This is a genomic window from Acinetobacter sp. GG2 (genome assembly GCF_000292385.1).
Taxonomy (GTDB): domain Bacteria; phylum Pseudomonadota; class Gammaproteobacteria; order Pseudomonadales; family Moraxellaceae; genus Acinetobacter; species Acinetobacter seifertii.
Map to the genome: position 1 here is coordinate 1 of NZ_ALOW01000031.1, position 57,671 is coordinate 57,671.

Consider the following 57,671-nt stretch of genomic DNA (forward strand, 5'->3'; position numbering starts at 1 on the left):
TATTTAAAGCCATTTTTGAAACTAAAAATAATTATTCAAATGCTTACCAAGTCGCCATTAAATATAGAACATGGCTGACCAATGAAATCTATAGCCATCTCAGAGTACTTAATAGGGAAGCCTCATTTCATGATGCCAAATTATTTTTACATATAATTGAAGGAACCATTATTCAAAGGCTCAGTCATACTGATGTAGATGAAAGAGACAAGCAATTCGAATATTTTATAGCAATACTTTCGTAGAAATATTTAAAAAATAAAAGCCCATAATAGGGCTTTTATTTATTAGGATGGGTTAAAACTTAAGTTTTTTAAGACCACGGCTCACGCCATTTTCTAAAGCAGCTTTAATAATCGGGCCAATAAAAGGAACGCGACCTTTAAAGCTGATGGTGTAATTCAAACGAGTTCGGTTATTTCCCAAGTCAGTAAATTGCATCACACCGCGATGCGCCTTAATTGGACTAATGCCGCTTGTGATCGCGTACTCGATCAGTTCATTTTCTTTGTAAACTAAATTTGTTTCAACAAATGAAGGTGTAAACGGAATAGACATCTTGCGGGCAGAGCCAACACCGTTACGTGCATCCTTGCCATTACTAATGCGAGTGACTTTAGCAGGGGCAAAAAGTTTGCTTAGGTTTTCGTGTTCACTCAAGACTGCAAAGACTTTGTCTATAGGTGCATCAAATTCTTGTATGATGTTGATTTTTTGAGTTTTTAACATCTTGTTCCCTCTAAAGTAAAATTGACATGAGTAATTGTCAGAATTTGGATATTAGCACGCTTTTCATTAGGGGGGAATTCTAGTTCGTCAGACTGATTTCACCTTTATATTGCACCTTTTAGTGGCCTAATGAAGCCTTAATTTATTTGCATTTGCGCAATATGCCTTACGTGAAAAATAACAATCGTTGCAAACGGTAAAGAAAGCCTCCTCATAATCAAATGACATGAAAGGAAATAGAGGAATAACAATATGCGTGCTCTTACTTACCACGGTGCCGAAGACGTTCGAGTTGAAACGGTTGCAGACCCTATTATTCAAGAACCAGATGACATTATTTTACGTGTAACCGCCACAGCGATATGTGGCTCTGACTTGCATTTATATCGAGGCAAAATCCCAAAGACCGAACATGGTGATATTTTTGGGCATGAGTTTATGGGCGTGGTTGAAGAAGTCGGCCCAGCCGTTACCCATGTGAAAAAAGGCGACCGGGTAATCGTCCCTTTTGTGATTGCCTGTGGTGAATGTTTCTTTTGCCAACTTGACCTGACCGCTGCCTGTGAAACCACCAATACAGGTCGTGGTGCAATTATCAATAAAAAGCAAATTCCACCTGGTGCAGCTTTATTTGGCTATAGCCACTTATATGGCGGTGTACCGGGTGGCCAAGCAGAATATGTTCGTGTGCCAAAAGCCAACAAGGGGCCTTTTAAAGTGCCCGGCTCATTGTCTGATGAAAAAGTACTTTTCTTGACCGATATTTTACCTACCGCTTGGCAGGCAGTGACCAATGCCCAAGTGAAACGTGGCTCAACCGTTGCAATTTATGGTGCAGGGCCAGTCGGACTATTAAGTGCCGCTTGTGCCAAGATGCTTGGCGCTGAAAAGATATTTATGGTCGATCACAATGAATATCGATTGACCTATGCGGCGGCAACCTACGGTGCCATTCCAGTTAATTTTGATGAAGTCGATGCGGCCGAATTTATTATTCAAAATACCGACAATTATCGTGGCGTCGATGCGGTGATTGATGCCATTGGTTTCGAGGCAAAAGGCAGTGTCATTGAAACAGTGCTCACCAATTTAAAGCTTGAAGGTTCAAGTGGCGCAGCGCTTCGTCAATGTATAGCTGCGGTTCGTCGTGGTGGTGTGGTGAGTGTACCGGGTGTATATGCAGGCCCAATTCATGGCTTTTTATTTGGCGATGCTTTTGATAAAGGACTGACTTTTAAAATGGGCCAAACCCATGTGCATCAATATTTACCGCTTTTACTAGAATTTATTGAGCGTGGTGACTTGTCACCTGAAACGATTATTACCCACCGAATGAAATTAGAAGATGCCGCAGAGGGTTATCGCATTTTTAATGAAAGAGAACAGGAATGCCGTAAGGTGATTCTACTTCCTTAATACGCTCTCTTATAATTCATTCTTAAGCCTCTTCGTGAAAGGGGCTTTTTTATTTTGAAATGCACAATTTTAAGTGCAGGTTTTTACGTTCCATTCTAAAGCGCACTCAAATTGCCCAAGTTTAGTATTACTTTTAACCAAAACCGTAATACTAAGCTGGCATGTCCTTTGCATAGTCATAAACAATCAAAAGTGATCTAGGGTTCCGATACTTTACGTATGACTGGACCGAGAGTTCACGGTTCCTAGCGAACTACACGGAGGGATAAAAGCCCGGGAGGAAGTCTAAAACTATCCGACAGGAGTAGCTATGAACACTGCAAGTTATCATAAAAATCAGGCGATTTGGACCGAACTTTTACCCGGAGGACATCACTGGTCGGGGCGTATTCAAAAAGGAACTATTCTTAGATTTACATCGCTTGGCGCTCAGGCAAATGTTTCTTTGTTTTGTGTAAATGCTGCCGATGTGCTTGAACGTTTTAATATGCCCGACAGTTTAAAAGGGCAACACACCGCCTATTTAAAAGCTTCCAATGTGCTCTATTCAGACCTAGGCCGTGTCATGGCTTCCATTGTTCATGATGATCATGGTTGGAATGATGCACTTTGTGGCCCAAGCCGACCTGAACAAATTGAAAAACAATTTGGCAATCGCACATTTCAAGATGCCCGAAATGATATGTACCAAAACGGCTTAGACAGTTTACTCATTGAAATGTGTAAATACGGACTTGCCGGCCAAGACCTGAGTGCCACAGTTAATCTATTTTCTAAAGTTGTACCAGATGAAAACGGTGCTTTGTCTTATGTCAGTTCTGATAACACCGATCAAAGCATTGAGCTGCGTTTTGAAATGGACTGTTTAATATTTTTATCTGCTGCACCGCATGGTTTAGACACCAGCCCAAGCTATCAACCTGCCGATATTCAACTTAGTTTATTTAAAGCCAATTCTCTAACAGACAGCGATATTTGTCGTGATGCGTGTTCGCAAAATCAGCGTGCGTTTCAAAACACAGCCCGCTACTACGCGCTTAGCAATATTTAAATCAGGAGAAGCATCATGACAGTTTTACAATCATTTGAAAAAGCAGTTTTAAATGAAGTTTGTCCTGCTGGCGAAGCGTGGATGTGCGAGGTTAAAAAGGGCCAATATTTTCGTATTATTGACCTTGAGGGAAACCAAGCGGTCGATACTTTGTTTATGAGTGCCGAAAATCCGACTGAGCGTTATAGCGCAATGGATACTCTGGCCATCAACCAACAAATCTATTTAGAAAAGGGCACCAAGCTCTATAGTAACTTTGGCCGCCCAATTGCGGTTATTCATGATGATAACTGCGGTCGCCATGACACCATTGGCGGTGCCTGTTCATGTGAAAGTAATACGGTTCGCTATGCACATGAAACGTACCCAATGCATAGTTGCCGTAACAACTTTATGTATGCCTTGGCAAAACACCCGATTGCAAAAAAGCATGGCTTAAATGTCCGCCATATCGGCCCAAATATTAACTTCTTTATGAATGTGCCTGTTACGCCAGACGGTCAGCTTAAATTTGATGATGGAATTTCAGGCCCGGGAAAATATGTAGAAGTTCGGGCGGAAATGGATTTGATTGTTTTAATTTCAAATTGTCCGCAGCTCAATAACCCATGTAATGCCTATAACCCAACCAAAATTCAACTGGTTGTCCGTGAAGCGGAAGGGGGGTAAGCATGTTTAAAAAAGTTCTGATTGCTAACCGCGGTGCAATTGCCTGTCGCGTAATTCGCACTCTTAAAAAACTCGGGATCGCTTCGGTGGCTGTTTACTCGGAAGCTGACCGTGATTCGTTACATGTGACTTTGGCCGATGAAGCTTTCTTGATTGGTCCCGCACCTGCCCATCAAAGTTATTTAAATATTGAAAAAATCCTTGAGGTAGCGAAACAATCTGGTGCAGAAGCCATTCACCCCGGGTATGGTTTTTTGTCTGAAAATGCCGAGTTTTGTGATTTGTGCGAAAGCCAAGGTATCGCTTTTATTGGGCCAACTTCAAGCCAAATGCTCGATTTTGGTTTAAAACATACCGCGCGTGAGCTGGCTATTAAAAGCAATGTGCCTTTACTTCCGGGTAGCTCATTACTGGCTAATGAGGCCGAGGCCTTGTTTGAGGCAGCCCGTATTGGTTATCCAGTCATGCTAAAAAGTACCGCGGGCGGTGGTGGTATTGGTATGCGTCTGGTCTGGAACGAAACCGAGTTAAAAGATGCCTATCAAACCGTGTCTTATTTAGCTCAGGTCAATTTTAAAGATGCGGGTTTGTATTTAGAGAAATTTGTACAACACGCGCGCCACATCGAAGTACAAATTTTTGGTGATGGGCAAGGCCAAGTTTTAGCGTTGGGTGAGCGTGATTGTTCGGTGCAACGCCGTAATCAGAAGGTCATTGAAGAAACACCCGCACCACATTTAAATGAACAGCAACGCGACTATCTTCAAAAAGTTGCGATTCAACTCATGCAGTCGGTGAACTATCGCTCGGCGGGCACAGTTGAGTTTGTTATGGACACCGAAACCCAAGAGTTTTATTTCTTAGAGGTGAACACCCGTTTGCAAGTCGAGCACGGCGTGACCGAACAGGTCTTTGGTGTTGATCTAGTCGAGTGGATGGTTACTTTAGCAAGTGGTGAGTGGTCAGCACCGACTGAAAAGTTAGAGCCAACAGGACATTCCATTCAGGTACGTCTTTATGCCGAAGACCCAATTAAACAGTTCCAGCCGAGTGCAGGCCTACTCACACATGTTAAATTTGACCCGCAAGCACGAGTCGAAACATGGGTAGAAACAGGTTCAACGGTGTCGTGTTTTTATGACCCAATGATTGCCAAAATCATTGTGACTGCTGCAACACGGGACCAAGCCATACAGGCAATGGGTACTAGTCTTGCCAACACGCAAGTCGCTGGTATCGAAACTAATCTGGAATATTTACAAAATATTATTGCTTGTGACGTGTTTGCGCTTGGCACTCAAACCACTCGATTTTTAAATATCTTTGAATGGAAAACCCAAAAAATTGAGGTGTTGCAGGCTGGCATTCAAACTGCCATTCAAGATGTAACAGGTCGATTAGGTTATTGGGATGTAGGGGTGCCGCCATCTGGTGCTATCGATCCACTCAGTTTAACGGTGGCAAACCAGCTTTTAGCCAATGAGCCAAATACCGCAGGGCTTGAATGTACCTTGCAAGGGCCAACTTTAAAGTTTCACTGCGATAGCCAAATTGTGATTACGGGCGGTGAGATGCTTTCAAAACTTGATGGTGAACTTGTGCCGATGTGGCAAACCATTAATGTAAAAAAAGGCCAAGTTTTAAAATGCGGACTTATCCGTTCAGGTTGCCGTAGCTATATTGGCGTGAAAGGTGGTTTCGATGTTCCTGACTATTTAGGGTCACAGGCAACTTTCACATTAGGGCAGTTTGGGGGGCATGCAGGCCGTAATTTATTAATTGGTGATATGCTGCCGATTACTGAATATTCCGCTCAATCGACCACAGCTTTAGCTCAAGCACAAATTCCAAGCTTTACCCAAAACTGGGAAATTGCAGTCATGTATGGGCCACATGGCGCGCCAGATTTTTTCACCAAACAAGATATTGATACGTTCTTTGCCAATGAGTTTGAAATTCACTATAACTCAAGCCGCACAGGCATTCGCTTAATTGGACCAAAACCTGAGTGGGCGCGTGAAGATGGCGGTGAGGCAGGCTTACATCCTTCCAATATTCACGATAACGCTTATGCCATTGGCGCAATTGATTTTACGGGCGATATGCCAATTATTTTGGGGCCAGATGGTCCGAGCTTAGGCGGCTTTGTTTGCCCTGCGGTAGTCATTCATTCCGAGCTTTGGAAAATTGGGCAGCTAAAAGCGGGCGATAAGGTCAAATTTGTACCTGTGAGTTATGCGCAAGCAAAAACACTCGATCAAAAATATTATCAAAGCTTAACTGCGACCGATACAACTCAGATCGATTTTAACCCAGCCATTCAAGCAGAACCCGACACTTTAAAAGATGCCGTTTTAGCTACTTTAGACGGTAAAGCTGACTTACCAAGCGTGAGCTATCGACCAGCAGGAAATAGCTATTTGTTGGTGGAATATGGTGAGTTAGTACTCGACCTAAATTTACGCTTCCGTATTCATGCACTCATGCAATGGGTCAAAGATCAAAACATTCAGGGCATTATCGACCTAACACCGGGCATCCGTTCACTACAAATTCATTTTGATTCAATCCAGCTCGATCAACTTGAGCTTTTACAGAAACTTCAGCAAGCAGAAGCCGAATTACCTGACATTCAAAATATGCAGGTGCCTTCACGGACTGTCTATTTGCCTCTGGCTTGGGAAGATTCACAAACTCAACTTGCCACCGAACGCTATACACAAATTGTTCGTCCAGATGCGCCGTGGTGCCCAGATAACGTCGAGTTTATTCGCCGTATTAATGGCTTAGCTTCTAAGCAAGCAGTTAAAGATGTGGTCTATAGTGCAAACTATTTGGTGATGGGTTTAGGCGATGTGTATTTAGGGGCACCTGTGGCGACACCGCTCGATCCACGCCAACGTTTAGTCACCACAAAATATAACCCTGCGCGAACTTGGACACCTGAAAATGCGGTCGGCATTGGCGGTGCTTATATGTGTGTATACGGCATGGAAGGGCCGGGTGGTTACCAGTTTGTTGGTCGTACCACTCAAATGTGGAGTCGTTACCGTAAAAATGCCGACTTCGAAGAAGGTAAACCGTGGTTATTACGCTTTTTTGACCAAGTGAAGTTTTATGAAGTGTCTGAGGCTGAACTTCTGCAAATGCGTGAAGACTTTAAAGCGGGCCGCCTACAACTTCGTATTGAAGATGGTGTGCTCAATTTAAAAGAATACAACGAGTTTTTAAAAACGCATCAAGACAGCATTCAAGCCTTTAAAGACATGCAACAAGCTAACTTTGAGGCTGAACGTCGCCGTTGGCATGAAGCGGGCTTGCAAGAATATATCTCTGAAAGCTTAGATGCTGTAGAGGAAGGTGAAACCGTGGTGATCCCTGAAGGAGGCTGTGCAGTCGAATCACACATGCCGGGTTCAATCTGGAAAATCGAATGTGCATCGGGAGATATTGTTGAAGAAGGTGCAACCCTTGCAGTGATTGAGGCAATGAAAATTGAAATTCCAATTATTGCACCCGAACGCATGAAAGTTGAAACCATTACTATTGAAAAAGGTCAAACTGTAAAAACGGGACAAGTGCTATTTACCTTGGCACCAGTTGCTTAAACCAAAAGAGAGCATCAATACCGATGCTCTCTTTTTTATTATGCTTCGGTCAAATGCTTTAATACTTTATGACCATGCTCAACCGCTTTTAACTTAATTTCAGACTCTGAATGACCTGATAACGGAGAAACTTCGTAAAGCAAGAATGTGCTACTTAACTGCATTTGCGTATATTGAATTGAATATTGAACCGCTTTTAAAAAGCTATCGATTAAGTTTTCTCGTTCGTTCACCATGTCAGCTTCATTTTGCCCGACTGTCATACTAATAATAACTTTTTTATCTTTTAATTTGTCGCCCTGAGAGCCATAAGCAAACTGATAAGTAAAAACTTCATCAAACCATAACTTTAAAATTGCTGGCATATTAAACCAGAACATTGGATATTGCAGAATGATGGTGTCGTGGCGTAACAACGCTTCTTGTTCAGCACTCACGTCAATTTTATAGTCCGGATAAAGCTGAAAAATATCTCGTACTTCAAGGTCCGGATAGGTTTTTATAAGTTCATTCACTATCGTTTTATTTGCAATTGATTGAGCGTAGTAGGGATGGGCCAAAATAAGTAAAGCCATAATAATGCCTTGTAGCTATAAAAATCATAGTCACTATAATTTTTATAGTATGAGTGTACAATAACTATCAAAGTTGATAGGTGGCGTTAAAAATGGCAAATACTGAAAATAAATGTGAAATCACCATGAATGGAAAAACTTATCCATGTCATATCAGTATGGCTATGGATTTGGTGGGTGGAAAATGGAAAGGCGTTATTTTGTATTATCTAAAAGATGGACCAAAACGCTTTAATGAAATCAATCAATTAATGCCCACCATCACAGAAATGACCTTAAGCCTTCAACTTAAACAATTAGAGCAAAGTGGCTTAATATCTCGAACCGTTTATGGTGAAAAAGCACCGATTAAAGTGGTCTATGAAATGACCGAATTAGGCCAGTCTTTTAAGCCTGTATTAGAGTCTTTATCGCTATGGGCGCATACGATGATTAATCAGTCATAAGATTAAAAACATTAAATTATTGAATAGATTAGACTATTTTAGTGATATTTAATATTATTCTTCATGAATAAAAAAAGGAAATTATTATGAAGAGAATATTATTACTATCACTTATTTTTTTTCATTTACTTACTCCGGCTTACGCTCAAGAAGTAAAATATAAAAATATTGTAGTTAATTTAAAAGATCACTGGGATATTAGCAAAGGTCAAAATGGAGAACTTGTTGCAATAAAACAGGAGAGTAAACAGGCAATTATAATTTCAATATATTATCCCAAAGGTATAGAAGAAGGTATGCAATATCTGGTTGCTTCTTTACAAGTTCCGAAACAAGGACTAGTAAAAATGAAAGGGGTAAGATTGGTTAATGAGGATATTAATATTCCATTGAGTAGTGGTATGAATTATCAAGCTAATGTATTTACAACTAACTTTGATCAACGTTTTCTTATTAGTGCTTCATCAGGTACTAATGCTGGAGTTATCTTAGTGACATATGAAGGCGAAGGTAATGATACAAATAAAGCGATTAATGATTTTAAAATTTTAATAAATAATATAAAAATAGAGGCTCCTAAAGATGGATTCCTTTTTAATCAGAATGATTTATTGAAACATAACTAAGGATTAAAAGAGATAGCCCCATCCCTGTGCATGGGGCTTTTTTTTGCCCAGAAATCATTCATAAATACCCGTAAAGCCCAGCAAAACGACGCTTAAAAACTGGCACATTTTCTGCATCTCTTATCAGTAATACAAAAACTGAATTTGGTAATACCAAGCTAGAGGTGCGATATGAACGATGTAAAACCTGTGGTTCAACCAAAGCCAACTTTAAAAGCCTTTTTAGTCGAATTGCTTAGCGTACGTGCAGGTGTATATATCAAGCAAAACAATCAGCCGCCTAAAACAAAAGGATAAGACTGTGGCAAAACAAAAGTTGGCTCGAATCAGTATTACCGTACCTGAAACGACACTTAACGCACTCGATCAAAAAATTGTCGAGCAGAACTATGAAAGTCGCTCGCAAGCCATTGTCGACATGATTAATAAACACCTAATTGCAGAGCAGGCGCAGGCTAATGAAGTCATGGTGGGCACCTTGACGCTACTTTATGACGCGAGCCAAATGACCCTGCGCAATCAATTGGTCGATTTACAGCAACAGTTTTTAGCGCAGGTGATTAGTTCACTTCATATTCAGCTCGACCAACAAAAGATATTGCAAGTCATGTTAATGCAGGGTGCGAGTTCTGAACTCAGACAAATTAGCCAGCAATTTATTGTGCTGAAAGGGGTGATTAAAGGGCATTTAGAACTGATGGATGCCGTCATGCCGCCTATACAGCAAAATGACTAAATGAGGAGTAGCGTGTTGAAAAATTTATGGACCATTCAAGACTGGAAAACAGCATATCAAAATGGGCAAATCCATCTTAAGGATCTGATTGGCTATGTGGCAGAAATTAAAAATGATGACCATGCATGGATTGAAATTGCATCGAACGAGCAGATTCAATCGCAAATTGATGTTTTAAAAAACCAGAATATTGCTGACTTACCTCTATACGGAGTGCCATTTGCAGTTAAAGACAACATTGATGTCGCTGGCTTTCACACTACTGCTGCCTGTAAAGAGGTTCAATATTTAGCGACACAAGACGCTACCGTAGTTGCCAAGCTGAAAAAAGCAGGGGCGATTGTGGTTGGTAAAACTAACCTTGATCAGTTTGCAACTGGACTGGTTGGCGTTCGCTCGCCCTATGGCGCAGTAAAAAATAGCTTTAACCCTGAATATATTAGTGGTGGTTCAAGTTCTGGTTCTTCGGTGGTGGTTGCCAATGGCATTGTGCCTTTTAGTTTGGGAACTGATACGGCGGGGTCAGGGCGTGTACCTGCGGGCCATAACAATATTGTGGGCCTAAAACCAACAAAGGGCTGGTTTTCTACCACAGGTTTAATTCCTGCATGTCGGACTATTGATGTCATTTCTATTTTTGCGCTGCATATTGATGATGCGTGGACAGTTGCCAATTTAATGCAGGGCTACGATGAAACAGATGAATATTCACGAGCACATCCAGCCAATGTACCGACTCAATTTTCTAAACGGAAAATTGCTATTCCAGCTCAGCTTGAGTTTTATGGTGATCTTGAATCTGAAAAAGCTTTTTTAGTTGCAATTGAGCGTGTAAAAAAACTGGGTTATGAAGTTGAGAGTATTGATTTTAGCGCTTTTAATGAGCTTGCTGCCGCACTGTATAACGATGCTTGGGTGGCAGAAAGAACAGTCGCCGTTGAACGCATGACAACACGTGAAAAGGCTCATCCAGTGATTGCTCAAATTATTGCGCAGGCAGATAAATTCAAGGCAACAGATGCACTTCAAGCTGAATATAACCGCGCCGTTCTGGCTCGAAAAATTAATTTGGGATTACAACCTTTTGATGCCTTGATGGTTCCGACAGCGCCAACCATTTATACCATTGCCGAGGTTGAAGCCGATCCATTGACTAAAAATGCGCACATGGGAGCCTATACCAACTTTGTCAATTTTGCCGATCTTTCGGCTTTGGCTTTACCTAATGTACTCCGTGAGGATGGCTTACCAAGTGGGGTAACCTTTATTGCACCTGCGTGGCACGATCAGGCACTCGCTAATTTTGCACAGCTTTGGCAAGCTGAAACATCGCTGAATTTGGCTAAATCAACTCAACATTATCAAAAAAGTATAAACATCCACTCCAATCATTCCGTGCAGCTTGCGGTGGTGGGAGCACACTTAACAGGCATGCTACTTAATTTTCAGCTGACTAGTCGCAATGCCACTTTGCTTAATAAAACTCAGACTGCAGAAACTTATAAACTCTTTGCCTTAAAAAATACCACGCCACCAAAGCCGGGGCTGCAATGCGACGCGAAAGGTATTTCAATTGAAGTTGAAGTGTGGGATGTTCCATTAGCAAATTTTGGAGCCATTGTGGCTGAAGTACCCGCACCACTTGGCATTGGGAACCTGAAACTAAAAGATGGAACATGGGTCAAAGGCTTTATTTGTGAAGCGTATGCCATTCAAGATGCAACTGATATTAGCCATTTTGGAGGCTGGCGAGCCTATATACAGTCACTCAATCAAACCGCTCAAAGTGTTGTTAGTAAAAATGTTGGGGAAGTTTCTATATGATTAAAAAAGCGTTGTTATCTGTATCTATTTTATCGGCAGTTGTATTGGGTGGGTGTGACAATACGGCTAAAGTGCCCGAGGCTAAACAAGACGCTCAGGCAGCCGCAAATACAAAACCAATTACCATCGGATATAGTGATTGGCCGGGCTGGGTGGCTTGGCAAGTGGCTATTGAAAAAGGCTGGTTAAAAGAAGCAGGGCTAAATGTAGAGTTTAAATGGTTTGATTATTCGGCTTCGCTTTCGGCCTTTTCGGCAAATCAGCTCGATGCTGTGTTGGTCACCAATGGCGATAACTTGGTAACCGCTTCGGGTGGCACGCAAGGCATGATGATCATGGTAACAGATTATTCTGCGGGTAATGATGTCATTATTGCAAAAGAGGGCATTAATACCATTCAAGACCTAAAAGGAAAATCAATCGGTGTCGAAAAAGGCTTGGTTGATCATCTTTTACTAGCAACGGCTTTAACTGACCATAACATTAAAGCGAATGAGGTGAAGCTGGTAAATTCAGCGACAAACCAATTACCTCAAGTATTTAATAGCCCAGATATTTCTGCAATCGCTGTTTGGCAACCCGTTGCAGGTCAGGCATTAAAAGCAGTGGCAGGCTCTAAAATTATTTATACCTCTAAAGACAAGCCGGGTTTAATTTATGACACCTTGACTGTCAACATGAGCCATTTAACTGCTCATCAAGAAGAATGGAAAAAAATCATTCAAGTGTGGGATAAAACAGTTAAATATATTAATAACCCTGCAACCCATGCCGATGCAGTTAAAATCATGGCAAACCGTTCAGGCGTCGACCCAAAACAATATGAGTTGATGGTTAGCGGTACGCATTTATTAGATATCAATGCCAATAAAAAAGTATTTACTAAATCTCAAGGTTTTGACTCAATTTATGGTTCGACCTATCACGTCAATAAATTTAACGTCGAAAATGGGATTTATAAAACCGAACAAAATGTAGATGGGCTGATTTATCCAACACTCATAGAACAGCTCAAATAAGCCAAATAAGTAAAAAGCCCAAGTTGAACTTGGGCTTTTTTTAATTCCTGATTTATTTTTCTGTACTGACCTGAGTCATACGTGGAATTTTTGGTAAGTCTTGTAAAGCTGGGTCAAGCTCGTCTTCTTCAGCGTGTACCAGATAATCTACCCGTGAACGGAGTTGTTTAAACTGAGGTGTGCTCATTAAGTCGAGTGAGCGTGGACGCGGCAAATTAACTTCAATTATTTCTTTAATTTCACCTGGGTTGGCTTTGAGTGCCACAATTCGGTCTGCCAGTAAAATGGCTTCATCCATGTCATGGGTCACAAAAATAATGGTGATATCAATGTTTTGCCATAAATCCATCAAGTGCTTTTGCATTTTTTGACGGGTGTGTGGGTCGAGTGCACCAAAAGGTTCGTCCATGAGTAAAATTTTTGGTTGATTAACTAAAGCTCTAGCAATCGCAACGCGCTGTTTCATGCCGCCAGAAAGTTGGTGTGGATACTGATTTTCATATTTTTCCAAACCAATAATATTAATCCATTCACGTGCTTGCGCCTCTGCTGTCATTTGACTAGCACCACGCATTTGCGGACCAAACATCACGTTTTCTTTTACAGTTTTCCACGGAAAAAGGGTATAGCCCTGAAACACCATGCCGCGTTCAGGACATGGGCCTGTAATGCATTCGCCGTCTACTAAAACTTCTCCGCTATGGTATGGGTCTAAACCTGCAATAACACGGCTTAATGTCGATTTGCCGCAGCCAGAAGGGCCAATCACACAAATAAATTCTCTTTTATGAATTTTTAAATCGAGCTTATTTAAAACAGTGCGTTCGCTTTGACCATGCTTAAAGACTTGGCTCAGTTGTTTGGCTTCTAAAATCACAGGACGTTCATAAATTTTTTGAAAGTATTCATGCGCGTTAAATGTTGAATCGTTCATTATTTTGCTCCTACTTTCCAAGTGAACATCCGCTCACCTAACTTCATTAATAGCCAGTCACAGACCAGACCAATCACCCCAATAATCAAAATAGCTGCATAGACATTGTCAAAGTTTTGATAGCGTGCCTGTTGGGTAATAAACCATGTAATACCCGAGGTCGTACCAATCAACTCTGAAACAATTAAGTAGGTCCAAGCCCAGCCCAATAGAACACGTAAGTCACGGTAAATATCAGGTAAGGCCGCAGGAATCACTACATGAAATAAACTTTTGAGCTTATTGGTGCCAAGCGTATAACCAGCTTCAATTAAGCTTCGATCAACCATTCGGGTGGTATTGGCAATAATGAGAATTTGCTGAAATAGTGTACCAATCACAATAATGGCAATTTTAGGTGCGTCATTAATCCCTAAAATTGCTACTGCAAGTGCACCAAAGGCGGGAGCGGGTAAGTAACGGAAAAACTCGACAAACGGTTCTGTTAACAGGGATATACGCTTAGAAAAACCACACAAAATACCCAGTGGAATCCCAATCAGGGAAGAGATAAAAAAGGCTGAAAAAACCAGTTTGATACTGTGCCATAAACTTTGGTGAAACCACGGTGAATCAGGTTGTTCTGGTGGTGTGGTAAAGGCGGTGACCAAAGCCTTAGCGACTTCATGGGGAGCTGGTAAATAAATCGGATTGACCAAAATACCTTGTGGTGGTGCAGAATTTCGATTGACTGCATTTTGTGCTTCGAAATAGAACACATTTTTATCAACGCGACTTCCTACTTGTAAGTAAGAAACACTGCCTGAACTTGTGATTTGTACTTGAGGATGCCAAACAAAAGGTAAGTAACTGATTGCGCACCAAAGACATATTGGAATAACGAAAGAACAAATACTGAGAATCAGCTTGTTCTTTCGCGTAAATTCCTTTGCAACATAACCCATATCGAGAGCTCCCCATTTTGATCAGTATTACGATTTTCATAAAACGTAATATTATTAAGCAAAATAGGTGCCATCTTTATGGTGCTCTAGATGAGTTAAGAAGATGAGGGAATTAAAGTTTCATGCAAATAAACCCAATAACACTTTTCGCCTTCTACTTTAATGCAGGCTGTAGAGGTACGTACTGTCTCGGTTGCATCAGTTTGTTGATGTTCCTGATATTGCACCCAACAATAATTTTCAAATTCGTATAAAGCTGTACTCTTAATAATGTCGATTTTTAAAGAGGGTTTGTTTCCAATATTTTGACTAAATAAGCTTTTAACTTCTGCTAAACCAATACTCTGGCCTTGAACCGTAACCATCTTAAAATTTTGATCAAAGCTATCTAAAAGCGGGTTCAGATTTTGCTCTGTATTATTTCCTGTAAATACATTTTCTATTAAAACATGTAGGTCAATGACACTTTGAATGGCTTGATCCATTTGTTTAGACATGGGTTTTCTCCTTTAAAATGGGAATGAGTGAAAGTAAGCAGAGCAAAGCTGCAATTAAAAAAGTATGTTGATAGCGCAGTAGATCGCTTGAGCCAGACATCAAGTTATATATCGAAATGAGAACGACAGTACCGACACTAAATGAAACCTGTCGATTAATATTCCAGAGCACACTTCCTTGTAATAAATCTTGGCCTGAAAAATCAATTAATGAGCTAATTTGGGCAATATTGGCACTTAGACCGCCGCCCATACCCATCAATAAATAAGCAATTACTAAAAAGCTCAAAGGGCTAGTGTTTGAAATACAAAACAAAAGAAATATGCCAAAGCTATGTAGGGTTATTCCAATAATAAGAAGATACTTTTTTCCTAACCGTTGATAGAGCAGACCGCCACTAATCATGGCTACGAGTGCCCCAGTTGCATAGAGCAACATGAATAAACCAGTTTGTTTTGCATTAAAGCCAAAGTTAAGCTGTAAATTAAAAATATTGAGTAAATTAACGCCTGTAAAAATACCCGGAACGGCGTAATAGACAATAAATGCATTACGTAAATTTTTATTTTTTAATAACTGAAGATTCAGAACAGGATGGGAAATTCTTTTCACATGTCGAATATAAAAAATAAGCATTCCGACCGAAATTAGAAAACTCGTTAGAGCGAATGAGGCGTTATGGTAATCACTATAGAATGAAAAGGAGAGTAATAAAGATAATAGGCTTATATTAAAAATAACCAAGCCTTTTATGTCTGGTTTTTCACTCGATACATTCTCTGTTTTTTTAATCCATAACCATGCCAGAGCCGCTGCCAGTAAAGAAAAAGGAAGGTTAGATAAGAATACCCATCGCCAATTTAATGAATCAATAATCACGCCGCCAATCGCAGGTGAAAAAGCTGGCGCAATCAGTGCAATTGCCATAATCATGGTAGAAATGCGTTGGCGTTCTTGGTTCGGGAAGAATGCGTATACGAGAGCTTGCCCGACTGGAATTAGTAAACCTCCTGCTACACCTTGAATAAATCGCCAAAAAATTAAACTATAAATCGATTCGCTAAAGCCAATAATGCAGATGCTTATCGAGAATAACAACATTGAATAACATAGTAACTTTTGGTTCCCCAGTTTGGTGGCTAACCATAAACTCATGGGCATAATTAAAATGAGCCCGAGAATATACGCATTTGTTACCCAAGCGACCATGGATTGGCTAACTGAAAATGATGATGCAATATTAGGCAATGCAATTGCAGACATAAAAATGTTGATGCAATCAATAAAGAACCCAAGTAAAAACACTGTCGCTATTTTATATCGATAAGACATACCTACCTCCGTGCAGGCAGGGTAAGATCCAGCTCTTTTATTGTCGATGCAAGCGAAGTAAAATTATTGTTTGATAATTTTAAACAATTGGCTTAATTGTGCAAAAAAACCTCAAGCAAATTACCAGTTTTTTACAGGTCGTTGATTCCGGCTCTTTTACCAAGGCGGCTGAAATTTTAGGCTTAAGCCGATCAATGGTGAGTATTGATATAAAACAATTAGAAAAGCAGCTCAATACAAGCCTATTAATTCGCAACACCCGTAATATTGCATTAACTGAAATTGGCCAGCATTTTTATGAGGATTTTAAACAAATCCAACTTCAGATTGATGAAGCATTTGAAAGAAGCCAACACTTGGGTACAAGCATTACAGGCACTTTACGGTTTTCGTCTACTAATGAATTTGGCCAACGTTTCATTTTGCCTTTACTGCCTGAGTTTTGTCGGCTTTACCCACATTTACGTTTACAGTATTCGTTTAATTCATCGCTTGATGATTTAGTGACTGAAAAATTAGATCTGGTTATTCGGCTAGGAAATTTAAAAAATTCATCTCTAAAAACTCGAAAAATCGGAGAATATCCAATTTATCTTGTGGCTACTCCGCAGTTTATACAAAACCATCCTGTAGAAAATATATCCGATTTGGCAGATGTCCCTTGGATTGGACACACCTTATTAAATTGGCAAGATTCACAATATATTTTGCAAAACAGTTTAGGGGAGCAATATGCATTACCTTTTATTCGAAGTCAGTATGAATCAAATTCGGTAACAGCTATTCATCAAATGGCTCTTTCATCTTTAGGTGTGGCAATTTGTCCTGCATGGTTAGTTGATGAAGATATTCAAAACAATCGCCTAATGCAGTTATTTCCAGATTTTTCGTTGCCGTTACAAAATATTCAATTACTTTATCCTCACGCCTCTAGCTTGCCTGCCAAAACACGTGCCTTAATAGACTTTTTGGTGGCTCATCTTTCGTTTAAGTAAACTAAAATATGTAAGTTGCAGAAGATAAGTTATTTTAAATAAATAGACAATTCTGTCTTTTTTTTATAAAATGTTTTCCATCGAAATGAAGCAATACTTAAAAGCTATTTTTTGTACCACTACGATGAGCTTGTACAGACGTGGTATCCAAGAAGTTATGCGGCATTCGACTAAAAAGATGCTTTAAATAAAGCAATGCAACGCTGACTTAATAATCAGTAAAAGAGTCTGAACGAAATGAAGGTTGAATAGACTTAAAAGTGTGAGAAGCATTCAAGAGTTTATTTTGAAAATTTTAACATATATTAATGTTTATTTATGAATAAATCTGATAGCCCGACTATCTTTAAGTTTCAGTATCATTTACCAAGTATATTTTGACGAAAAATGAGTTGATTGGTATTAAAGGTTCCAGAATAAAATAATTTTTTATAAATATAAATTAACTTTATAAATTAAAAATTTAGGCTATATAAAGTACAAAAATTTATCTTTAGTTAGAATAAATTTTTCTATCTCAATTTCGATATCAATAATAAAAAATGCATCAGAAAATTCTTTTGTGTGATAATGGGTTATGTCGATTATGAGTTTATTTTAAAATAAATTAGACAGATTAGTCTTGACAAATTTTGTACCTTTATGTATTGAGTGGTTTTTTATGAATAGAGCTGATTTGTTACTAGCCAAACAGAATTAACTTTAATGTCATTTATGATTAAATATTCTTAAGAAAATGTTTCATATGCAATAAGAAATTAATAATTAAATAAATTTTAAACAATTTTATTTTTTTATAAAAATGATAAATATCAATTCTTTATTTTTATTTACAAAAATAAACAATATTATTTTTTTGTTAGAATAACTTTATTAAGCTATATTTTATAAGCATCTTAACTATTTACTTTTAGTTTAAGTTGATATGTTTTTTATATAAAATTTGTTTGTTTATATGATAAACTGCGTCTAAATTTTTTGAATAGAAGGTTTTTTTGAAATATTTTTTAATGTTTTAAAGATATTAAATTTTCAATAAAACCTTGAATAAATAAGAAAACAGAGGAATGAAAGTTGTGTTGAAACGAAGTATTTTGATACTTTTTTTGACTGGAAACATTATCGGTCTATCATATGCTCAAGCAGCAGAACAAGAGCCTGTAAAACTTAAAAGAAGTTGTATTAAGAAGAATCCATTAGTAGAAGGTCAAAATGATCCTGAGCTATTGAATATTTTTAAACAAGTTTGTGATAGTGATAATACAACTCAAAAAAATGATTTATTAGCTAAAGCTGCTATGCGGTTTTATCAGACTAATCAACCAGTTAAAGCATTGAATTTAGCAAGTCAATTGCAAAGTCAAAATATACGCGGTTCATTAATAACAGATGTCTTGTTTTTGTCTGGTGTAAGTATTGCAAACACTTCTTTGCAACAAATGCGTAGTCAGGAAATGCGTTATTTAACAAATGACGTGACATATCCTCCAGCAAAGCAATTAATTGAAAATATTCATACGGCAATGCCAACACCTGATCCGTCAAGTTTTAAAGCTAGCTCAGAAGGTAGCTCGGCTGATAATGAAAAAAGAAGTTATAGAAAACAAAAAGTAGTACGTAATCGAGTTTCTACTTCTAGAGCGACAACTAAACATACAGTAACGCCAGTAAAAACATCTACTGTAAAACCAAAAACCGCACCTGTTGCAAGTGTTACTAAATCAAAAAGTTCACCTTTTGACCCTTTAACTAAATAATCTGGGATAGAACCTTATGGCTAAAAGAGAAAGCGTACAAAAGAAGCTTCAACGAATTCGACCTCCACGTGTTCAACTTACTTATGATGTTGAAATCGGTGATGCGAGAGAAGCGAAAGAACTCCCGTTTGTTGTAGGTGTGATGGGTGATTTTTCTGCGGCATCTGAGCTTGAACGTACAAAGTTAAAAGATAAAAAATTTATTAATGTAGATTTAGACAATATTGATGAAGTAATGGAGTCGTTGTCTCCAAGAGCTGCTTTTCAGGTAGATAATACGCTAACTGAAGAGGGTGGGCGAATGGCCGTTGATTTAACATTTAAGTCAATAGAAGATTTTCGTCCAGAAAACGTTGTTCAACAAGTTGATCCATTAAAGAAACTCGTTGAAGCGCGTGAACGTTTAACTGATTTAAGAAACAAAATTTCTAACAGTGAACGTTTAGAAGATTTGCTTGATGAAGTTCTTAAAAATACTGATCAAATTCGTAAATTAAGTGCGGAGGCTGATCATGAATAATACTCAATCAGCAGCAATGCCACTTGTTGAAAATGAAGAAGTTAATCTTTTAGATTCGATTGTTGAGCAAAGTCGTATTGCACGAAATGACGAAGAGCATACGCGTGCTAAAAGTTTAATTGGTGAACTTGCTAAAGAAGTAATGGCTGGAACCATTACTGTTTCTGAAAATATGACTTTATCAATTGATAAGCGTATTGCAGAAATTGATGCACTGATTTCAAGTCAGTTAAGTCAGATTATGCACAATGAACAATTTCAAAAAATTGAGTCAACGTGGCGTGGTCTTTATTACTTTTGCCAAGAAACTCCTTCAAATCCGCTCATTAAAATTCGTATGTTAAATACGACAAAGAAAGAGTTGGTAAAAGATTTTCAGGGTGCTACAGACTTTGATCAAAGTACTTTATTTAAGAAAATTTATGAAGAAGAGTACGGCTCTTTTGGTGGCGCACCATATTCAGCATTAATTGGTGATTTTGAGTTTGACCGCACACCATCTGATATGTATTTGCTTGAACAAATTTCTCATGTTGCAGCAGCAGCACATGCGCCATTTATTTCAGCTGCTAGCCCAAGTATTTTAGGCCTAGAGTCATTTACAGATATTGATCGTCCTAGAGATGTTTCAAAAATCTTTGAAACGGCTGAATATGTTCAATGGCGTTCATTCCGTGACAGTGAAGATTCACGTTATGTTGCATTGACGTTGCCGCATGTTTTAGGTCGTCTCCCATATCATCCAAAAGAAGGTACTGCGACAGAAGGCTTTAATTTTATTGAGGATGTTTCTGGTGAAAACCACAATGAATATTTGTGGATGAATGCAGCTTATGCTTTTGGTACTCGTTTAACAAATGCATTTGATATGCATGGTTGGTGTGCTGCTATTCGTGGTGTTGAGGGTGGTGGTTTGGTTGAAGGTTTACCAGTCCATACATTTAAAACACAAGATGGTGAAGTCGTATTTAAATGTCCAACTGAAATTGCAATCACAGATCGCCGTGAGAAAGAGCTAAGCGATCTAGGCTTTATTCCGTTAGTACATTGTAAAAATACAGATTACGCAGCTTTCTTTGGTGCGCAATCAACTCAAAAACCTAAAAAATATGACAATGATACTGCCAATGCAAACTCGGCTTTATCAAGTCAAATTCAGTACATCATGGCTGTTTCACGTATTGCACATTACTTAAAAGCAATGATGCGAGATAAAGTGGGTAGTTTTGCTTCTGCTGGTAATGTAGAAGCATTTTTAAACGAGTGGTTGTCACAGTATGTATTACTTGATGACGGTGCTTCTCAAGAAGCAAAAGCTCAATACCCATTACGTGAAGCGTCTGTAAAAGTTGTAGAAGATCCTGCTCAACCAGGTCACTACAAATCTGTGGTTTTCTTGCGACCACATTTCCAGCTGGATGAGTTGTCGGTTTCTTTACGACTTGTCACTGAGTTACCTCAGTCCTCAAATTAATCAAGGTCAGCTAAAGAATAACTTTAAATTAAAAATAGGAAAGTTCTAAATGAAAGATATATACGTTGAGTTTCGCGGTAAATACAAAGTTGATGGAGAATCTCGTGATTCTGAGCACAAAGGTTGGTTAGAAGTTAACTCTTGGTCTCATAACATTCGTCAACCTAAATCTGCTACTTCAAGTAGCGTAGGTGGCCATACTGCTGAACGTGTTGAACATTCTGACATGGTTTTCGTGAAAGACTTAGATGCTACTAGCCCGAAATTATGGGAAGCATGTTCAGCTGGTTATACATTTGATGAAGTACAAATCGACTTTTATCGTGCAAATGGCGATAAACGTATCAAGTACTTACAAATCAAATTGAAGCACGTTCTAGTTTCTAGCGTGACTCCAACTGTTAACGAAGAAGGCGTTCCTACAGAAGCATTTGGCTTGAAATATGCTGCTGTTGAGTGGACTTATAACCAACAAGATATTAACGGTACTGCTAAAGGTGCTGTTACTAAGAAATGGTCACTTTCTAATAATACAGCTTCTTACGCAGCTTAATTATTTAAGTGAATATTTGGTGGAGGCTGACATAAAGTTAGCCTCTGCTGTCTCTAAATATGCTTTGTTGTGAACTCGAATGAACTTAGATCGGCTTTATCCATACGGATTTCGTTCAACTTTATTTGATCGCTTAATTCCAGAAAGTGAAGATTATGCAAAAGGTCTTTCTATTCAGCAATTAAGAGAATCAGTCGCAAAGGATTTAGAAGACTTGCTCAATAGTCGGGTAGCGAAGTTAGATCATGTAGTTGATGACTATCCACTTGTAAAGAAATCGATACTTCAGTTTGGGATTATTGATTTTGTAGGGCTCTCTACAGCCAACCCTCTAGACCGAGATAAAATTTGCCAATCCATTGAGCAATCAATAGCAGCTCATGAACCTCGGTTAAGACAAATACGGGTAGAGATGTTGTTAGATGGACATAATATGGGCGCATTATGTTTAAGTATTCAGGCTTATCTAAATATTCACCCTCTATATGAACCTGTTGTATTTGATGCATTGTTAAAACCAACAACGCAGCAGTATGTAATTTCAGCGAGAACTTAAGCGTAGTGGGTGTGTTGTGATAGAAGAGCTTTTACCGTTTTATGAAAAACAATTACAAGAATTTGGTCAGCAATCTCGAGAATTTGCCCAAAAATATCCAAAAATTGCTCAGCGCTTATCTTTAAATCAAGAGCAAATTGATGACCCGCATATTGAACGTCTGATTCAGGCTTTTTCGCTGATTGCCGCTCGAATCGATAAAAAACTTACAGACAGTTATGATGTTTTTACTCGTTCTTTATTTGAGGTGATGTTTCCTCAATACTTGCGTCATTTTCCTGCTTGTTCAGTTGTTAGCTTTGAAGATATTAATAAAATTAAACAGCTTACAGAACCTCATCTTGTACCTGATCATACGGTTTTAAAATCTCGTAGTTTCAAAGGGGTACAGTGTGAGTTTAATACAACTCAAGATGTTAAATTACTACCTATTCATTTAAGTGGTTTAGATTTTAAAACTACACCTAGTGCACATATGCACTTAAACCAAAATGCGACGTTGAGTCTTAAATTTGAAATTTTTAATAGTGCTCATGCATGCTTAATTCATGAGAAGCTTCCTATTTATTTAGATGCTATCTCTAATTTTCCTTTACAAGTACTTGATAGTATTTTCAAAAAAGGGACCAGTTTTGCGGTTAAACATGGTCAAACGATTGTAGAGTTGGGTAAGAATCCATTCGAGTTAATAGGTTTTTCTGAACAAGAAAGTTTATTACCCCTCGATCAACATACGCATCATGCTTATCGTTTGTTGATGGAATATTTTTGTTTCCCAGAAAAGTTTAGCTATCTTAAACTCGATTTAGATTTTTTAAAGATTGTACCTCAGCAAGTATCTGAATTTGAGCTTCTCATTCATTTCAAATTAAATTTAAACGATCAAGCAGTTGTTAGAAACTATTCTGAATTAAATATTGCAAACTTTAAATTGTTTACTACCCCAGTAATTAACTTGTTTGAAAAATATGCGGAACCTCAAAAAATAGTTCATAAGCAACTCGAATATCCACTGGTTACAGACGCTCACCATCCTGAATTTTATCAAGTATATTCAATACTTGAGATGAATATGGTGCGTGAAAAAACAAATCAGGAAGAAAGCTATGTTCCTGTTTTACCGTTTTTTGCGATGAGTCATTATCACAATGATACAGCTCGCTTTTTTTACTCAGTGAATTATCAAAAGTTACAGTCTAATTTCGTTGAAATGGGCTATTCCATTATTTCTAAAAATCTAAATCCATTTTCAACACGTTCAGATTTTATTAGCACCAAATTATTATGTTCAAACCGTGACTTGCCTCATGAAGCGCTGGGTCAGTCTAATAACGTATTAAATTTAAATGACAGTAGCTTGGCTAGACGTGCCATTGTTTTAAAGCGACCAACAAAGCCTTATAAGTTTGAACAAGGCCAAAGTGAGCAATGGCGTGTGATTTCGCATCTTTCATTAAATAGCTTAGCGCTTATGAAAGGGGATGCTGTTTCTCATGTTAAAGAGCTGCTGGCTTTATATAACTTACCGCAGTCAAAAGAAAATTATTTAATTATTGAATCAATTAAAAAATTAGAATTTTCACTTACTCATAAACTTGTAGATGGCAAACCATTTCCAATGTTTGTGAGAGGGGTAAAAGCTGAATTACAAATTGATTCATCAGTGTTTAGAGGGCATAGCTTATATATTTTTAGTCAACTATTAAGTCGTGTTTTTAATTTAAAGGTTCAAATTAATAGTTTTGTTGATTTGGTGGTTAAGGATTATTCATCTCAGCAGGAGTTATACCAATGCAGTCAGAACGTTGGTGGCAAGACTCTTCTATAACGGCTGAGTTATTTCAACGCCCTAAATCTTTTGAATTTATTCAAGCAACACGCTTATTGCGTCATAGCCCAGCTAATGATGCTTTTTCGTCGTGGACTGATCATTTTAAGTTTGAGACCTCATTTAACTTAAACTTTCCGGCTACTGAAATTGAAAGTTTAGAATTAGTAGATGAGCGTGTTCATTTAACAAACTTGATCGTTGGTCTTACCGGTATACAAGGTGCGTTACCTTATACCTATACAAATAAAATTAAGCAGGCTCCACGGCAGCAACGAGCTGAAACTAAAGAGTTTCTGAGTTTATTTAATCACAAGTTAACGAGTCAGTATGTCGAGTCAAGTATTACTTATCACTTGCCTGTGCGATATGAAATAGAAAATAAAAATGATTATCTGGATATTCTGCATGCTTTAAATGGTTATGTTCGATCACAACATCAACAACAAGATTTAGATGAATATTTTGCCGAATTTTCAGGCTTAATGCAGGGGCAGAATAATACCGTTCATGCTTTGAAAACAATGTTGAGTTGTATATTTAAGCATGACATTACAATTAAAGAGTTCATACAAGAATCATTTAAGTTGGCAAGTGATCAGTTAACAACTTTGGGCGGAAGCCAGCCTACCTTACTTGGTATAAATACGTTTTGTGGGGAAACGATTCAACAAATTGATGGAAAAATTGAGATTCAGATTGGTCCGCTTAAGCGTCAGCAATATTTAAAGTTTTTACCTCATCAAGAGCTTAGTTTAAAGCTCAAAAAAATTGTAGAAACATGGTGCAGTCCGACTCTATCAATCGATTTAAGATTGATACTGGATGAGTCGGAAATACAACCCATTCGCCTAACTCAAAGCCAAGAAAGTGGCTTAGGGCAAGGTGCTTTTTTAATGTCTCGCAAGCCTAGTACACATAGCCATGAAACATGTTATAGCCTTATTGGAGAGCAAATATGATTAAAAAAATATTACTCTCATTCATCGCTATTTTTACAATTGTTAGTGGATTGATTATTTTCTACTGGCGTGATGTTCAATATAACCCTGATAAAGGTGATTTTTTCCTTTATTTCCTTTTGTTACCGGCAATCATTACACTGGCGATTTTATCGCCTTGGCTGATTTATAGCGCTTATAAAAGTTATAAAGAAAAGAAAGAGAATGCTGAAAATCAAAGTCAAGATGATAATAGCCAAAAACAAACGACTACACCTGATCAGCCTTTAGAACAGCTAGATTTTCATATTTACTCTGCTTTCGCTATACATGCGTTAGGTGAGAATGAAACGATTATTGAAGAAATACAAGATTTCAAAAGCCCAGAACTTGATGATCAGTTGTTAAATTCTTATGGATTGCCTCTTTTATCTTATCGAATTAAAGATTTAGCTGAGTCGAGTGAAGAGGATTTTCAATACGCAGCTTCACCAAGACAAGTTCGGATCATGTCTTTAATAAGACAGCAATTAGAACAAAACATAGAGAATTTGTATCACTTGGCTGAACATTTAAAACGTTCAATTTTATTTTATGAATCTCATCAGATCCGTGAATATCACATGCATCCTGCATGGGTTGATCCAAATTCTGAATATGAAGATACAGAAACACCTGTAGTTGAAGTACATCGTTTAAATCGACTGAATTTACACATTCTTCTTCCAGAGGATTTATTGCATATATGGAATGATGAGCAAAGTAATGATTTGATTTTAGAATTTTTTACTGAAATTGGCATTATTTCCCAAAAAATTCATATCGAATATCACTTTTTGGGAGAGCGTGTAGCTTATCAAGAATTTATTCATTTATTAAAACGTATTCAAAAGAAAGAGCATGAAGTTTTTCTCGTGCTTGCTGTTGATTCAGAAATAGATCAAGACCTGATTGATGAAAAGTCTTGGATGGTTAAGGACTATATTCCGGCGGAGTTCGCGGCAAGCTGCCTTATTGCAGATCCTTCTTTAAAAATTGAAGAACTTGAACCTGCTAAAAATTTAAAAATTGTGATGGGGCAAGAAAAGACAGAAAAAGTTCTTAATACGCTGAACTTAAATGAATTGCCGCAGTACGCTGGGGAAGAGCCATATGTACTTATTCTTTCAGACCAGACAGATATAAAAGCAGCGAAGCATTTGCAGCAGCAATTTACGCAAACTTCTGTTGAACCACATCACTTTATTTATGTGAAATCTTCATTGGGGCATACCCAGCATTTAGTTGATATTTATGGCTTTATGCTCAGTATGCATTTTCCTGAACATATCGTTCCTTTTGTCTTTGGAGAAAATACGGTGTCAGCACATACCTTTGTGCAGAGTGTCACTGAAAATTCAGAAGATGATGCGATGGTGTTGAATAGCTAATTTAAACTTTGAACTTAGAACGAGAATAGAATGTATACAATTTTAGGCTACTTGTGGCAGTACATCACGAATCCTAAAGCAATTATCGCCTTGTCATTGTTCGTGGCATTGATGTCTTCCTATACTTCAATTCCTCGCCATATATTTTGGGCTTTAGCATCTGCATATGCTTTAGGACTCATTGTTTATGGAATTTATTGGCTAATTCAGCGCAAGAAGCATGTGGTTCAAGGTGAAGAGCTTGCTGAAGCAATTGAAAAAGATACTCAAGCAGAGTACGGCAAAAATAAAGATAAAGAAGAACTGCAACTTATCAGCCAACAAATGAAAGAATCTATTCAATTGATTCGTAAGTCAAAGTTAGGCGATAAGAAGGGCAATGCAGCACTATATGAATTGCCGTGGTATATGGTTATTGGTAACCCAGCCGCTGGTAAAAGTTCTGCGATCTATAATTCTGGTTTAAAGTTCCCTTTTGAAGAAACCCATCAAAAAATGGTTTCGGCTGGTTTAAGCGGTACCCGTAATTGTGACTGGTTCTTTTCTACAGAGGGTATTTTATTAGATACGGCTGGTCGTTATTCGGTATATAGCGAAGATCATTCAGAGTGGTTAGGTTTTTTAAATATATTAAAGAAAAACCGTTCTAAAGCTCCAGTAAATGGCTTAATTCTTATTGTAAGTATTGCTGAACTGGTGAGCCAAAGCCCTGAACACTCATTGAAGCTCGCTAAAAATTTACGTGCTCGTATTCAAGATTTAACTGAGCGTTTAGAAGTTGTAGTGCCTGTTTATTTAGTCTTTTCAAAAATGGATTTGATTGCGGGTTTTACCGAATTTTTCGAATTCTATGAAGTACAAGAATATAATCAGGCATGGGGTGCAACATTACCATATGAACAAAACTCTTCTCATAATGCGGTAGATCTTTTTGAGAAACATTACACTATTCTGTATGACGGCTTAAAAGGGGTAAGTTCGACTCACCTTAGCCGTCGACACTCTCAAAATATCTCACCGAGTGTGATGACTTTCCCATTAGAATTTAAAACATTAAAGCCTGCGTTAAAAAGCTTTATTGCAACACTTTTTGAAGACAATCCTTACCAGTTCCAGCCAGTTTTCCGTGGTTTCTATTTCACAAGTGCCTTGCAAGAAGGTGTGATCGAAAGTCCAATGACTGAGCAAATTGCACAAGAATTTCAGCTCTCTCAAATTGCTCAAAATGAAGTAAGAGATCAATTAAAAACAACACCTAACCATGGTTATTTCTTAAAAGGCCTATTTTCAGAAGTCATTTTAAAAGATAAAGATTTAGTTAAACAGCATGTTAATACAAGCAGAAAACGTCAACGTTACATTGCATTTATCGGTGCTTTAGCGGGTGTTTCAATTATTCTGGGTGTATGGGTTTGGTCGTATCGCAATAACCAACAGCTTATTTCTGAGGTTCAAGCTGATTTAAATAAAGTTGTTCAGTTAGAGAAGGGTTCAAGTCAGCAGTTGTCGACTCAATTGGAAGCCCTACTGATTTTACAAAGACGTCTACAACAATTAGATGAGTTTGATGAAAATAGACCTCTAAAATTTAGCTTTGGTTTATATCAAGGCAATGAGTTACGTGAAAAATTAAAAGCTGAATATTTAAAAGGCGTTAAACAAATTGTTTTAACACCTACTCAGCAAAATATTGCTCAGTATTTGCAACGTGTAAAAAATAACGAAGCGACTTTAAAAGCTAATCATACCAATGTTGAGATTAAGCAAACTGCTCAAACTCAGCAATATTTAGAGCCGTCAGATACCAATCCTCAAGATGCTTATAATGCATTAAAAGCATATTTAATGATGAGTAATCCACAGTATATGGATGCAAGTCATTTAAGCGATCAGGTAACGCGTTTCTGGCGTTCTTGGCTTGATGCTAATAAAGGGCAAATGCCACGTGCAGATATGATTCAGGAAGCTGAACAGATCTTGTCGTATGCAATGACATTAGCAAATGACAAACAATTCCCGATTTTGGATGCTGACTCTCAATTAGTTGATCAGACACGTCAAGTATTACTCTCTGTCATTAGAGGTATGCCAGCACGTGACCGCGTTTACAACGAAATTAAAATGCGTGCTGCTGTTCGCTTCCCAGCTTTGACTGTAAGTCAAATTGTTGGTGAGGCAAATAAAAATGTTGTATTGGGCAGCTATGCATTACCAGGTGTATTTACTCAAAAAGCTTGGAATGACTATGTAGAAAAAGCCATTGAGGAAGCAGCAGACAAGCCTACAGATAGTAAGGACTGGGTGCTTAATAGTCGTCAATCTGATGACTTAACTTTCTCGGGTAGCCCAGAGCAAATTAGAAAGCAGCTCACAGCACTTTATAAGCAAGAATATATCGCGGAATGGAGAAAATTCTTAAGTGGTATTCACTATGCAAAAGCAAATCAATTTGCTCAGCAAGTCAAAAACATTGATGTATTAGGTGAGCCACAAAATTCGCCAATTCGTACGCTTATTGAACGTGTAGCAATTGAAACAAATTGGGATAATCCAGTTGTTCAGGCAGAGTTAGCTGCACCTCAAAAAGGATTTGTTGCATGGTTTAAACGTAAGGTCTTAAACCGTGATGATAAACAATTAGCTAACCAAGCAGTTGCTAATGCTCAAGGTGCTATTTCTCAAGAATATCAAATGTTCTATCAGTTGGTTCGTAAGCGTGATGATCAACAAGGTAAATCTTTACTTGATGAATATATGACGAATCTTGCTTTAGTACGTAGTAAGTTTAATGAACTTAAAAATGCTGGTGAGGTTGGACCAAGTGCAATGACATTGGTTAAGCAAACCCTAAATGAGCAGACCTCGGTATTTAATCAGACTCAAAAAATTGTAGATGAAAAAATGGCGGTTGGTTTCAGTGAAATTGATCAACAACTTTTACAAAAATTAGTGGTAAGTCCTCTTACACAAGCCTTTGAAAGTTTAATTACGCCTACTCAAGATGAAATTAATAAACTTTGGGTTATGCAAGCGTATCAGCCATTTACTACAAATCTTGCTAAGAAATATCCATTTAACTCATCCGCTTCTTTACAAGCAACAAGTAATGAAATTGGTCAAATTCTTGGTGAGAACGGTAGCATTTCCCGTTTTGTTAAAGAGAGCTTAGACCCATTTGTTATTCGTCGTGGCTATACCTTAACTTCAAAAACATGGAAAGATTTGGGTATTAGTTTAAATCCGCAATTTGTGATGAATTTCCAACGCTATGTTGCACCTACAAATGGTATGGCAACTGGTGAATTAAATAGTCAAGCACCAGCGGCTCCGGCAACCAATCAGTCTAACTTCCAGTTCTACCCAATTCAAAACCCGCAATTACTTTCGTATACCGTTGATATTGATGGTCAGCGTATGACTTATGAAAATGGTGTACAGCAATGGGTTAACTTTATTTGGCCAAATCAAGGCAGCATTCCTGGTGCGCGTATTACAGCTGTAGATTTACAAGGTCAAACCCATACGATTTTTGATGAACCTGGTGAATATGGTATTAACCGCTTAATTGATAGTGCACAGCGTAAAGAGCAGAACGGTGGTTTCGAAATGCTTTGGCGCAGTAAGACGGATCCATCATTATTTGTAAAAATGAACTTCCGTCTTATTAGTAGTAACTCAGGCAGTATTGGTTCAAGTCGCGGTTACTCTGGTATGCAATTGGTTGACAAAGTTACTGCTGATAAAGCTGCCCGTGTTGTATCGGCGCAGCAAGCACCAGCTCAGGCTGCTGCTCCTGCGAAACCTGCAAATCCAGTTACTGCATTTACACAACCTGCTGCAACTCAACCAGCTGCGGGAGTTAAGCCATGACAGGGAAAATAACCTCAACATTAAAGGAGGAGGTCTAATGCATACATTAAAAACAACTCCTCTGTATTACGGGAAAAGTCCGGCACGCGGTGATTTCTTAAAAACAAAAGGTCAATATGCCTTAATACAGGTGCTTGATCAGTGGATTACAGAAGCACTGGAATATGCAATGCAGTCGACTAGGTTCAAAGAGGCATATGGTACGTTGCCTCCATTGGACTTCTTTATTGCAAATCCACAAGAGAATATGTTTTTAGCTGCAAATTTACTGGCGAGCGAAGACAGTTCAGGTCGAGCTTTTCCAATGGTACTCAGTCATTTACTTGAGATTGATTTACCATACGAAAATTTATTATATGCACCTTATAGTTATAAGCATGTTTTAGTCGATTTATTTCAAAATAATCGTGCTTTAAGAGGTATTAAAGATTCTGACTTATTATTTGGTAAGCTCAATCATTTACCAAATCAAATTCAAGTCTTATCTGAACGTGAATGTATCGGTTTTTATGAAAACCATACAATGCACTCATTTGCTCAGTTAATGAAGCTGAGTATTTATGAATTAGCTCAAAGTATGATTGGGCTAGGATTATTACTGCAGCCAATTTTACAAAATGGAACCAGTCGCTTAAATAAAGTGCTGATTTTGCCGATTAACAATCCTGCTTATTGTTATGAAATAGCAGCATTCTGGGTCAGTATCATTTGTCGTTTTTTAAAACAACATAATACTGAAGTCTTGATTGGATTGTTACATCGAGAGCAGCCAGTATTATTCTTTGGTTTTCAGGGTGCGGATATTTTAGCTCTTAGCGATATTTTTACTCAGAATATGGATAGTAAACATTGGGTTTCTTTAATAGAAGCTCAATGGATTGATACTTATTTGGAACAAAATGCTGGTTTAGCTACGCTAGAACAATCTTTATGCCAACGCCAATTAAGTTTAAATCAAGGTTTAAAACTATTTAGACAGACTTTTTTGGGTGAATAACAATGAATCAAAAATATCAAATTAAACTTTCACAATTAATAAAAGGTTGTTTTATTTATGCGATTGCAAATTATGCTTTAGCGCAGCCAATTGTTGTTGAAGGTGTCGTGCCAAATGAAGCGAGTAAACAGGCCATTTTAATGAAAATGCAGTCTGTTTATGGTGCAGACCAAGTGGTAGATAAAATACAAGTTCGACCAGTAGCAGCTCCAAATGGCTGGAGTGACTCTGTAACGCGAGTGATTACACCAGATCTTAAAAAAGTTTCTCAAGGCAAGTTAAGTGTTAACGGCACACGATTTGAACTGACTGGCAAGATGCTAAATCCTACAGAAATACAGCCAACTATTCAGATATTTCAAGGTTTAGTACAGCCACCATATCAATTATTTTCACAGCTTTCTGTAAATCAGGCAGAGCAGAAAGTCATTGATGATGCTTTAAAAAATCGAATTATTGAATTTGAATCTGGTAGTGCTGTGCTCACAGATGCTGGCCAAAAAATTCTTGATGAAATGGCAGTTGCTTTAAATAAAGTTGGTGGTAAAAAAGTCAAAATTGTAGGACATACCGATAGTTCTGGAGATGCGACTAAAAACTTAAAACTCAGTCAAGACCGTGCATTAGCAGTTAAAAATTATTTGGTGAGTAAAAACATACCTGCTGATCATTTATCTGCAGAAGGTTTAGGTTCGACTAAACCTGTGGCGGATAATAACTCTCCAGAAGGAAGAAAGAAAAACCGTCGAATTGAGTTCACCGTTTTATAAACATAAGGAGAAGAATATGGCTAGCCCTTATATTACGATTGGTTGCCCAACAACAGGTGGAGGGCAAGTCATTTCTGGTAATAGTGCATTTTTAATAGATGGAATTGCAATTGCATGTGTAGGTGATAAAGCAACTTGTCCGGCGCATAAAACGGTTTCTACGATTGTTTCTGGAGATCCAAATATGCAGGTCATGGGAAAATCAGCAGCAAGAGTAAATGATTCATTATCTTGTGGTTGTAAATTATTACCGAAACAAAGTTTGGTTAATCAAGGATAGCAGAGGATATATCTTTTCACTTAAACTATTAACTTGAAAAGATATATGTACTAATTAAATGTTCTTAATGATATTAGATTTTTTATATAGAGATAAGAAATCGAACAAATCATATTAATGATTATGATGCTAGGTTATTTGTCGGATAAAGCTAAATTTTGGTAATATACGGGCATTATGATTTTAAGTATTAAATTATTTAAAAATATTGAGAGTAATGATGAGTAGTTTAAAAATTTTAATTACAAAACTTTCTACAGTTGCGCGCACTGCTTTAGAAAAATCAGCTAATGCTTGTGTTCTTCAGCAAAACTACGAAATTGAAATTGAACATTTGTTTTTAGAGCTACTTAATCAGCCTTTAGAAAATGATTTAAAAATTTTATTAAAAAAATATAAAATCTCAGCTGACGCTTTGGCAGATGATTTAAAAGAGACAATCTCTCAATTACCAAAAGGGAATACACGTACTCCAATTTTTGCCAAATCAATTGTGCGTTTATTTGAGCAAGCTTGGTTACTGGCTTCAGCAGAACAAAATCCTGTTATTCGTAGTGGTCACTTATTGGTTGCATTATTAACTGCACCAGATTTATATCAAATCGCAACAAGAGCTTCGAGTTTATTTGATCTTTTACCTATAGATTCAATGAAACATAAGTTTCTTGAGATTTGTGAAAAGAGCGTAGAACAACAAGAAGAAACTAAAACCTCTTTACAAGAAGAAGATGAGCTAGAACAAGTCGCTACTCCAACTGTAAAAACTCAAAAAACACCAGCTTTAGATCAATATACGATTAATTTAACTGAAAAAGCGAAGAATGGTGGAATTGATCCTGTTATTGGACGCGAATTTGAAATTCGTTTAATGCTCGATATTTTAATGCGTAGACGTCAAAACAACCCGATCTTAACTGGTGAACCAGGTGTAGGTAAAACAGCTGTAGTTGAAGGGCTAGCGTTAAAAATTGCTCAAGGTTTAGTGCCTGAAGCTTTAAAAAATGTACATTTGCATGTTTTAGATATGGGCCTTTTACAAGCAGGTGCAAGTGTTAAAGGTGAGTTCGAAAACCGTTTAAAACAAGTGATTCAAGAAGTTCAGGCTTCGGCTCATCCTATTATTTTATTTATTGATGAAGCACATACGCTTATTGGTGCAGGTGGCCAAGCAGGACAAAACGATGCTGCTAACCTTTTAAAACCTGCACTTGCACGTGGTGAGTTACGAACGATTGCTGCAACAACATGGGCTGAATATAAACAGTATTTTGAAAAAGATGCTGCCTTAAGCCGTCGTTTTCAGGTCGTAAAGGTTGAAGAGCCAACCGAAGAAGTTGCTGTTGATATGCTACGTGCAATGATTCCAGTAATGCAGAAGCACTTTAATTTACAAATTGATGATGAAGCAATTATCACAGCTGTACATGCTTCTCATCGCTATATCAGTGGTCGTCAACTCCCGGATAAAGCAGTGAGTGTTCTTGATACTGCGGCAGCACGTGTAGCGTTGACCCAAAATGCACAGCCAGTCAAACTTGATCAATTGAAGGCACAAGAACATAACTTAAAGCTTGAGCAACAGATTTTGGAAAATGAACATCGTCAGATTCCAATACATCATGAACGATTAGAGAACCTAAAAAATCATTTAGAGTCTTTACAAAATGAGATTCAAGAGACTCAGGAACAATGGCAAAAAGAATTAGAGCTAGTTCGTAAAATTCAGGAATTAGAAGCGCAGAGTCATTCTAATGAGTCTGAAGCCTATGATCAGATTAATTTAATGCGCAAAGACCTTGCTGATCTTCAAGGTCAACAGCCATTAGTTTTTGAGCGTGTAAATTCTCAAATTATTAATGAAATTATTTCTGATTGGACCGGTATTCCTGTTGGGAAAATGGTAAATGATGAAATTAAGCAAATCTTAACGCTTGAAGATAAATTGGGCGAGCGTGTAATGGGCCAAGATTATGCACTTACACAATTGGTTCAGGGCATTAAAACATCAAAAGCTAAATTAGAAGATCCGAATAAACCTCAAGGTGTATTCCTTTTAGTTGGACCTAGCGGGGTAGGTAAAACTGAAACTGCAATCACCTTAGCAAATGAGCTGTATGGCGGTGAGCAGCATTTAATCACGATTAATATGTCTGAATATCAAGAAGCGCATACGGTATCTTCACTTAAAGGTGCACCTCCAGGATATGTGGGCTATGGTCAAGGTGGTGTGTTAACCGAAGCAGTACGTCGTAATCCTTATAGTGTTGTACTACTCGACGAAATTGAAAAAGCACATAGTGATGTACAAGAGCTGTTCTACCAAGTATTTGATAAAGGTACTTTAGAAGATGGTGAAGGTCGCGTTATTGATTTTAAAAACACGACAATTTTATTAACTTCAAATGCAGGTTCTAGTGCAATTATGCAGGCGTGTTTAAATCAGCCTGTTGAAGAGTGGCCTACAGCAGAAGAATTAATCGAACATTTAAAACCAAGTTTATATAAACAATTTAAACCAGCCTTTTTAGGGCGTATGAGAGTTGTGCCATATTTCCCGTTGCATGACGATTTATTGGTTCGAATTATTAAACATAAATTGGGCAAAATTACCGCTCGAATTGAAAAACAATATGGAACAGAAGTCCAATATTCAGATGATTTGGTCGAGTTGCTACTCAGCCGTTGTACTGAAGTGGATAGTGGCGCCCGTAATGTCGATAACATCTTAAATTCGACAGTTTTACCTGCTTTGGCAACTGAGATTTTAGTGGCGTTAGCAGATCAAAAATTGCCGAAAGTGATCATGATTGATGCGAAAGATGATGAAATCCAATATTTACTAGATCCAGTAGCAAAGCCTGCTAAAAAACGGACTAGTAAAAAGTTGAAATCAGAAGTTTAAAATTAATAGAGCCAAAATTAGATGAGTATTGATATTTCTGAACTACTTAAACCCATTAATGACAGCTTACTTTGTGGAGAGGATTATTCATTTTCTAATGAATTTCACGAAATAAAGAAAGCGAGAACAGAGGATGATCTATTATTAGATCAGGGGGATTGGGTTGCTGAGCGGAAACAGGCAGATTGGGATTTTGTTGCAAAGAGTGTAAGCACTTTGCTCACAGAAAAAACCAAAGATATCCGTCTATTAACATGGTTAATAGAAGCCTGGACTCATCTAAATGGTTTTGAAGGTATGGTAAAGGGTTTAACGTTAACCCATACCATGCTGAACCAATACTGGCAGGATATTCATCCGATTATTGAAGATGATGATTTGGACCAACGCATTGGTTTATTACAAGGTTTAATTAATCAGTTACCTGGTTTGTTGAAGAAAGTCTCTTTAACTAGCGCAGTGCCTTATTACAATTTGCTTGATTACGATAATTTCCTATATCACGAGAATATTCGTCGTAAGCAAACTGAAGAGTATGACAGCCAATCAGGCCCATCTGAATTGGAACAATTTGATCAAGCGATCTTTAATACATCTAAAACCTTTCAATATTCAAATTATCAAGAATTTACTTCAGTTTTAACTGAATGGAATGTCTTAAAGCAGACGCTTGATCATTTAATGGGATTAGATTCACCAAGTTTTGCTGCAATTGATTCTGCATTTGAAACAATTCACAGCACTTTACGCAAGATTTATAAAGCAGAGGCTTTTGGTACTGGGCTTGCCCAAACCCAAGAACAGGCTGCTGTTATCACGACTCCATCTATGGAAAATCAAGTGCCTGTACAACAAATCGTATCAGAACAGCCTATGTTTCAGCCTCAAGCACAAACTCACTTGGCCAACCGTGAGCAAGCAATGAAAGTGCTACAAGAAATAGCCGATTATTTTCAGGCCAATGAACCACATAGTCCTGTGAGTTATATGCTTCAAAAGACCATTAAATGGAGTCAAATGCCATTACATGAATGGTTGGCACAAGTCATTAAAGATGAAAATCCATTACAAATGGTTCAGGAAATGTTAGGTGTACAGCCTAAAAATGAATACGAATAAAGATTGGTAAAGACATATGTTTAAAGCTGAAAAAGTCCTGTGGGGCGAAGGTTTATTTTTAAGACCTCAACATTTCCAAATTCAAGATACTTATCATGAACAACGCTTAAATCACACCGTTCGCGCTGTTGTGCCATTTTCATATGGTGTTCAAAAACTTAGTTTTGATGAAGCACAGCTTAGTACACATATTCTTGCGCTTGAGTCGGTAGAAATGATTTGGCAAGACGGTGAAATATACCAAGCACCGGCTTATGATTTATTACCTGAACCAATTTTGCTTGATGAGCTTAATTTACGTGGTGAGATGGTCATTTATTTGGCATTACCACTACTACAAGCCAATAAACAAAATTTAATCGATCAAAACCAGTCACAGAAGGGACGTTATCAATCGCATCTTGTAGAGACTCACGATCTTTTCACAAATGCGACAGAAGCAGATATCAGCTTGTTACGTCGTCGAGCTGTGTTTAAATTATTAGATGCAAACAGCAATCCTGATCATAATCTGGATGGTTTCCTCTATTTGCCAATAGGTAAAATTAAACGTCAGAGTTCAGGTGCTTTTGAAATTGATCGCAAATTTATTCCACCTATTTTGCATGTCGATGCATCTGAGACATTAGTTTCGAATTTAAAAAGAACATTGAATGTTATTAAGGCAAAAATTAAAACCATTCAAACCAACAACCGTGAAAATGAACAGAAATTAATTGAATTCCGTTCAGGTGATATCGTTTCGTTTTGGTTGGTCAATGCTTTAAATACTGCGCATGCTGGTCTGAACCATTTCTTACAATATCCGCAAATTCATCCAGAACGATTGTTTTTTGAATTATTGCGTTTAGCGGGCTCATTATTAACTTTTTCGACAGCTTATGAAGTCGATCAGTTACCTGCATATAAACATCACAATTTGCAAGAAAGCTTCACCCAGCTCGACACCATTTTGCGTGATTTATTAGACACCATTATTTCTAGTCGTTATATCAGTATTGCACTTAAAGAAATTCGACCTTCATATTGGGTGGGAAGTCTTGAGACAGATAAGATTACTCGTGACACTAGACTTTATATAGCCGTATCAAGTAGTGCAATGCAGACTCACGAGTTGATTCAGATTGTACCTCTACGATTTAAAATCGGTAGTACGTTGGATGTTGAGCAGCGTGTGGTTGCAGCATTGCCGGCCATTCCATTACACCACTTAATTCAAGTTCCAACGGCTATTCCGGTACGTTCTGGTGTGAGTTATTTCGAAATCGAACCGCATCATGAACTCTATCAGCGCATGTTAGATTCAGAGACGATTTGTATTTACGTTCCAGCGGGCTTCCAAGATATCAGTATTGAGCTGATTGCGGTCATGAACGCTTAAAGATAAAGGAGAGAAAAATGTCACAATCTACAGGTGCTCCTTCTTTATTTGATGACGGGCAAATCGGGACTGGAGGAAACAACAATAGTCAGTCCCAAGCAAAACTGCAGGCAATTAATCTGATTGATTTATTGCATGATGGTTTTTATTTAATCTTCTTGATTCGAAATCAGTATGTGCCAGCCGACCCACAACGGTTTCGTGAAAAAATTTTAGATTTGCTTAATCGTTTTGAACAACAAGCTAAAAAGTTGCAGTTTTCAGCAGATGATATTCATGATGCTAAATATGCATTTTGTGCATTGATTGATGAAACAATCGTGACCCAACAAGACCCAAGCTATTTTAATTTGCAAAATGCTTGGTTGATTAGTCCGTTGCAATTGAGCTTATTTGGTTCTCAATTGGCGGGTTATCAGTTCTTCGAAATATTAGAACAATTGCGAAGCCGTGGAAAAGACCGTTTAGCCGCTCTTGAAGTATTTCATTACTGCTTATTATTAGGTTTTCAGGGTAAATATCGAATTGAGTCTATTGAAAGCTTAAATCATTTGGTTGCACGAGTAGGCGACGAAATTGATTATTTAAAAGGTAAAAAAGTTGCTTTTTCGCCCTTCTCGGCAATTCCCGATCAAATACGAAATATTATTCATCGCGAATTACCTTTTTTCTGGATTTTGATTTTCTTGTTGATTTTTGCATTGCTTACCTTCGCGGGTCTAAGATTTATGCTCAATAATCAAAATGATAAAGCATTATCTAGCTATCAAAATGTGATTTCTGCCCCACAAGAGCAGGCACATATTACAATTTATTTACCTTGATGATGGAACGAAATGGCTCAGGAAAAACCAACTTCTATTCGAGTTTTGCAATCGAATAAAAAAAAGTCGAGATCACCAGTAATTTATATCATCATTGGTATTATTGCAGGGGTGTTTGTAAGCATCTCACTGTTCCTGTTCTTGTCTCAACCGTATTCGTCAGAACCTACAATTGTTGAGAATAAATCAACTCAAGATCAAGAACGTGATCCAGTATTAATGACGAGCTCCTCTACACATGAGCAAGCTACAAATGATCAGCAAGAACAAACTGATCCAATGAGCCATGATGGTTTTGAACAACCTAAAGAAAATGAACTGAGTGGTATTTTTAAACCCGCTCCTCATAAAAATGTGGCTCCAACAACTCAGCAACGTGTTTCACCTTTTGATGCCCAGTTAACAGGTGAACGGGTAGCACCTAAGCAACAAGTTGTGGCTAAGCCAACTCAACCCATACACCCAGCTCAGCAAAAACCTATCGCTCAACCTAAGGTAGTTCAAGCTAAACCTGTTGAAGCTAAGCAAGCTCCAGCTGAGCCAGAAGCTGAGGCGGAAACACCAAAAGCATCGGTTGATATCAAAGTGACTCGCAGCCCGTTTGCGGTGAATTAGTAAATTCATGATGATTTTTCTAATTTTCTTTTGTTTTGCCTGCCTTGCTATAGGGCTGGCATTTTTAATGTCTTACGAACTCAGAAGTAAGGGTAGAACATTTGTTCTATCTTTATTACCTCAAGGGCGCCGACAACTGAATCAAGTACGGCAATTTGCCCAAACCATGAATCAGGCAGCTGCACCTGAAAAATTACAATCTCATTGGCATTTGCAGCAATGGTGGATTGTAATTGCAGGATTTTTCTTATTTGCCAGTATTTTAGTTTTTGCTTTTACTCGCCCAATTAGCTCAACTCGGATTGAAGCCGAATATTTGAAAAAAACTGACCCGCAAATTTATGCGTTATTAAATGGAGAAATCTTATCACCACCGCCTGAAGTCGATGAAGGTCTGATTGAAGCGGCAATTGTTGAAGCGACGCAATTAGAACAGCAATATGCCTCTCAAGACAGTGGTGCAATTAATTCTTCACCTATTGATAAAGCAAGTTTCGATGGTCGTGCAATTTTAGATACCAACATGGTCAATCGTAAGTGGGACAAAATGAACCCACGCTATAAGCAGCGCTTGCTTATGGTCTTTAAAATTATGAAAGAGCAATATGGTTATGAGTTAGTCTTGCTTGAAGGTTATCGCAGCCCAGGCCGCCAAAATATGTTGGCAGGCAACCCGAATACAACCAAGGCAAAAGGGTATCAGAGTTACCATCAATTTGGTTTAGCGGCGGATGTAGCATTTAAACGAAATGGTAAAGTTGTTATTTCTGAACGTGATCCATGGGCTATGCAGGGGTATCGACTGTATGGGCAAGTTGCAGAGTCAGTTGGACTGACATGGGGTGGTCGCTGGAAATCTATACAAGACTATGGTCATACGGAGTATAGAATGCCTGGTTTGAGGAAAACTCAAGAAATGGCGGAAAAATTAATTGCTGAAAGCTTAAATGAAATAAGTTAAAAGCTTAAGAGAGCGATTCGAAACGATCGTGTAATAAAGTAGTCATCTTATCAGCAAGCTGGGAAATCAACCCAGCTTTTTCCCATGTGTAAATTGAAACTACCATAGGTGAAGCATCGCCTAATGACCTATATTTACGTACACGACGACCTATAGTGGTACTTACAGGGAGTAAAGATATTCCCAAACCTGTTTCGACACTGACCAAAACACTTTCTAAACTACTGCCTGTAAAAGCAATATACCAACGTCTTCGTTCACGCTCTAAGGTTTCAAACATTTCGTCTCTATAAAGTCCTCCTTGGGGGAAAGTCACTAAACGAATTGGATCGGACATCGGTGTGGTGGTATTTTCACTTTCAAACCACGCCATTTCTTCTGGAAAAGATGCATAACAATCAGCACTAGCGGCTGGTTCTTTTACAATAATAATATCCAGCTCACCATTTCGATAACGCTCTGTTAGGTTACGGCTTAGGCCAGAAGTAACATCTAAACGAATAGACCGATGGGCTTCTGCGAACATGCCGAAAATTTCTGCCATAGCGGTACTCATCATATCTTCTGGTAAGCCAATTCGAATAGGAACACTACCTGCTGGATCTTTTAGAACGGCTTCTGCTTCTTGTTGAAGTGTCAAAATCCTTTGAGCATAACCAATTAAATATTCACCTGAGGCAGTCAATTGTAAAGGTCGTGATGTGCGATCAATAAGAGAATGACCAACAGATTCTTCAAGACGTGCCAACTGCTGACTAATCGTTGATTGTGTCAGGTGTAACTTATCAGCAGCAGCGGTAAAACTGCCACTTTCAAAAATAGTCACGAATGCACGAAGAAGACGAGGGTCAAACATAAGAATTATCACCAACTAGCCAAAGAGCGGAACGCTTAAGTATTTATAATCTTAATACAATCGATTAAATAATTTAATTTCCAAATACTTTTAAGCACGCTTATTCTAGTTCCAAATTGTTCTACTCTTAAAGTTTACTTAGATCTTTTCATACTTAAGTTTCTTATATGAATCAATCTGCTCGTTGCTACAGCATGCTTGTTCAAGCGAATACCGTGAAATTGAAAAGTTACTTCTTTTAGCAGGTGCAAAGTAGTTGAGGATAACGGATGAAAGAAAATCAAATGTTTTTACGCCAAGCCATTGAACTTGCTTTTCACAATATTGAAAAGGGGGGTAGACCATTTGGCGCAGTGATTGTAAAAGATGGCCAAGTGATTGCTTCGGGTGTAAATCAAATTTTGACGACTAATGATCCAACGGCTCACGCTGAATTACTCGCAATTCGTGCAGCTAGTCAAGTTTTAGGATCTGCTAACTTAGAAGGCTGCTCGGTGTATGCAAGTGGACATCCATGCTCATCGTAACAGTCGCTTTGGTTGGACTTAATTTAAGACCTTTTTTGACGAGTATTGGTCCATTAGTCTCCAGTATTCGGGCAGGAACTGGATTAAGTCTACAAGGAATAGCTTTACTCACTTTATTACCCATGATGTTGATGGGCGTTATTGCCTTTGTTGGGCCAATCGTGCAGAGCATGGTTGGGGAACGTAGCGTTGTTTTGGGCTCCTTACTGACTATTTTTATTGGATGCGTACTAAGATTTTTATTTCCTACTGCTGAGGGTTTAATTACCAGTGCAGTCGTGATTGGTTTGGGCGTCGCGCTGATACAAGCAGCTTTTCCTGGCATTATCAAAAGAGAGTTCAGTCAACATATTGGTCCGATGATGGGTCTTTATTCAGCCATGCTTATGGGCGGTGGCGCATTAGGCGCATGGTTAGCGCCTGTGGTCTCCAATATAACGGGTTTATGGTCTGTTGGACTGGTTTTCTTTGCTATACCAGCTGTATTGGCATTAATCTCAACATTTATTTTTTTACCTTCTATCGTAAGTTCGAATGCACCTTCAGCACCGGTAAATACGTTGTTAAAGAAACCTAGAACATGGTTATTAATGCTGTGCTTTGGGCTCGTTAATGGTGGCTATTCCTCGGTTGTTGCTTGGTTAGCACCTTCATTTCAAGATCATGGTTGGAGTAGTGGACAAAGTGGAAAATTGCTCGCTTTACTTGCTTTAAGCCAAGCAGCATCAGCATTAATTTTGCCTATTTTAGCTAGACAATATAAAGATCGCCGTCCATGGCTATGGTTTACTCTATTCATGCAATTTGCTGGTTTTTCTGGACTTGCATTTATGCCCGAGTTTGCAGCTATTTTATGGGCAATTTGTTTAGGCATTGGCTTGGGAGGCTGTTTTGCTCTAACACTTATTGTTGCGCTCGACCATTTTAAAGAACCTAGCAATGCAGGAACTTTATCTGCACTTATGCAAGGTGGAGGTTTTTTACTTGCGGCAATACCACCTTGGATTTTAGCAGCATTGCATGACTTTACAGACGCTTATAAAGCGGGATGGATTTTTCATTTATGTTGTGTGCTGCTCGTGATGGCTTTAGTGGTAAGGCTGGCACCTGAAAGTTATAGCAAGATTCAACTATCAAATTTTAAGTGAGTCGACAATATTATCTACCTAAAGAAATGCTATTTGGCTACAAATAAGGTTAAAAAAGAATGTTAGGATAATACTGAAATTTTTAGATTTTAAATGAATACAACAATATTTGGTTTTTATGACATCTTCATTGAAAAAAATTGCTTTACTCAAACAAGGCTTAGGAACAAATAGTCTATTTGAGACAGGCATAGCTGGAACTTTACAAGCGATTGAACATTTAGGATATGTACAGATTGATACCATCTCTGTCGTTGAACGTGCTCATCACCATATATTGTGGAGCCGAGTGCCTGAGTATGATTTAAGCCATTTAAACAGTTTGGTTCGTGAACGTCAGATTTTTGAATATTGGTATCATGCGGCGTCTTATCTTCCTATGAAAGATTATCGATATGCTTTGCCTGCCATGATGTCTGTTAAGAATGGAGAAAGCCGATATTTTAATAGAGGTGATCAACACCTGATGAATGAAATATTGGTGCGTGTTCGTGCCGAAGGTAAAATTCGGCTACGTGATATTGACAAGAAAAATAAAAAAAGTTTAGGGAATTGGTGGAATACAGGTCCGGGTCGCCGTGCTTTTCAGCAGTTATATATGCAGGGCGATCTGATGATCTGTGAGCGTAACGGCATGGAAAAAGTCTATGATTTGACTGAGCGTTGCTTGCCTGAAAATATTGATTTAAGAATGCCTTCGCTTTACGAATATGCGCAGTATTTATTTAATAATACGCTTCGAGCACATGGGGCATTTACATGGAAACAATTAGTTCATTTAAAGAAAAATGATTTAAAAGAGGCTATGTGTATTGTGCTCAAAGAGCAGGTTGATGCTGGTGTTGTATCAGCGGTTAAACTTGCTGACGGTCAAACCCTATATGTAGATGCAGCTGCAATAGAACAAAAAGTGGAGACTGATTTTCGTTTAAAAATACTTTCACCTTTTGATAACTCGCTTATTCATCGTGACCGCTTAACTTGTTTATTTGAGTTTGATTATCGGATCGAATGTTATGTACCAGCAGCCAAACGGGTATTTGGATATTTCTGTTTACCTATTCTTTACCAAGATGAGTTGGTCGGCCGAATCGACTGTAAAGCACATCGGAGTGTGAAAGAGTTAGAGGTAATTAGCTTACATTTAGAAAAAACAGTGAAAGATAAAGAGCATTTCTTTTTTGAATTAGATCAAGAGCTCAAACGTTTCGCAGCATTTAACCAATGTTTAACTGTGAATGACAAGGTAAGTAAGCTTATTCGCAGTAAGAAGTAAATAAACACTATTTGGGATTTAAAAATAAAACACCAAAAGAATTATAGCTTTTGGTGTTTTTACTTTTTTAGGTTAAAGACATACGGTATTCAATAACACCTGGTTTTTGTGCAATCCAGTCATAGAGTTTTTGAGCCGTATGATTGGTTTCTTGTGTATGCCAGTATAAACGGTCACAGTTTTGTTCAATGGCTTGGTTCTGAACATATTCGATAAGTTGCTTACCGATATGTTGCCCACGAGCTTCAGGTGAAACAAAGAGGTCTTCTAAATAGCAGTAATTATTCTCTGCCCATGTTGAGCGATGAATAACATAGTGCACAATTCCTAAAACATGTTCGTCCTGTTTGGCAACGGCACAATACACAGGTTCTTTTTCATTAAAAAAACGATCCCAAGTTATTTTTGTGACCTGAAGAGGCAAACTAACTTGGTAAAAATTTTGATAGGCAAGCCAATATTTTTCCCACTGTGAATAGTCTTGTTGCTGAACAGGGACAATTTGAATATCTTGATTTTGCATAAAAACACACTCTATTTTTAAAGTAATGAAAAATTGACAACTGAAGTGTAGTTTTGAAAGTGGTATTTTTATAAGGTACACTTTTGATATTTTTTACAGTACCAGTTTTGTTATGGCTGCTTCAATTTCTGCGCCTTTTCCTCATTTGATTTTGCCAAAGGGTCAGATTAAAAACGGACTATATTCAGCTCTACGTGATGCTATTTTAGATGGAAGGCTCACTGCCGGAACAAAATTACCCTCAAGTCGTGCTTTAGCAGACATGATGTCAATTTCACGAAATTCTGTATTAGCGGCTCTTGAACGTTTGCTCGATGAAGGGTATTTATTTACTAAACCGAGTTCAGGGACTTACGTTGCCGAGGTTGTGCCAGATCAACTCATACATATCCAAGAAATTTCAAAAAAAACGACAACAAGTAAGCCTCATACCTTAAATATTAATCCGAATATAGAAGCGTTATTGGCTTCATGGCGAGAGCAGTCATCGTCAAGTCAAAAGAAAAAAATGTTCCATGTGGGAGTAGGCTGTATTGATTTGTTTCCGCATCAGCTTTGGGGGAAGCTATTAACTCAAGCTTGGCGACAATCTTATTATCAATTGGGTCAATTTCATGACCCTCGTGGTTATTTACCACTACGTCAGGCAATTTGCGAATATGTGCGCTCAACCCGTGGGCTGAATTGTAATGAACAGCAAATTATAATTGTAAATGGAACACAGCAGGCCATTCATTTGACTGCCTATGCCTTACTTCAAACAAATGATGAGGTGTGTTTGGATGAGCCGGGTTATGATGCAGCCTTTAGTATTTTTCGAAGTTTTGGGGCTCAAGTCAATTTAATCGAGAGTGATGACGAGGGGATGCAAGTCTCTGACATTACAGATCATTATTCAAAAAGCAAACTTGTTTACACTGCGCCATCGCATCAGTTTCCTTTAGGTGGAACTTTAAGTTTGACTCGCCGTTTTGCATTATTGGATTGGGCCAACAAAGCAGAAAAATGGATTTTTGAAGATGATTATAATAGTGAATTCCGATATGGCACTCACCCCATCCAAGCCCTACAAGGCTTAGATCAGCAGCAACGTGTTGTTTACTCTGGTACTTTTACCAAGATGATGTTTCCTGAGTTTCGCTTAGGTTTCATGGTCGTACCTGAGGCATTAATTGAAACCTTTAGTGCCGCTAAATATTATACTGACGTGCGAAGTTCATATTTAGAACAAGTTGCTTTAGCGCTATTTATACAACAAGGTCACTATGCTAGGCATGTGCGAAAAGTTCGAAAAGCGTGCTATGAACGCCAGCAGACACTAATTAAAGCAATTAATGAGTATCTTCCACACATACTTGATGTTCAGCCCACAGACTCAGGCATTCATCTTATATGCTGGTTAAAAGGCGCATGGACTGAGCAAGAGTTTATTACTCATTGTTCGGCTTTTGGTTTGGCGATTCAGCCTCTATCTCGATATTGTCAACGAACACCGAAAAAGGCTGCTGTTTTATTAGGCTATGCTGCGCATCAACCAGAGGAAATTATAGAAAATATTAAGAAATTGGCTTTAATTTTAGGCAAATAAAATAGCGAGTTTTTTAAACTATATATGAAAGATTGGTTAATTTTACTTTTTAATAAATAAAGTAAATTATTCAGTAAAATTTAATAATTTTATGAAATTTAACTAAATAGCGAAAATATTTTAAATTTAAAATAATATTAATCTTATTTTAAGCTAGCTTTATTATTCTAAAAACATCAAAGCTCATCTAAGTACACCTTTTAGCCACATTCTCCAGATGTGGCTCTTTTTATGGAAAATTAAAAAGTTAAAAAAATAAATAAACTAACAAGATTAAATATATAGAATAGTTTTAATCTTCTTCCATAGCATTACTATAAAACTTAACGCCTAGTTTAATACGATCTCGGCCATTACTCATACGCCAGCGATTTGTATCGCGTAAAGAATATACACAACCACAATATTCTTGTTGGTAGAACTCTTCACGTTTGCTAATTTCGATCATGCGACTAGAGCCACCATTCTTTCGCCAGTTATAGTCCCAGTATTGAATTTCAGGATAGTGAGAAGCAGCACGAATCCCACAATCATTGATTTGCGTCATATTTTTCCATCTTGAAATCCCTAATGAGCTACTGATTAAGCTAAACCCATGTTCATAAGCATATAAAGCAGTACGTTCAAAACGCATATCAAAACACATGGTACATCGGATACCGCGTTCAGGTTCATTTTCCATACCTTTGGCACGCGCAAACCAGTTGTCTGTATCATAATCTGCATCAATAAATGGAATATTATGTTTTTCTGCAAATCTAATATTTTCTTCTTTACGAATAAGATATTCTTTTATTGGATGAATATTCGGATTGTAAAAGAATATAGAAAAATCTATTTTGGATTCAATTAATGCTTCCATTACTTCACCTGAGCAAGGTGCACAGCATGAATGAAGTAGTAGTTTATTATGTCCTAATGGGAGCTCGATTTTTTGGCGTTGAATGGTCATAATTTAAAAATTAACTTATGTTTCTATATATTTTAAGTTTTTTAAAATCATATTGGAATGAATTTTTTTCAATTTAAGATGAAAATTTTTATTTTTTTATTTTTTTATTTTGTAATATAAATTTGGATTAAATAAAATTCAATCCTATTGATATAATAAATATATTATATTAACCTAATATTAATGAGGTGATTTTTAATTTTATAGCAAGAAAAATTATGAGCCACTAGAAATGATGATAATTCTACATTGCTGTAACTATTTGTCTTTTAGGTATTTATTTTTCATATTTTGATTAGAAATTAGTGTGATGGGTGTCACAAATAAGTATTATTTTTTAAAATTTAATTATTTTTTAGATTTATGTTTTTAATAATTTTATAATATAACAGTTATTATGTTTTTCTAATTTGAGTATGTGATATTTTAAGATATGGACGATTGGCAATGTAAGTATTGTAATGGTTACATTATGGTTAATCATTCAAAGATAGGAGTAGGAGAAAAAGTTTACTTTTTGGTATATAAATTCGATGCAAAAAATGAAAGAAAAAAATTATATAAAAAAGGAATAGTGATTGCTCGTTGCGATAATATTTTACATATCGAATCAAGAAAAAAGACATATAAAATTGAAGAAGCTAAAGTCTATCCATTAGGTGCTCCTATGCCATTTGTTTACAACATGTTTTGGATATGTGGCTGTGAAAGAAGGCAATAGCATTTTATAAGGTCTAATAAAATTTGACTTCAAAACATTGTCTGTTTTTTATGCATTATTGAGTGCTAAATACTTTTACTAAATTTTAGTTGTTATAAACAATCCTCATAAATGAATGATTAAAATTTATATTTCTCATTTGACAAAGTTTTCTCATGCTTTTATAAAACCTCAACTAAACTTGAGATTAATAAAAATGACTGAAACGAATCAGAGCCGTTTGTTGACTGTAGGTGAAGTTGCAAAGCGTAGTGGCGTTGCCGTTTCAACGCTTCATTTTTATGAATCAAAAGGTTTAATTAAAAGTATTAGAACCAATGGAAATCAACGCCGTTTTACTTTAGTGGTTTTACGTTATATAGCGATCATTAAAATTGCGCAAACTGTGGGTATTCCACTAGAGGAAATTAAACAAGCTTTAAGCAAGTACCCAATGGGATCTAAATTAACTGCACAGCAATGGAAAGAGTTATCTCTCGACTGGCGGAAAAATTTGGATGAGCGTATTCAAAAACTTACGCGGCTGCGAGATGAGATGGATTGGTGTATTGGATGTGGATGCCTCTCTCTAGAGCAGTGCCCATTAAGAAATCCAGATGATAAACTAGGACAAGAAGGCTCTGGACCACGTATTTTAGAAAGACCATAAATCTTGATTTTAGGCTTTAAATCTTGATTATAATTTACCGATCGGAATAACTTAATGTGTTGTAAGCTGCTATCTATAAAGGTTTTTTATTGTAAATAAGTCATATAAAAGATGAATTTTTTTGATATCTTTAGCTTTTTTAGTAAGAAGTAAAATTTATGAAAAAAATTATCTTTCTTGGTTTGGCACTTGTTTCGTTAACGGCTTGCTCAGCAGTACAACATAAAGAGTTAACTCCACCAAAAATTGGTTCACCAAACCCAGCAAGTAAATATTGTGTTGATCAAGGTGGAAAATTAGAAATTAGAAATGAAGCAAATGGTCAGGTTGGTTACTGTCATTTGCCAAATGGTCAAGTGGTCGAAGAATGGAAATTATTCCGCGACAACCAAGCTAATTGCGTAGCTGAAGAAGCTCAAAAATTAGTGGGACAATCTGGCTTAACTGATGACCAAATCAAACAAAAAACTCAATCAGAAATTGTACGTAGAGTCGCTCCAGGTCAGCCAATGACAATGGATTATCGTACAAACCGTGTCACTGTTACCATTGATCCAGCAACTAAAAAAATTACCAACGCGAACTGTGGTTAATTTTTTATTTAAAAATTGATTTAAGACCGAACAAGAAAGCCTGTCAGGAGATGGGCTTTTATTATTTTTCAGCTACTCAAAAAAAAGCCCCTAGCGGACTAGAGGCAGAAAAACTTCAGATGCAAGAACAGGTGAATTATGCATCTGAGTTAAGTAGGTTGTATCAAACCATGTAAAGCACTTTACCAGCAAAAATGAGTAAAAATAGGGATGTGCGACTAATGGCTAATATGTGCTGTTTGTTATTTATACAAATTGATGTATTAAATTAATTTAAGAATCGTTTTAAACATCTACTAAAAAAATGAAGTCTTAAAATTTATAACTATGGACTCATGAGCTTAGGGTTCTTGTTCAACCGTTGTCTTTTTGTGCGACTACCCAAGAGTTATTCGTGATTTGTATTTGGCTTAATGATAATTTTAGAGCTATCCGTAAGGACACAATAATGACGAACATACGAATAATAATGAATCTAAGGTAGGACCCAGTGTTTATTAGTGTATTTGATCTTTTTAAAATTGGCATCGGCCCATCTAGCTCCCATACAGTTGGACCAATGCGAGCGGCATACAGTTTTGTAGATGATTTATTTAAACAAAACAATTTACAAGCAACGGTTAGAGTTCAGGTGAAGTTATACGGTTCGCTTGCAGCAACGGGTGTTGGTCATGCAACAGACAAGGCTGTTCTGTTAGGTTTAATGGGCTTTGACCCTGAACATATCGATACTCAATTGAGCACAAGCTTGATTGAAGATGTTATTGAAAATAAAGCCATCCAGCTTAATCAACAAAAGAGTATTTGTTTTGACTATAAGCATGATGTGCTTTTTTTAGATGAATCTTTGCCTTATCACCCCAATGCAATGGAACTGATTGCCTATAATGAAGCCGAAGAAACTTTGTACGCAGAAACTTATTATTCGGTTGGTGGTGGTTTTATTGTTAGTCAAAGGCAATTAACACAAACCCAGACTGAAACCAACGACGTTAAGGTTCCATATCCATTTCACAGTGCGGCTGAACTTTTAAGCTTATGTAAAACTCATCATTTATCAGTGAGTGAGTTAATGCTTGAAAATGAAAAAAGCTGGCGTAGTGAAGCTGAGATTCGTAGCAAGATTATGGAAATCTGGAAAGTGATGCAGCAGTGCATTCACAACGGATTAATTAATGAAGGCATATTACCGGGCGGATTAAACGTAAAACGTCGGGCTAAAAAAATTCACGATAAGTTATTAAATAAGAAAAACTCAAACCTGATTGTGACGACTTTCCATGCAATGGAATGGGTCAATTTATTTGCCTTAGCGGTAAATGAAGAAAATGCTGCTGGCGGTCGAGTAGTGACGGCACCCACAAATGGTGCAGCAGGGATTATTCCGGCAGTTTTATATTACTACGTGACTTTTTCTAAAGATTTTTCCGAAGATAAAGTGGTTCGCTTTTTTCTAAGTGCGGCAGCCGTCGGCATTTTATGTAAACTCAATGCTTCTATTTCTGGTGCAGAAGTAGGATGTCAAGGCGAAGTCGGATCGGCGTGTGCGATGGCTTCGGCAGGTTTAGCCGAAATTTTAGGAGCATCACCTGAGCAAGTGGAGCATGCGGCTGAAATTGGGCTTGAACATAACTTGGGTTTAACGTGTGACCCGATTGGTGGTTTGGTTCAGGTGCCGTGTATTGAACGAAATGCGATTGCTGCTGTAAAAGCCATTAATGCAGCACAAATGGCACTTCATGATGAAGGAGAGCATTTTGTGACTTTAGATAAAGTGATTCAGACCATGAAGGAAACAGGTAGAGATATGTCTGAGAAATATAAAGAAACATCAAAAGGTGGCCTCGCTGTTAACGCAATTGAGTGTTAAAAAAAATGAGATGGGGATGAGGTGGCCCCATCTCATTTTAAACATTAAGCCTCGCGAGCAACTAAAGTTAAAATGTCGTAAGTTGCGACAAGTTCACCACGTTGGTTTTTGACTTTAATATCCCATACCACAACCCCATGTGCAGGCTGAGATGGGTCTTTTTGTGGTTTAGGTGTTTTTTGTTTGCAAGTCAATTCGACTTGAATCGAGTCACCAATTTTAACCGGTTCAACAAAGCGTAAGTTGTCCATACCGTAGTTGGCAATCACAGGGCCTTGTGCTGCATCTACAAATAGACCTGCTGCAGCAGACACAATGAAATATCCATGTGCAACACGCTCACCAAAGAAAGACTCGGCAGCCGCAATTTTGTCAGTATGTGCGTAGAAGTAGTCGCCGCTTAAACATGCAAAATTGACAATATCTGCTTCTGTGACTGTACGACGTGCTGTTAATAAACGTTCACCAATGACTAACTCATCAAAAGACTTTTTAAATGGATGTACACGGTCTTCGTTAACTTTCGAGCCAGCAGTCCACGAGTGAGTAATTTGCGTCAGGCTATTTGGAGAACCTTGAATTGCAGTGCGTTGCATGTAGTGTTTAACGGCGCGAATACCACCTAACTCTTCACCGCCACCTGCACGACCAGGCCCGCCATGTACTAAATGTGGAAGTGGAGAACCATGTCCTGTACTTTCTTTTGCTGACTCTGCATCGAGTACATGGACACGGCCATGCCAAGGCGCAATTTTTTGAATAATTTGCTCAATATTTTCATCGTTATTTTTAACGACAGAAGCCACTAGGCTACCTTCACCACGTGAAACAAGATCAGCTAGTTCTTCAATGTTTTGATATGGCAGGAGTGTACATACCGGACCGAAAGCTTCTGTGGTATGCACATGTGTCGCTTGTAAAGGTTGTTCGCACACCAATAAAGTTGGAGCGAAAAAAGCGCCTTTTTCAGGATGATCTGCATTAAATGTAAAGCTATCGTTGCCACCAAAAACAATTTTTGCATCTTTGCTGAGTTCAGCAACTTTTTCTGCAACGTCATGTTTTTGTTTAATGCTCGCTAAAGCACCCATGGTGGTTTCTTCTTTTTGAGGGTCGCCCACCACAACTTTAGCAAGTTTGGCAGTTAGCTTTTCTTGCACAGTCGCTAACAAGTTTTCAGGAACAAATGCACGACGAATGGCAGTACATTTTTGGCCTGCTTTGGTGGTCATTTCACGGAAGACTTCACGCACAAATAAATCGACAGTTTCTTCATTTGCCTCAGGGCATAAAATTGCACTGTTTACCGAGTCGGCTTCCATGCTAAATGGAATCGAATATTTATTGAGGTGAGGGTGGTTACGCAGTTTTTGGCCTGTGTAAGCTGAACCTGTAAAGGTCACGCAGTCTTGTGGGCCTAGGTGCTCTAATAGGTCATAGGTCTGACCGCAAATCAGTTGTAGCGAACCTTTCGGTAGCACATGTGCTTCTTCAATCGCTTTTACAACTGCTTGAGTTAATTGGGCACCATCGGTTGCTGGTTTCACAATACATGGCACGCCTGCAAGTAGAGTCGGTGCAATCTTTTCAAGCATCCCCCAAATTGGAAAGTTAAAAGCATTAATGTGAACGGCAACACCTGCTTTAGGACTTAAAATGTGTTTAGCACCAAAAGTTCCATTTTTAGAGAGTTGAATCCAGCTATCTTCAGTAATAATTTTTTCGTCATTGAGTTCACGGCGAACCAGACTTGAATAAGCAAATAAGGTCTGGATCCCGCCTTCAATATCAATCCATGCATCTTTACGAGTCGCACCCGTTGCATAAGCAAGTTTGTAGAAGTCTTCCTTGCGTTCAAGTAAATGCTGGGCAATTTGTTTTAATGCATTGGCACGTTGGTGGAATGTCCAGTTAGCCAGTTCTGAACCATTTTGTTTGGCATATTGAACAACACGTTTCATATCAATGCCATGACTACTTACGGCATAAATCGATTCACCTGTAATGGCATGATAAACAGGGCGTAGTTCTTCGTCAGACGAATGCCATGTTCCATAGACATAAGAAGCAAGATGAGACAGTTGATGCTCAGGCTGCTGAAAATCTGTGTCAGTTGAGGTTCCTTCTAGGTGTGCTTGTTCAAGCATGACCAAACTCCTTTTTTATTTGATACGTCAATTATAAAAATTACAAAAATATGATTCATAATTTCAGATTAATTTGTTTAAAAGTCAACTTTATTTTGATTTATAAAAGTAAAAAGGTTTTTTACAATTGATATAAGTTTAATAATTTCAATAATTTGATGTGTTTTGGTGTTGGTAATTTAATTTGATACTAAAAAAGTGATTGACTTTGTTTTTAGTGTATCGAAAAATAGATTTAAGGGTGATACCTACAGGGAATGAAAGAATGGAAAACAATTACCAGAAATTTGAACAAAATATTGCCAATGAAATTACGATCGAGGCTAAGGATCAAATGCCCGATGCCTATCGCAAAACATTGATTCGTCAAATCGGGCAACATGGCCATTCTGAAATTGTAGGTATGTTGCCTGAAGGAAACTGGATTACTCGTGCGCCGACTTTAAAACGTAAAGCGGTTTTGCTCGCGAAGGTACAAGATGAAGCGGGTCATGGTTTGTATTTGTACAGCGCGGCAGAAACTTTAGGTGCTGACCGTGATGACATGATGGAAAAGTTGATTAATGGGAAAATGAAATACTCATCCATCTTTAACTATCCAACTTTGACTTGGGCAGATGTCGCTGCAATTGGTTGGCTTGTCGATGGGGCAGCCATTGTGAACCAAGTTGCGCTTTGCCGTACCTCTTACGGACCATATGCACGTGCGATGGTACGTATTTGTAAAGAAGAAAGTTTCCACCAGCGCCAAGGTTTTGAAGCCATGATGGCTTTGGCAAACGGTACACCAGAACAAAAGCAGATGGCGCAAGATGCGGTAAATCGCTATTGGTGGCCAGCACTGATGATGTTTGGTCCAAGTGATGAACATTCTCCAAACAGCGCACAAAGCATGGCGTGGAAAATCAAACGTTTTAGTAACGATGAATTGCGTCAAAAGTTTGTCGATAACACTGTGCCGCAAGTGTTGCAACTTGGCTTGGAAGTTCCAGACCCAGATTTAAAGTTCAATGAAGAAACAGGCCACTACGAGTTTGGCGAGATTGACTGGCACGAATTTAATGAAGTGATTGCCGGACGTGGACCATGTAATCACGAGCGTATCGAAGCACGCCGTAAGGCATGGGAAAACGGCAAATGGGTTCGTGATGCAGCAGTGGTCTATGCGAAAAAACAGCAGCATGAAGCGAACAAAGTGGCTTAACAAGATTTATGGAAAAATTTGAGGAAATCAAAATGGAAGATAAAAACAACTGGTCGCTCTACGAAGTATTTGTACGTAGTAAACAAGGCTTAAGCCACCGTCATGTAGGCAGCTTAAGAGCACCTGATGATGAAATCGCACTGCAACATGCGCGTGATGTTTATACACGCCGCAATGAAGGAATTAGCATTTGGGTGGTTCGTTCAGAACTGATTAAGTCATCACAGCCAGATGAAAAAGCTGAATTTTTCGATCCTTCTTTAGATAAGGTTTATCGTCATCCGACTTTTTACCATATTCCAGATGGCATTGAGCACATGTAAGGGAGAATGGAAATGAATAATACAGTTTTATCTAAATTCTTATTACATATTGGCGACAGTCAACTGGTTTTATCTCAGCGTTTGGCTGAATGGTGCGGGCATGCACCTGAGCTTGAAGTTGATATTGCTTTGGCAAATATCGGTTTGGACTTGTTGGGTCAGGCAAGAAACTTTCTGACTTTGGCTGGTCAATATGATGAAGCTAAACGTGATGAAGACCAACTTGCGTATTTCCGTACAGAACGTGAGTTTTTAAACCTATTGTTGTGTGAACAACCCAATGGTGACTTTGCACAAACGATTGTACGCCAATGGTTGATGGACCATTACCATCTTCATTTATTTACGGCTTTAGCGCAAAGCTCACTTCCCGAATTAAGTGCGCTTGCTGTGAAATCTTTAAAAGAAGTGAAGTATCACATCCGCTTTTCAACAAGCTGGATGGAACGTTTAAGTTTAAGCACAGATGAAGCGCATCAACGTGTGCAAGACGGTTTAAATAATTTATGGCGCTTTACCGCTGAATTATTTGAACTGAGTGCAGACGAGCAAGCACTAGTTGCAGAAGGTGTGATTCCAGATTTTTCAAATGAAAAAGAACAATGGAACCAAACCATTGCAGATGAGCTTAAGCGCTTTGAATTAAATGTTGCCGTGAACGGTGCTTATCGCCGTGGTGCGAAACAAGGATTGCATACCGAGCATTTAGGTTATTTGTTGGCTGAAATGCAATGTATTCAAAGAACTTATCCGGGAATGACCTGGTAAGACAAGGAGGTGAGCCATGCAAATGATTCGTCATTGCATCGACCAATGTTGGGATGTTCTACAAACGGTAAGTGACCCTGAAATTCCAGTTTTATCTGTTGTGGATTTGGGCATGATTCGCGGTGTAGAGATTAACGATCAACAAGAAATTATTGTTCGTCTAACTCCGACATATAGCGGTTGCCCAGCAACAGATATGCTCAAAGCACAAATTGTTGATGCATTTACCGCAGAAGCTTTGACACCAGTCAAAGTCATGGTTGATTTGTCAGAAGCATGGACCACGGACTGGATGTCTGAAGCAGGGAAAAAGAAACTGCAAGTTTATGGCATTGCACCACCTGAAGGGTTGGCGCATCAGTGTGGGACTCACGTTCATTTAAATGATGGTGTCGAGTGTCCACGTTGTAAAAGCCGACATACCCGACTGTTAACAGAGTTTAGTTCTACCGCCTGTAAAGCACTTTATAAATGTCAGGACTGTCTTGAGCCTTTTGATTACTTCAAATGTATTTAAGTCTTTAGATAAGGAAATCAGCCATGAGCCAATTTGTACCATTAAAAGTAAAAAGTATTACGCCGCAAACCGATCAGGCAATTTGTATTGCATTTGACGTTGTACCTGAACAACAAGAACAATTTCAATTTCAACCGGGGCAACATTTAACCATTCGCCATTTAACCGAAGCGGGTGAAATTCGCCGTTGTTATTCAATTTGTAGCTATGCGGGTAAAGAAGACATCAGCATTGCTGTTAAAAAAATTGATCAAGGGCAATTTTCAAACTGGGCAAATGACCATTTGAAAGTGGGCGATGTGCTTGAAGTCATGCCGCCACAAGGTGTGTTTTTTCAAAAAGCAGCCAAGATGGGCGGACAAAACTATTTAGGTGTTGCTGCGGGCAGTGGTATTACCCCAATTTTATCGATTGTTAAGCAAGTTTTGTTTGAACAACCTGAAGCTAAATTTACCTTGCTCTATGGCAATCGCTCATGGAAACAAACCATGTTTGCCGAGCAAATTATGGATTTGAAAGATCAGTTTAAAGAACGCTTTCAACTCATCAATATTTTTTCTCGTGAGTTCAACGATAGTGAACTGATGAACGGTCGTATTGATGCAGAAAAGCTTAAGCAACTTTTTGATTTTGATGTGCTTGAAACGAGTTTTGACCATGTGTTTGCCTGCGGCCCAGACGAAATGATGAATGCCGTAGAAAATACTTTACCGAACTTTGGTATTGCCAAAGAGCGCATTCACACCGAACGTTTCCATACAGGCCAAGCACGTAAACGTAGTGTTGAAGCGGATGCAAACCGAAAAGAAGAAAAAGTAAACATCATTTTAGATGGTCGTGAATTGATTGTTTCTGTGGCTCAAGATGATGAAAGTATTCTTGATGCGGCTTTACGTGCGGGTGCCGACTTACCGTATGCATGTAAAGGTGGGGTGTGTGCAACCTGTCGTTGTAAGGTGCTTTCTGGGGAAGTTGACATGTTCCTTAACTATAGTCTTGAAGAAGACGAAGTTGAAAAGGGCTATGTGCTGAGCTGTCAGACCTTACCAAAAGGCTCAAATGTTCGTTTGAGTTTTGATGAGTAGAGGCTGTCATGCAAGAGTTGATCAAAGCCAGCACAGCAACTGACGGTGTTTTGTTATTAACCCTAAACCGTCCAGAAAAAAGAAATGCTTTAAACAATGCAACATTGCAGTGTTTATGCGAGTTGCTCGAAGAAGCTGAACATAATGCTCAAGTCAAAGCGGTGGTTTTAACGGGTAATGCTCAATGTTTTGCGGCTGGGGCAGATCTTAGTGAGTTGGCTGCAATGGATGCCGTATCTTTGCAACTCGATATTCGTCCAAAGCTTTGGCAAAAAATTGATGCGTTTAGTAAGCCACTGATTAGTGCAGTCAATGGTTATGCCTTAGGCGCTGGGTTTGAGCTGGTTTTGCACTCAGATATGGTGATTTGCGGTGAAAATGCCCGTTTTGCATTACCTGAAATTGGCCTTGGCATGTTGCCGGGTGCAGGCGGAACACAGCGTTTAGCACGCTTGGTTGGGCAACAACTCACCATGCGCTGGGCCATGACAGGTGAGATGATTTCGGCTAAACAAGCCGAGCAATACGGCATTTGCAGTCAAGTGGTTCCGACCGAATTAACCGTCGAATACGCGGTTCAACTGGCAGCCAAAATTGCCAAACAAGCGCCTTTAGCGATTCGTGTGATTAAACAATCAATTAAAAGTATTCATGAAACAACGTTAAGTCAGGGACTCAAGTTTGAACGTCAAAACTTTGTCTGGCTGGCGGCTACAAAAGATCGAAACGAAGGGATTAATGCTT

The 57,671-nt window shown here is 38.2% G+C and carries 52 protein-coding genes, 2 pseudogenes and 1 riboswitch (1 of these 55 running past the window's edge); of the genes and pseudogenes, 44 read left to right on the forward strand and 10 right to left on the reverse strand.

What is annotated here, in order from left to right; all coding sequences use genetic code 11:
- Positions 1 to 245 (forward strand): annotated as a pseudogene (locus B554_RS19125) (TetR family transcriptional regulator); the annotation flags it as partial.
- A gap of 52 nt (positions 246 to 297) precedes the next feature.
- On the opposite strand, the gene B554_RS0107430 reads toward B554_RS19125, so the two are convergent.
- A complete protein-coding gene (locus B554_RS0107430; protein ID WP_019457561.1) occupies positions 298 to 729 on the reverse strand; it encodes an SRPBCC family protein in 432 nt (143 codons plus the stop codon).
- 252 nt (positions 730 to 981) lie between these two features.
- On the opposite strand from B554_RS0107430, the gene B554_RS0107435 reads away from it, so the two are divergent.
- From B554_RS0107435 to uca, 4 genes are all read left to right on the forward strand, one after another.
- Positions 982 to 2,145, forward strand: a complete 1,164-nt coding sequence (locus B554_RS0107435; protein ID WP_019457562.1) for a zinc-dependent alcohol dehydrogenase — start codon at positions 982 to 984, stop codon at positions 2,143 to 2,145.
- A 186-nt stretch (positions 2,146 to 2,331) separates the two neighbouring features.
- Positions 2,332 to 2,427, forward strand: a riboswitch (guanidine-I (ykkC/yxkD leader).
- 28 nt (positions 2,428 to 2,455) lie between these two features.
- A complete protein-coding gene (locus tag B554_RS0107440) occupies positions 2,456 to 3,196 on the forward strand; it encodes an urea amidolyase associated protein UAAP1 (protein WP_019457563.1) in 741 nt (246 codons plus the stop codon).
- Positions 3,197 to 3,211: 15 nt separating this feature from the next.
- Complete coding sequence (locus B554_RS0107445) at positions 3,212 to 3,865, forward strand: urea amidolyase associated protein UAAP2 (protein WP_019457564.1); 654 nt, start codon at positions 3,212 to 3,214, stop codon at positions 3,863 to 3,865.
- A 2-nt stretch (positions 3,866 to 3,867) separates the two neighbouring features.
- Positions 3,868 to 7,473 (forward strand): urea carboxylase, encoded by a 3,606-nt coding sequence (uca, locus tag B554_RS0107450; protein WP_019457565.1) that lies wholly within the window; start codon positions 3,868 to 3,870, stop codon positions 7,471 to 7,473.
- Positions 7,474 to 7,511: 38 nt separating this feature from the next.
- On the opposite strand, the gene B554_RS0107455 is transcribed toward uca, so the two are convergent.
- Entirely contained in the window at positions 7,512 to 8,048 is a 537-nt protein-coding gene (locus B554_RS0107455; protein ID WP_019457566.1) for an NAD(P)H-dependent oxidoreductase, read from the reverse strand.
- A 92-nt stretch (positions 8,049 to 8,140) separates the two neighbouring features.
- Between B554_RS0107455 and B554_RS0107460 the strand changes: the two genes are divergently transcribed.
- The 6 genes from B554_RS0107460 to B554_RS0107485 all read left to right on the forward strand — a co-directional run bounded on the left by B554_RS0107460 (position 8,141) and on the right by B554_RS0107485 (position 12,699).
- Positions 8,141 to 8,494: a winged helix-turn-helix transcriptional regulator gene (locus B554_RS0107460; protein WP_019457567.1), complete on the forward strand. Its 354-nt coding sequence runs from the start codon at positions 8,141 to 8,143 to the stop codon at positions 8,492 to 8,494.
- 86 nt (positions 8,495 to 8,580) lie between these two features.
- Positions 8,581 to 9,120 (forward strand): hypothetical protein, encoded by a 540-nt coding sequence (locus B554_RS0107465; protein WP_019457568.1) that lies wholly within the window; start codon positions 8,581 to 8,583, stop codon positions 9,118 to 9,120.
- Between the two features lie 171 nt (positions 9,121 to 9,291).
- Complete coding sequence (locus B554_RS0107470) at positions 9,292 to 9,417, forward strand: hypothetical protein (protein WP_001000625.1); 126 nt, start codon at positions 9,292 to 9,294, stop codon at positions 9,415 to 9,417.
- 4 nt (positions 9,418 to 9,421) lie between these two features.
- Positions 9,422 to 9,856 (forward strand): CopG family ribbon-helix-helix protein, encoded by a 435-nt coding sequence (locus B554_RS0107475; RefSeq protein WP_001118705.1) that lies wholly within the window; start codon positions 9,422 to 9,424, stop codon positions 9,854 to 9,856.
- 12 nt (positions 9,857 to 9,868) lie between these two features.
- On the forward strand, positions 9,869 to 11,680 hold the full coding sequence (gene atzF / locus B554_RS0107480) for an allophanate hydrolase (RefSeq protein ID WP_019457569.1): 1,812 nt from the start codon (positions 9,869 to 9,871) through the stop codon (positions 11,678 to 11,680).
- Positions 11,677 to 12,699, forward strand: coding sequence for an ABC transporter substrate-binding protein (locus tag B554_RS0107485; protein ID WP_019457570.1), 1,023 nt, complete (start codon positions 11,677 to 11,679; stop codon positions 12,697 to 12,699). Before atzF ends, B554_RS0107485 begins: the two co-directional genes overlap by 4 nt.
- Before the next feature lie 52 nt (positions 12,700 to 12,751).
- On the opposite strand, the gene B554_RS0107490 is transcribed toward B554_RS0107485, so the two are convergent.
- The 4 genes from B554_RS0107490 to B554_RS0107505 form a co-directional block, all read right to left on the reverse strand.
- On the reverse strand, positions 12,752 to 13,633 hold the full coding sequence (locus B554_RS0107490; RefSeq protein ID WP_019457571.1) for an ABC transporter ATP-binding protein: 882 nt from the start codon (positions 13,631 to 13,633) through the stop codon (positions 12,752 to 12,754).
- A complete protein-coding gene (locus B554_RS0107495; protein ID WP_019457572.1) occupies positions 13,633 to 14,577 on the reverse strand; it encodes an ABC transporter permease in 945 nt (314 codons plus the stop codon). Before B554_RS0107495 ends, B554_RS0107490 begins: the two co-directional genes overlap by 1 nt.
- A 95-nt stretch (positions 14,578 to 14,672) precedes the next feature.
- Positions 14,673 to 15,074: a hypothetical protein gene (locus B554_RS0107500; RefSeq protein ID WP_019457573.1), complete on the reverse strand. Its 402-nt coding sequence runs from the start codon at positions 15,072 to 15,074 to the stop codon at positions 14,673 to 14,675.
- Positions 15,067 to 16,407 (reverse strand): MFS transporter, encoded by a 1,341-nt coding sequence (locus B554_RS0107505; RefSeq protein WP_019457574.1) that lies wholly within the window; start codon positions 16,405 to 16,407, stop codon positions 15,067 to 15,069. Before B554_RS0107505 ends, B554_RS0107500 begins: the two co-directional genes overlap by 8 nt.
- A 98-nt stretch (positions 16,408 to 16,505) precedes the next feature.
- Between B554_RS0107505 and B554_RS0107510 the strand changes: the two genes are divergently transcribed.
- The 19 genes from B554_RS0107510 to B554_RS0107600 all read left to right on the forward strand — a co-directional run bounded on the left by B554_RS0107510 (position 16,506) and on the right by B554_RS0107600 (position 40,180).
- The gene (locus B554_RS0107510) at positions 16,506 to 17,402 is read left to right on the forward strand and encodes a LysR family transcriptional regulator (RefSeq protein ID WP_019457575.1); all 897 of its coding nucleotides are present in this window, start codon (positions 16,506 to 16,508) and stop codon (positions 17,400 to 17,402) included.
- Positions 17,403 to 18,469: 1,067 nt separating this feature from the next.
- Positions 18,470 to 19,159, forward strand: a complete 690-nt coding sequence (locus B554_RS0107515) for a hypothetical protein (protein WP_019457576.1) — start codon at positions 18,470 to 18,472, stop codon at positions 19,157 to 19,159.
- A gap of 16 nt (positions 19,160 to 19,175) precedes the next feature.
- A complete protein-coding gene (gene tssB, locus B554_RS0107520) occupies positions 19,176 to 19,679 on the forward strand; it encodes a type VI secretion system contractile sheath small subunit (RefSeq protein WP_019457577.1) in 504 nt (167 codons plus the stop codon).
- Positions 19,672 to 21,153, forward strand: coding sequence for a type VI secretion system contractile sheath large subunit (tssC, locus tag B554_RS0107525; RefSeq protein WP_019457578.1), 1,482 nt, complete (start codon positions 19,672 to 19,674; stop codon positions 21,151 to 21,153). The genes tssB and tssC overlap by 8 nt, the downstream gene beginning before the upstream one ends.
- A gap of 49 nt (positions 21,154 to 21,202) precedes the next feature.
- Positions 21,203 to 21,706 (forward strand): Hcp family type VI secretion system effector, encoded by a 504-nt coding sequence (locus tag B554_RS0107530; protein WP_000653195.1) that lies wholly within the window; start codon positions 21,203 to 21,205, stop codon positions 21,704 to 21,706.
- 79 nt (positions 21,707 to 21,785) lie between these two features.
- Positions 21,786 to 22,262 carry a type VI secretion system baseplate subunit TssE gene (gene tssE / locus B554_RS0107535; protein WP_002048404.1) on the forward strand — a complete coding sequence of 159 codons (477 nt, stop codon included), beginning with the start codon at positions 21,786 to 21,788 and terminating at the stop codon, positions 22,260 to 22,262.
- Between the two features lie 16 nt (positions 22,263 to 22,278).
- Positions 22,279 to 24,090, forward strand: a complete 1,812-nt coding sequence (gene tssF, locus B554_RS0107540; RefSeq protein WP_019457579.1) for a type VI secretion system baseplate subunit TssF — start codon at positions 22,279 to 22,281, stop codon at positions 24,088 to 24,090.
- The gene (gene tssG / locus B554_RS0107545) at positions 24,054 to 25,052 is read left to right on the forward strand and encodes a type VI secretion system baseplate subunit TssG (RefSeq protein WP_019457580.1); all 999 of its coding nucleotides are present in this window, start codon (positions 24,054 to 24,056) and stop codon (positions 25,050 to 25,052) included. The genes tssF and tssG overlap by 37 nt, the downstream gene beginning before the upstream one ends.
- Entirely contained in the window at positions 25,049 to 26,461 is a 1,413-nt protein-coding gene (locus tag B554_RS0107550; protein ID WP_019457581.1) for a hypothetical protein, read from the forward strand. Before tssG ends, B554_RS0107550 begins: the two co-directional genes overlap by 4 nt.
- Positions 26,462 to 26,491: 30 nt before the next feature.
- Positions 26,492 to 30,331 (forward strand): type VI secretion system membrane subunit TssM, encoded by a 3,840-nt coding sequence (gene tssM / locus B554_RS0107555; protein ID WP_019457582.1) that lies wholly within the window; start codon positions 26,492 to 26,494, stop codon positions 30,329 to 30,331.
- A gap of 37 nt (positions 30,332 to 30,368) precedes the next feature.
- Positions 30,369 to 31,328: a type VI secretion system-associated protein TagF gene (gene tagF / locus B554_RS0107560; RefSeq protein ID WP_019457583.1), complete on the forward strand. Its 960-nt coding sequence runs from the start codon at positions 30,369 to 30,371 to the stop codon at positions 31,326 to 31,328.
- Positions 31,329 to 31,330: 2 nt separating this feature from the next.
- Positions 31,331 to 32,098 (forward strand): OmpA family protein, encoded by a 768-nt coding sequence (locus B554_RS0107565; RefSeq protein WP_019457584.1) that lies wholly within the window; start codon positions 31,331 to 31,333, stop codon positions 32,096 to 32,098.
- Positions 32,099 to 32,114: 16 nt separating this feature from the next.
- Entirely contained in the window at positions 32,115 to 32,378 is a 264-nt protein-coding gene (locus B554_RS0107570) for a PAAR domain-containing protein (protein ID WP_002048345.1), read from the forward strand.
- Between the two features lie 217 nt (positions 32,379 to 32,595).
- Positions 32,596 to 35,280, forward strand: coding sequence for a type VI secretion system ATPase TssH (gene tssH / locus B554_RS0107575; RefSeq protein WP_081400327.1), 2,685 nt, complete (start codon positions 32,596 to 32,598; stop codon positions 35,278 to 35,280).
- A 21-nt stretch (positions 35,281 to 35,301) separates the two neighbouring features.
- Positions 35,302 to 36,399: a type VI secretion system protein TssA gene (gene tssA, locus B554_RS0107580; protein ID WP_019457586.1), complete on the forward strand. Its 1,098-nt coding sequence runs from the start codon at positions 35,302 to 35,304 to the stop codon at positions 36,397 to 36,399.
- A gap of 16 nt (positions 36,400 to 36,415) precedes the next feature.
- On the forward strand, positions 36,416 to 37,780 hold the full coding sequence (tssK, locus tag B554_RS0107585; protein ID WP_004702450.1) for a type VI secretion system baseplate subunit TssK: 1,365 nt from the start codon (positions 36,416 to 36,418) through the stop codon (positions 37,778 to 37,780).
- 17 nt (positions 37,781 to 37,797) lie between these two features.
- Entirely contained in the window at positions 37,798 to 38,604 is an 807-nt protein-coding gene (icmH, locus tag B554_RS0107590; protein ID WP_019457587.1) for a type IVB secretion system protein IcmH/DotU, read from the forward strand.
- A 12-nt stretch (positions 38,605 to 38,616) separates the two neighbouring features.
- The gene (locus B554_RS0107595) at positions 38,617 to 39,219 is read left to right on the forward strand and encodes a hypothetical protein (RefSeq protein WP_019457588.1); all 603 of its coding nucleotides are present in this window, start codon (positions 38,617 to 38,619) and stop codon (positions 39,217 to 39,219) included.
- 7 nt (positions 39,220 to 39,226) lie between these two features.
- Entirely contained in the window at positions 39,227 to 40,180 is a 954-nt protein-coding gene (locus B554_RS0107600) for a M15 family metallopeptidase (RefSeq protein ID WP_019457589.1), read from the forward strand.
- A gap of 4 nt (positions 40,181 to 40,184) precedes the next feature.
- Here the strand turns inward: B554_RS0107600 and B554_RS0107605 are convergent, their stop codons facing one another.
- Positions 40,185 to 41,036, reverse strand: coding sequence for a LysR family transcriptional regulator (locus tag B554_RS0107605; protein ID WP_019457590.1), 852 nt, complete (start codon positions 41,034 to 41,036; stop codon positions 40,185 to 40,187).
- Between the two features lie 269 nt (positions 41,037 to 41,305).
- On the opposite strand from B554_RS0107605, the pseudogene B554_RS0107610 reads away from it, so the two are divergent.
- From B554_RS0107610 to B554_RS0107620, 3 genes and pseudogenes are all read left to right on the forward strand, one after another.
- Positions 41,306 to 41,554 (forward strand): annotated as a pseudogene (locus tag B554_RS0107610) (nucleoside deaminase); the annotation flags it as partial.
- Positions 41,551 to 42,711, forward strand: coding sequence for a cyanate transporter (locus tag B554_RS0107615; RefSeq protein ID WP_019457592.1), 1,161 nt, complete (start codon positions 41,551 to 41,553; stop codon positions 42,709 to 42,711). The pseudogene B554_RS0107610 and the gene B554_RS0107615, both read left to right, overlap by 4 nt.
- 118 nt (positions 42,712 to 42,829) lie before the next feature.
- Positions 42,830 to 43,987 carry a winged helix-turn-helix domain-containing protein gene (locus B554_RS0107620; RefSeq protein ID WP_019457593.1) on the forward strand — a complete coding sequence of 386 codons (1,158 nt, stop codon included), beginning with the start codon at positions 42,830 to 42,832 and terminating at the stop codon, positions 43,985 to 43,987.
- Between the two features lie 67 nt (positions 43,988 to 44,054).
- On the opposite strand, the gene B554_RS0107625 is transcribed toward B554_RS0107620, so the two are convergent.
- Positions 44,055 to 44,510 carry a GNAT family N-acetyltransferase gene (locus B554_RS0107625; RefSeq protein ID WP_019457594.1) on the reverse strand — a complete coding sequence of 152 codons (456 nt, stop codon included), beginning with the start codon at positions 44,508 to 44,510 and terminating at the stop codon, positions 44,055 to 44,057.
- A 112-nt stretch (positions 44,511 to 44,622) separates the two neighbouring features.
- On the opposite strand from B554_RS0107625, the gene B554_RS0107630 reads away from it, so the two are divergent.
- A complete protein-coding gene (locus tag B554_RS0107630) occupies positions 44,623 to 46,098 on the forward strand; it encodes a PLP-dependent aminotransferase family protein (RefSeq protein WP_019457595.1) in 1,476 nt (491 codons plus the stop codon).
- 292 nt (positions 46,099 to 46,390) lie between these two features.
- Here B554_RS0107630 and B554_RS0107635 read toward each other — a convergent pair whose 3' ends face one another.
- Positions 46,391 to 47,050 (reverse strand): epoxyqueuosine reductase QueH, encoded by a 660-nt coding sequence (locus tag B554_RS0107635; RefSeq protein ID WP_019457596.1) that lies wholly within the window; start codon positions 47,048 to 47,050, stop codon positions 46,391 to 46,393.
- A 433-nt stretch (positions 47,051 to 47,483) separates the two neighbouring features.
- On the opposite strand from B554_RS0107635, the gene B554_RS0107640 reads away from it, so the two are divergent.
- From B554_RS0107640 to B554_RS0107660, 4 genes are all read left to right on the forward strand, one after another.
- Positions 47,484 to 47,771, forward strand: a complete 288-nt coding sequence (locus B554_RS0107640) for a hypothetical protein (RefSeq protein ID WP_004702430.1) — start codon at positions 47,484 to 47,486, stop codon at positions 47,769 to 47,771.
- Positions 47,772 to 47,967: 196 nt separating this feature from the next.
- Positions 47,968 to 48,420, forward strand: coding sequence for a redox-sensitive transcriptional activator SoxR (gene soxR, locus B554_RS0107645; RefSeq protein ID WP_019457597.1), 453 nt, complete (start codon positions 47,968 to 47,970; stop codon positions 48,418 to 48,420).
- Positions 48,421 to 48,578: 158 nt separating this feature from the next.
- Positions 48,579 to 49,013 carry an I78 family peptidase inhibitor gene (locus B554_RS0107650; protein WP_019457598.1) on the forward strand — a complete coding sequence of 145 codons (435 nt, stop codon included), beginning with the start codon at positions 48,579 to 48,581 and terminating at the stop codon, positions 49,011 to 49,013.
- 490 nt (positions 49,014 to 49,503) lie between these two features.
- On the forward strand, positions 49,504 to 50,883 hold the full coding sequence (locus B554_RS0107660) for an L-serine ammonia-lyase (protein ID WP_019457600.1): 1,380 nt from the start codon (positions 49,504 to 49,506) through the stop codon (positions 50,881 to 50,883).
- Positions 50,884 to 50,927: 44 nt separating this feature from the next.
- Here the strand turns inward: B554_RS0107660 and paaZ are convergent, their stop codons facing one another.
- A complete protein-coding gene (paaZ, locus tag B554_RS0107665) occupies positions 50,928 to 53,030 on the reverse strand; it encodes a phenylacetic acid degradation bifunctional protein PaaZ (protein ID WP_019457601.1) in 2,103 nt (700 codons plus the stop codon).
- Positions 53,031 to 53,295: 265 nt separating this feature from the next.
- On the opposite strand from paaZ, the gene paaA reads away from it, so the two are divergent.
- The 6 genes in view from paaA to B554_RS0107695 are tightly spaced (at most 32 nt apart) and all read left to right on the forward strand, a layout consistent with a single transcriptional unit that may run on beyond the window.
- A complete protein-coding gene (gene paaA, locus B554_RS0107670) occupies positions 53,296 to 54,234 on the forward strand; it encodes a 1,2-phenylacetyl-CoA epoxidase subunit PaaA (protein ID WP_019457602.1) in 939 nt (312 codons plus the stop codon).
- A gap of 32 nt (positions 54,235 to 54,266) precedes the next feature.
- Entirely contained in the window at positions 54,267 to 54,557 is a 291-nt protein-coding gene (paaB, locus tag B554_RS0107675) for a 1,2-phenylacetyl-CoA epoxidase subunit PaaB (RefSeq protein WP_000389648.1), read from the forward strand.
- A gap of 12 nt (positions 54,558 to 54,569) precedes the next feature.
- Positions 54,570 to 55,325 carry a 1,2-phenylacetyl-CoA epoxidase subunit PaaC gene (gene paaC / locus B554_RS0107680; protein ID WP_025465144.1) on the forward strand — a complete coding sequence of 252 codons (756 nt, stop codon included), beginning with the start codon at positions 54,570 to 54,572 and terminating at the stop codon, positions 55,323 to 55,325.
- A 16-nt stretch (positions 55,326 to 55,341) separates the two neighbouring features.
- The gene (paaD, locus tag B554_RS0107685) at positions 55,342 to 55,842 is read left to right on the forward strand and encodes a 1,2-phenylacetyl-CoA epoxidase subunit PaaD (protein ID WP_019457604.1); all 501 of its coding nucleotides are present in this window, start codon (positions 55,342 to 55,344) and stop codon (positions 55,840 to 55,842) included.
- A 23-nt stretch (positions 55,843 to 55,865) separates the two neighbouring features.
- Positions 55,866 to 56,927 (forward strand): 1,2-phenylacetyl-CoA epoxidase subunit PaaE, encoded by a 1,062-nt coding sequence (gene paaE, locus B554_RS0107690; protein ID WP_019457605.1) that lies wholly within the window; start codon positions 55,866 to 55,868, stop codon positions 56,925 to 56,927.
- 8 nt (positions 56,928 to 56,935) lie between these two features.
- Positions 56,936 to 57,671, forward strand: the 5' portion of a protein-coding gene (locus B554_RS0107695) for an enoyl-CoA hydratase-related protein (RefSeq protein WP_019457606.1). It continues 38 nt past the right edge of the window; 736 of the gene's 774 nt are visible here — the first part of the coding sequence; the start codon lies at positions 56,936 to 56,938; its stop codon lies beyond the right edge, outside the window.

Bases quoted from the DNA above. Each gene is read 5' to 3' on its own strand.
- B554_RS0107430 (WP_019457561.1), bottom strand. From the start codon at position 729: ATGTTAAAAACTCAAAAAATCAACATCATACAAGAATTTGATGCACCT.
- B554_RS0107435 (WP_019457562.1), top strand. From the start codon at position 982: ATGCGTGCTCTTACTTACCACGGTGCCGAAGACGTTCGAGTTGAAACG.
- B554_RS0107440 (WP_019457563.1), top strand. From the start codon at position 2,456: ATGAACACTGCAAGTTATCATAAAAATCAGGCGATTTGGACCGAACTT.
- B554_RS0107445 (WP_019457564.1), top strand. From the start codon at position 3,212: ATGACAGTTTTACAATCATTTGAAAAAGCAGTTTTAAATGAAGTTTGT.
- uca (WP_019457565.1), top strand. From the start codon at position 3,868: ATGTTTAAAAAAGTTCTGATTGCTAACCGCGGTGCAATTGCCTGTCGC.
- B554_RS0107455 (WP_019457566.1), bottom strand. From the start codon at position 8,048: ATGGCTTTACTTATTTTGGCCCATCCCTACTACGCTCAATCAATTGCA.
- B554_RS0107460 (WP_019457567.1), top strand. From the start codon at position 8,141: ATGGCAAATACTGAAAATAAATGTGAAATCACCATGAATGGAAAAACT.
- B554_RS0107465 (WP_019457568.1), top strand. From the start codon at position 8,581: ATGAAGAGAATATTATTACTATCACTTATTTTTTTTCATTTACTTACT.
- B554_RS0107470 (WP_001000625.1), top strand. From the start codon at position 9,292: ATGAACGATGTAAAACCTGTGGTTCAACCAAAGCCAACTTTAAAAGCC.
- B554_RS0107485 (WP_019457570.1), top strand. From the start codon at position 11,677: ATGATTAAAAAAGCGTTGTTATCTGTATCTATTTTATCGGCAGTTGTA.
- B554_RS0107490 (WP_019457571.1), bottom strand. From the start codon at position 13,633: ATGAACGATTCAACATTTAACGCGCATGAATACTTTCAAAAAATTTAT.
- B554_RS0107495 (WP_019457572.1), bottom strand. From the start codon at position 14,577: ATGGGTTATGTTGCAAAGGAATTTACGCGAAAGAACAAGCTGATTCTC.
- B554_RS0107500 (WP_019457573.1), bottom strand. From the start codon at position 15,074: ATGTCTAAACAAATGGATCAAGCCATTCAAAGTGTCATTGACCTACAT.
- B554_RS0107505 (WP_019457574.1), bottom strand. From the start codon at position 16,407: ATGTCTTATCGATATAAAATAGCGACAGTGTTTTTACTTGGGTTCTTT.
- B554_RS0107515 (WP_019457576.1), top strand. From the start codon at position 18,470: ATGAAAGTTGTGTTGAAACGAAGTATTTTGATACTTTTTTTGACTGGA.
- tssB (WP_019457577.1), top strand. From the start codon at position 19,176: ATGGCTAAAAGAGAAAGCGTACAAAAGAAGCTTCAACGAATTCGACCT.
- tssC (WP_019457578.1), top strand. From the start codon at position 19,672: ATGAATAATACTCAATCAGCAGCAATGCCACTTGTTGAAAATGAAGAA.
- B554_RS0107530 (WP_000653195.1), top strand. From the start codon at position 21,203: ATGAAAGATATATACGTTGAGTTTCGCGGTAAATACAAAGTTGATGGA.
- tssE (WP_002048404.1), top strand. From the start codon at position 21,786: ATGAACTTAGATCGGCTTTATCCATACGGATTTCGTTCAACTTTATTT.
- tssG (WP_019457580.1), top strand. From the start codon at position 24,054: ATGCAGTCAGAACGTTGGTGGCAAGACTCTTCTATAACGGCTGAGTTA.
- B554_RS0107550 (WP_019457581.1), top strand. From the start codon at position 25,049: ATGATTAAAAAAATATTACTCTCATTCATCGCTATTTTTACAATTGTT.
- tssM (WP_019457582.1), top strand. From the start codon at position 26,492: ATGTATACAATTTTAGGCTACTTGTGGCAGTACATCACGAATCCTAAA.
- tagF (WP_019457583.1), top strand. From the start codon at position 30,369: ATGCATACATTAAAAACAACTCCTCTGTATTACGGGAAAAGTCCGGCA.
- B554_RS0107565 (WP_019457584.1), top strand. From the start codon at position 31,331: ATGAATCAAAAATATCAAATTAAACTTTCACAATTAATAAAAGGTTGT.
- B554_RS0107570 (WP_002048345.1), top strand. From the start codon at position 32,115: ATGGCTAGCCCTTATATTACGATTGGTTGCCCAACAACAGGTGGAGGG.
- tssH (WP_081400327.1), top strand. From the start codon at position 32,596: ATGATGAGTAGTTTAAAAATTTTAATTACAAAACTTTCTACAGTTGCG.
- tssA (WP_019457586.1), top strand. From the start codon at position 35,302: ATGAGTATTGATATTTCTGAACTACTTAAACCCATTAATGACAGCTTA.
- tssK (WP_004702450.1), top strand. From the start codon at position 36,416: ATGTTTAAAGCTGAAAAAGTCCTGTGGGGCGAAGGTTTATTTTTAAGA.
- icmH (WP_019457587.1), top strand. From the start codon at position 37,798: ATGTCACAATCTACAGGTGCTCCTTCTTTATTTGATGACGGGCAAATC.
- B554_RS0107595 (WP_019457588.1), top strand. From the start codon at position 38,617: ATGGCTCAGGAAAAACCAACTTCTATTCGAGTTTTGCAATCGAATAAA.
- B554_RS0107600 (WP_019457589.1), top strand. From the start codon at position 39,227: ATGATGATTTTTCTAATTTTCTTTTGTTTTGCCTGCCTTGCTATAGGG.
- B554_RS0107605 (WP_019457590.1), bottom strand. From the start codon at position 41,036: ATGTTTGACCCTCGTCTTCTTCGTGCATTCGTGACTATTTTTGAAAGT.
- B554_RS0107615 (WP_019457592.1), top strand. From the start codon at position 41,551: ATGCTCATCGTAACAGTCGCTTTGGTTGGACTTAATTTAAGACCTTTT.
- B554_RS0107620 (WP_019457593.1), top strand. From the start codon at position 42,830: ATGACATCTTCATTGAAAAAAATTGCTTTACTCAAACAAGGCTTAGGA.
- B554_RS0107625 (WP_019457594.1), bottom strand. From the start codon at position 44,510: ATGCAAAATCAAGATATTCAAATTGTCCCTGTTCAGCAACAAGACTAT.
- B554_RS0107630 (WP_019457595.1), top strand. From the start codon at position 44,623: ATGGCTGCTTCAATTTCTGCGCCTTTTCCTCATTTGATTTTGCCAAAG.
- B554_RS0107635 (WP_019457596.1), bottom strand. From the start codon at position 47,050: ATGACCATTCAACGCCAAAAAATCGAGCTCCCATTAGGACATAATAAA.
- B554_RS0107640 (WP_004702430.1), top strand. From the start codon at position 47,484: ATGGACGATTGGCAATGTAAGTATTGTAATGGTTACATTATGGTTAAT.
- soxR (WP_019457597.1), top strand. From the start codon at position 47,968: ATGACTGAAACGAATCAGAGCCGTTTGTTGACTGTAGGTGAAGTTGCA.
- B554_RS0107650 (WP_019457598.1), top strand. From the start codon at position 48,579: ATGAAAAAAATTATCTTTCTTGGTTTGGCACTTGTTTCGTTAACGGCT.
- paaZ (WP_019457601.1), bottom strand. From the start codon at position 53,030: ATGCTTGAACAAGCACACCTAGAAGGAACCTCAACTGACACAGATTTT.
- paaA (WP_019457602.1), top strand. From the start codon at position 53,296: ATGGAAAACAATTACCAGAAATTTGAACAAAATATTGCCAATGAAATT.
- paaB (WP_000389648.1), top strand. From the start codon at position 54,267: ATGGAAGATAAAAACAACTGGTCGCTCTACGAAGTATTTGTACGTAGT.
- paaC (WP_025465144.1), top strand. From the start codon at position 54,570: ATGAATAATACAGTTTTATCTAAATTCTTATTACATATTGGCGACAGT.
- paaD (WP_019457604.1), top strand. From the start codon at position 55,342: ATGCAAATGATTCGTCATTGCATCGACCAATGTTGGGATGTTCTACAA.
- paaE (WP_019457605.1), top strand. From the start codon at position 55,866: ATGAGCCAATTTGTACCATTAAAAGTAAAAAGTATTACGCCGCAAACC.